Genomic DNA, 57,053 nt, shown 5'->3' with positions numbered 1-57,053 from the left:
TGTAATAGGTGGCGCTGGTGTCTGGGCCGGCCATGGTGTGCACCGGCGTCCAGGAGAACCCGTCGGCGGTCGTCGGCACGATCAGCACCGAGATGCCCCGGTGCTTCTTCGCTTCGGTGTTGGTGCGCACGGCCAGCCAGACGTAGTCGGCGTAGGCGATCAGGCTGGTCCACATCTTCTGCCCGTTGATCACGTAGTCGTCGCCGTCGCGGACGGCGGTGGTGCGCAGGTTCGCCAGGTCGGTGCCGGCGCCAGGCTCGGAGTAGCCGATCGAGAAATGTAGATTCCCCGCAGCAATGCGCGGCAGGAAGAACTTCTTCTGCTCGTCGGTGCCGTAGGCCATGATGGTCGGCGCGACGCTGTTGATCGTCAGGAACGGCACCGGTGCACCTGCCAGTGCCGCCTCGTCGGCGAATATCAGCGAGTCCATCGGCGAGCGGTCCTGGCCGCCGTACTCCTTGGGCCAGTTCAGGGTGAGCCAGCCGTCCTTGCCCATCTGAGCGACCGTCTCCCGGTACACATTCCCGACGCCGATTTCGCCCCCGATCGAGCTCAGCGCCTCGCGCCGCTCCGGCGTCATCAAGGTGGTGAAGTACGACCGCAGTTCGCGGCGCAGCTCTTCCTGCTCAGGTGTGTAACTGATGCGCATTCCTGCCGCCTCCGGTCAAATGTCGTGCACATAATGCCGTCACCGGCCGCCTAAACGGCCGCCTAAACGGGCGCCTGAACGGGCGCGAACGGCTACCCATCCGTTCTCCCGGTTGTAACACGTTCTAGTCTGGGAATCCAGCGACCGTTTCGTCAGAGGCGCCACAGCCCTATGGTGGTGCTACAGAGTGATCAGGAAAAGCGCCAGCTTCAGGGAGGATGCCGTGCGGGTAAAGGTGGACCGTGACCGGTGCGAGGGTAACGCGGTGTGCTTGGGAATTGCACCGGATATCTTCGACCTGGACGACGAGGACTATGCCGTCGTGAAGCTCGACCCCATTCCGCCGGACCGAGAGGCCCTGGCCGAGCAGGCGATCGCCGAATGTCCGCGGGCCGCCCTGCTCCGCGAGGACTAGGCCCCAGAACAACCCGAACAACCCGAACTAGAGGTATTCATAAATTGACTTGGGCCAACGATCTGTCCGGGAAGGTCGCGGTGGTCACCGGCGCGGCCGCGGGACTGGGCCGCGCCGAGGCGGTGGGGCTGGCCAGGCTCGGCGCTGTCGTCGTCGTCAACGACATCGGCGCCGCCCTGCACAACTCGGATGTCATCGACGAGATCAACGCAACCGGCGCCAAAGCGGTCGCGGTCGCCGGCGACATCAGCCAGCGCGCGACGGCCGACGAACTCGTAGCAACCGCAGACGGGCTGGGCGGGCTGGACATCGTGGTCAACAACGCCGGTATCACCCGAGACCGAATGTTGTTCAACATGTCCGACGAGGATTGGGACCAGGTCATCGCGGTACACCTGCGCGGCCATTTCCTCCTGACCCGTAACGCGGCCGCCTACTGGCGCGCGAAAGCCAAAGACACCCCGGACGGCTCGGTGTACGCCCGGCTGGTCAATACCTCCTCGGAGGCGGGGCTGGTCGGTCCCGCAGGGCAGGCCAACTACGGCGCGGCCAAGGCGGGCATCACCGCGCTCACCCTGTCCGCGGCGCGGGCGCTGGGCCGCTACGGCGTGCGCGCCAACGCAATCTGCCCGCGGGCCCGCACCGCGATGACCGCCGAGGTCTTCGGCGCCGAGCCCGAAATCGCAGAAGGTGAAATCGACCCGTTGTCACCGGAGCACGTGGTCAGCCTGGTCCAGTTTCTGGCATCGCCGGCGGCCGCGGAGGTCAACGGGCAATTGTTCATCGTCTACGGCCCGCAGGTGACGCTGGTGGCCGCGCCGACGGCCGAGCGGCGCTTCAGCGCGGGCGGCTCGGCGTGGGAGCCCGCGCAGCTGAGTGACACACTGCGGGACTACTTTGCTGGCCGAGAGCCGGACCGTAATTTTTCGGCTACCGGTCTGATGGCACAGTAGGGGCCCGACGACGGCCGGGGGGCTCGTCGTGCCCCGCTTCGGCGGTTAGAACCTGTGTCAGAATGACCGCACGAGAAAGGGTTTAACCAGCCAAATTAACGCAGGTTATGCAAAGTGCTGTTCATTGACACGGCGAAGTCGTTCTGGGTTAATATGAGCCGGCTCGCCAGGAGCCGCATCCAGCCCCTGCTCGGGCTCAGGGGACACATCGGCTTCGCCGCCTAGCAGACGGGGGAACCAGGTTGATTCAACAGCTTGCGGTTCCGGCCCGGGCCGTCGGCGGGTTCTTCGAAATGTCGATCGATACTGGCCGTGCTGCCCTCCGGCGTCCGTTTCAATTCCGCGAGTTCCTCGATCAGACCTGGATGGTTGCCCGGGTATCACTGGTCCCCACCCTGCTGGTCTCCATCCCGTTCACGGTGCTCGTGGCCTTCACCCTCAACATCCTGCTGCGTGAGATCGGTGCGGCCGACCTCTCCGGCGCCGGAACGGCATTCGGCACCATCACCCAGCTGGGCCCGGTGGTGACCGTGCTGGTGGTGGCCGGCGCCGGCGCCACAGCTATCTGCGCCGACCTGGGCGCCCGCACCATCCGCGAAGAGATCGACGCGATGCGGGTACTGGGCATCGACCCGATCCAACGCCTGGTCGTGCCAAGGGTTTTGGCGTCGACGCTGGTCGCGTTGCTGCTCAACGGGCTGGTGTGCGCCATCGGTTTGTCCGGTGGCTATGTGTTCTCCGTCTTCCTGCAGGGGGTCAACCCCGGTGCCTTCATCAACGGGCTGACCGTGCTGACCGGCCTGCGGGAGTTGATCTTGGCCGAAGTCAAAGCGCTGCTGTTCGGCGTGATGGCCGGACTGGTCGGCTGTTACCGTGGCCTGACCGTCAAGGGCGGGCCCAAGGGCGTCGGCAACGCGGTCAACGAAACCGTCGTCTACGCGTTCATCTGCCTGTTCGTGATCAATGTGGTGATGACGGCCATCGGCGTACGAATCTCGGCGAAGTAACACATGAAGGAAAGCAAGCGATGGTGATGAAGCGATGAGCTATGACGTCACTATCCGCTTCCGCCGATTCATGTCCCGGCTGCAGGAGCCGGTGGACAGTTTCGGCGAGCAGGCACTGTTCTACGGCGAAACCGTGCGCTACATCCCCAACGCCATCACCCGATACCGCAAAGAGACCATCCGGTTGGTCGCCGAGATGACCCTGGGTGCGGGCGCGCTGGTCATGATCGGCGGCACGGTCGGCGTGGCGGCCTTCCTGACCCTGGCCTCCGGCGGCGTCATCGCGGTCCAGGGCTACTCGTCGCTGGGCAACATCGGGATCGAGGCGCTCACCGGATTCCTCTCGGCGTTTTTGAACGTGCGCGTCGTCGCACCGGTGATCGCCGGCATCGCCCTGGCGGCCACCATCGGCGCCGGCGCCACCGCCCAGCTGGGCGCCATGCGGGTGTCCGAGGAGATCGACGCTGTCGAATGCATGGCGGTCCACTCGGTCTCGTACCTGGTGTCGACCCGGTTGATCGCCGGCCTGGTCGCCATCATTCCGCTGTATTCGCTGTCGGTGCTGGCCGCGTTCTTCGCCGCCCGCTTCACCACGGTGTTCATCAACGGGCAGTCCAAAGGCCTTTACGACCACTACTTCAACACCTTCCTGATCCCGTCTGACCTGCTGTGGTCGTTCCTGCAGGCGATTGTGATGTCGATCGCGGTGATGCTGGTGCATACCTATTACGGCTACAACGCCAGCGGCGGCTCGGTCGGCGTCGGCATCGCCGTCGGTCAGGCGGTGCGGACGTCGCTGATCGTGGTGGTGGTCATCACCCTGTTCATCTCGCTCGCCGTGTACGGCGCGTCCGGCAACTTCAACCTCTCTGGATAAGGACTCGATAGGACCATGGCGGGCGGATCGCGACGCACCAGCGTGCGGGTGGCGGCAGCGCTGCTGGCCGGCCTGATGGTGGGGTCGGCCGTCCTGACCTACCTGTCCTATACCGCGGCCTTCACCTCGACCGACACCGTCATCGTGTCCGCGCCGCGGGCCGGGCTGGTGATGGAGAAGGGCGCCAAGGTCAAGTTCCGCGGCGTCCAGGTCGGCACCGTCGAGGACATCACCTATAGCGGTGACCAGGCACGGCTGCGACTGGCCATCAGAAGCGGCGAGATGCATTTCATCCCGTCCAACGCGACGGTTCGCATTGCCGGCAATACCATTTTCGGGGCCAAGTCAGTGGAGTTCGAACCGCCCAAGACTGCGCCGTCGCCCACGTCGCTGCGCCCCAACGCGCATGTCGAGGCACCCCAGGTGCAGCTGGAGGTCAACACGCTGTTCCAGTCGCTCATCGACCTGCTGCACAAGATCGACCCGGTCGAATTGAACGGAACGCTCAGCGCGCTGTCCGAGGGCCTGCGCGGCCACGGCGACGACCTCGGCGCGCTGTTGTCGGGGCTGAATACGCTGACGCGCCAAGCGAATCCGAAGCTGCCCACCCTGCAGGAGGATTTCCGCAAGGCGGGCATCGTGACCAACGTCTACGCCGACGCCGCACCCGACCTCAACACCGTCTTCGACAGCCTTCCCACCATCAACAAGACGCTGGTGGACAAGCAGAAGGACCTGAACACCACGCTGCTGGCCACGATCGGCCTGGCCAACAACGCCTACGAAACGCTGGAGCCCGCCGAGCAGAACTTCATCGACGCCATCAACCGGTTGCGGGCCCCGCTCAAGGTGCTCTCCGACTACTCGCCGGAATTCGGCTGCCTGTTCAAGGGAATCGGGCGCGGTATCAAAGAATTCGCGCCGTTGATCGGGGTCCGCAAGGCGGGCCTGTTCACCTCGTCGAACTTCGTGCTGGGCGCGCCGGCCTACACCTACCCGGAGAGCCTGCCGATCGTCAACGCCTCCGGCGGGCCGAACTGCCGTGGTTTGCCCGACATCCCGACCAAGCAGAACGGCGGGTCGTTCTACCGCGCGCCGTTCCTGGTCACCGACAACGCCTACATCCCGTACGAGCCGTTCACCGAGGTGCAGGTTGACGCGCCGTCGACCTTGCAGTTCTTGTTCCATGGGGCCTTCGCGGAACGGGACGACTTCTGATGGCGGACGGGGGCATGCCGTCGCATCGCTCGATGGTGATCAAGGTCAGCATCTTCGCGCTGGCGATGTTGCTGGTGGCCGCGGCGCTGGTGGTGGTCTTCGGCGATTTCCGGTTCGGCCCGAAAGCCACCTACCACGCCACGTTCACCAACGCGTCCCGGTTGAAGGCCGGCCAGAAGGTGCGCATCGCCGGCATACCGGTCGGGGCGGTGTCGGGGGTCGCGCTGAACCCGGACAACACCGTTGACGTGACGTTCGGAGTCGACAAGCGCTACACGCTGTACTCGTCCACGCGTGCGGTGGTGCGGTACGAAAACCTGGTCGGCGACCGGTACCTGGAGATCACCTCCGGGCCCGGGGAACTGCGCAAGCTGCCGCCGGGCGGCACCATCAACGCCCAGCACACCCAGCCGGCATTGGACCTCGATGCGCTGCTGGGGGGACTGAAGCCGGTGCTCAAGGGCCTTGACGCGGACAAGGTCAACACGATCACCAGCGCGGTCATCGAGTTGCTGCAAGGCCAGGGTGGCGCGTTGTCCGACGTGCTCGGCGAAACCAGTGCCTTTTCGACGGCCCTGGGCCGGCGCGACCAGCTGATCGGTGACGCGATCACCAACCTCAACACGGTGCTGGCCACCGTCGACCAGAAGAGCGCTCAATTCTCGGCCAGCGTCGACCAGCTGCAACAGCTGATCACCGGGCTCGCCAACAACAAGGACGCGATAGCCGGGGCTATCCCGCCGCTGGCCTCGACGACGACCGATCTCACCGACCTGCTGAGAAATTCGCGCCGGCCGCTGCAGGGCATCCTGGAAAACGCCCGGCCGCTGGCCACCGAGCTCGATGACCGCAAGGCCGAGATCAACAACGACGTCGAGCAGCTGGGCGAGGATTACCTGCGGCTGGCCGCACTGGGCTCCTACGGGGCGTTCTTCAACATCTACTTCTGCACGGTGACGATCAAGATCAACGGCCCAGCCGGCAGCGACATCCTGATCCCGATGGGTGGCCAGCCGGATCCCAGCAAGGGAAGGTGCGCCTTTGCAAAATAACCAGCAAGATAGCAAGCCAAGCAGAAAACGCGATCGCGACCCGCTGCGCACCGGCATCTTCGGGGTGGTGCTGGTGGTCTGCGTCGTGCTGATCGCATTCGGCTACGCCGGGCTGCCCTTCATTCCCCAGGGCAAGACCTACGACGCCTACTTCACCGACGCGGGCGGCATCACGCCCGGCAACGCCGTCTACGTCTCGGGCTTCAAGGTGGGCAAGGTCTCGGAGGTGAGCCTGGCCGGTGACAGCGCCAAGATCACCTTCAGCGTGGACCGCAAGGTCGTCGTCGGCGACCAGTCGCTGGCCGCGATCCGGACCGACACCATCCTCGGCGAGCGGTCCATCTCGGTGACCCCGGCCGGCAGCGGGCATGCCACCACGATTCCTTTGAACCGCACCACCACGCCCTACACACTCAACGGCGCCCTCGAGGACCTGGGCCGCAACGCCAACGACCTGAACAAGCCCCAGTTCGAGCAGGCCTTGAAGGTGCTCACCGAGACGCTGCACGATGCCACCCCGCAGCTGCGCGGTGCGCTGGACGGCGTGACGTCGCTGTCGCGCACCCTGAACAGTCGCGACGAAGCGCTGCAGGGCCTGCTGGCGCACGCCAAGACGGTAACCGGGGTGTTGTCGCAGCGCGCCGCGCAGGTCAACAAGCTGATCGATGACGGCAACCAGCTGTTTGCCGCGCTCGACGAGCGCCGTGCCGCGCTGGGCGCGCTCATCTCCGGCATCGACGACGTCTCGGCGCAGATTTCCGGCTTCGTCGCCGACAACCGCCGAGAGTTCGGCCCGGCCCTCTCCAAGCTCAATCAGGTGCTGAGCAACCTCAACGAGCGCCGCGACTACATCACCGAAGCCCTCAAGCGGCTGCCGGCCTACGCGACCACGCTGGGTGAGGTCGTCGGATCCGGACCGGGATTCAACGTCAACGTCTTCAGTGCGATTCCGGCGCCGCTGATGGCCATGGTGTTCGACATGGTCTACCAGCCCGGCAAACTGCCGGACAGCTTCGCCGACTATCTGCGCGGGCTCATCCAGGAACGCTGGATCATCAGGCCGAAGTCACCATGACGACCGCCATACAGCGACGTTTCGGCCGCCGGGGCTTGCGCACCGTCACCATCATCGCGTTGGTCGCGGTGCTGGTGGGCGGTATCTACGTGCTGGCTTCGGTGGGCGGCAACGGCCGTAAGATCGTCGCGTACTTCACCTCCGCCGTCGGGCTCTACCCCGGCGACGAGGTCCGCATCCTCGGGGTTCCGGTCGGTACCGTCGACACCATCGAGCCGCGGCCGTCGGACGTCAAGATCACCATGTCGGTGTCCGAGGACGTCAAGATTCCCCACGACGCCCAGGCCGTCATCATGTCGCCGAACCTGGTGGCGGCGCGGTTCATTCAGCTCACCCCCGCCTACACCGGCGGCGCGGTGCTGCCCGACGGCGCCAGCATCGAGCTGTCCCGCACCGCGGTCCCGGTGGAGTGGGACGAGGTCAAGGAGGCGCTGACCCAACTGTCGGTCACGCTCAGTCCGGCGGCGGGGGAACTGCAGGGCCCCCTCGGTGCGGCGATCGACCAGGCCGCCGACACCCTCGACGGCAACGGCGACTCTTTCCACAAGGCGCTGCAGGAACTCTCGCAAGTCGCCGGGCGGCTGGGGGATTCGCGCAGCGACATATTCAGCACGGTCAAAAACCTGCAGGTGCTGGTCGACGCGCTGTCGCAGAGCAACGAACAGATCGTGCAGTTCGCCGGGCACGTGGCGTCGGTGTCGCAGGTGCTCGCCGACAGCTCACGCAATCTGGACCACACCCTGGGCACGCTCAACCAGGCACTCTCCGATATCCGGGGCTTTCTGCACGAGAACAACTCGACCCTGATCGAAACGGTCGGCCAGCTGGGCGACCTTACCCAGACCTTGAGTAACCAGAGCGACAACATCGAGCAGGTGTTGCACGTGGCGGGTCCCGGTATCGCCAACTTCTACAACATCTACGACCCCGCGCAGGGCACCCTGAACGGTCTGCTGTCGATACCCAACTTCGCCAACCCCGTGCAATTCATCTGCGGCGGCTCGTTCGACACCCCCGCGGGAACTTCGGGACCCGACTACTACCGGCGCGCCGAATTGTGCCGTGAGCGCTTGGGACCGGTGCTGCGCCGGCTCACGGCGAATTACCCGCCGATCATGTTCCACCCGCTCAATACGATTACGGCCTACAAAGGCCAGGTCATCTACGACACTCCGGCCACCCAGGCCAAGGCCGAGACGCCGGTTCCGGAGTTGACCTGGATTCCGGCCAAGCCGGCGACACAGCCCGCGCCGGGCAACGCCACGGACCTGCAGAGCCTGCTTGTTCCGCAAGCGCCGGGCCCCCCGCCCGGGTACGGTCCGCTGCCGGGGCCGCCACCTGCCTCGGCTGCCGCCCCGGCTCCTGCGGCACCGCTGCCCGCCGAGCAGGGGGCCGGCCGATGAGACGAATCATGTTGCGCGCCGGTGTCTTTGCTGCGGGCACCACGCTGCTTGCGGGTTGTCAGTTCGGCGGGCTGAACTCGCTTCCGTTGCCCGGGACCGCCGGCCACGGCGACGGCGCATTCACGATCACCGCCGAGATGCCCGACGTTGCGACGCTGCCGCAGAACTCGCCGGTGATGGTGGACGACGTCACCGTCGGCAGTGTCGCCGGCATCGACGCCATGCAGCGGCCCGACGGATCCTTTTATGCCGCGGTGAAATTGGCCCTGGACAAGCAGGTGGTGCTGCCGTGCAACTCGACCGCCACGGTCGCCCAGACGTCGCTGCTGGGCTCGATGCACGTCGACCTGGTGCGGCCGGCGGACCATCCGACCGGCAGGCTGGGCGACGGCAACTGCCAGTCCATCCCGGAGTCCCGCACGGGCCGCGCGCCTACCACCGAGGAGGTGTTCGCCGCGCTCGGGGTGGTGGTCAACAAGGGCAATGTCGGTGCGCTGGAGGAGATCACCGACGAGACCTATCAAGCCGTGGCGGGCCGGCAGGGTCAGTTCAAAGACCTGATCCCCAGGCTCGCGGAATTGACTGCCGGACTCAACAAGCAGGTCAACGACATCATCAACGCGGTCGACGGGCTGAACAGATTCGCCGGAATCCTGGCGCGGGACAAGGACAACCTGGGCCGGGCGCTGGACACCTTGCCCGACGCGCTTCGGGTGCTCAACAAGAACCGCGCCAGCATCGTCGAGGCGTTCGCCGCACTGAAAAAGCTGGCCATGGTCACCTCGCACGTGCTGTCCAAGACCAAGACCGACTTCGCCGCGGACTTGAAAGACCTGTACTCGGTCGTGAAGGCGATCAACGACAACCGTAAGGAATTCGTCACCGCGCAGCAGCTGCTGCTCACCTTCCCGTTCCCCAACTTCGGCATCAAGCAGGCGGTGCGCGGCGACTATCTCAACGTGTTCACCACGTTCGACCTGACCCTGCGGCGTATCGGTGAGACGTTCTTCACCACGTCGTATGCACTGGACCCGAACATGGCGCACATGGACGAGGTGCTCAACCCGCCCGACTTCCTGACCGGGGAACTGGCCAACCTGTCCGGACAGGCGGCCGACCCGTTCAAGATTCCGCCCGGTACGGCTTCGGGTCAGTAAGGGTCAGTAAGGGTCAGTAAGCGTCGGTAAGGGGCAGTAGTGATGCGGAGATGATCGACAGACTCACCAGGATCCAGCTGGCCATCTTCGGGGTGATCACCGTCATCACCCTGGTGGTGATGGCCGTCTTCTACCTGCGGTTGCCGGCCACGTTCGGCCTCGGAACCTATGGTGTCAGCGCCGATTTCGTGGCCGGGGGTGGTTTGTACAAGAACGCCAACGTCACCTTCCGCGGTGTGCAAGTGGGGCGGGTGGAGTCGGTCGAGCTGAATCCGTCCGGCGTCACCGCCGAAATGCGGCTGAACAGCGGCACTCCGATTCCCTCGAACGTCACCGCCACCGTGAAGAGCGTGTCGGCCATCGGCGAGCAGTACGTCGACCTGGTGCCGCCCGCGAATCCGTCGCCGGCCAAGCTGCGCAACGGATCCAAGATCGAGCGCAAGAACACCCGGATCGGCCAGGACGTCGCCGATCTGCTGCACAAGGCCGAGGCGCTGGTCAACAGTCTCGGCGACACGCGGCTGCGGGAATTGCTGCACGAGGCCTTCACCGCCACCAACGGCACCGGTCCGGAGCTGGCCCGGCTGGTGGAATCGGCGCGGTTGCTGGTGGACGAGGCCAATACCAACTACCCGCAGGTCGCGCAGCTGATCGACCAGGCTGGTCCGTTCCTGCAGGCTCAAGTCCGTGCCGGCGCTGACATCAAGTCACTGGCCGACGGGCTGGCGCGGTTCACCGCCGAGCTTCGTGCGGCCGACCCGCGGCTGCGCGACACCCTGGCCACCGCTCCGGACGCGATCGACGAGGCCAACACGGCGTTCTCCGGTATCCGGCCCTCCTTCCCGGCGCTGGCGGCCAGCCTGGCCAACCTTGGGCGGGTGGGCGTGATCTATCACAAGTCGATCGAGCAGCTTCTGGTGGTGCTGCCGGCGCTGTTCGCCGCGCTCACCACCGCTGCCGGCGGGGTGCCTCAGGACGAGGGCGCCAAGCTGGACTTCAAGATCGACCTGAACGACCCGCCGCCATGCAACGTCGGCTTCATACCTCCGCCGCTGATCCGCTCGCCCGCCGACGAGGGACTGCGGGAAATCCCGACGGACATGTACTGCAAGACCGCCCAGAACGACCCCAGCACGGTGCGTGGCGCCCGGAACTACCCGTGCCAGGAGTTTCCCGGCAAGCGGGCACCGACGATCCAGTTGTGCCGCGACCCGAAGGGCTACGTGCCACTCGGCCGCAACCCGTGGCGCGGGCCGCCGGTTCCGTACGACACACCGGTAACCGATGGACTGAACGTGTTGCCGCCCAACAAGTTTCCCTACATTCCGCCGGACGCCGATCCGGACCCGGGCACGCCGATCGCCGGGCCACCGCCACCGGGTGTGGTCCCCGGTCCCGGACCGGCGCCGCACCAGCCGGCGCAGCCGGCGCCGCCGCCCAACGACAACGGCCCGCCGCCGCCCTTCACGTCGTGGATGCCGCCGGATTACCCACCGCAGCCACCGCTGCTTCCATACCCGAAGACGCTGCCGCCGCCGCCCCCGCCGGTGGGCACCGGACCGGAACCGCAAGCCAGCGGCCAGGCTTACACGACCTATGACCAGAGCACTGGAGTCTTCAAGGACCCGGCCGGCGGCACTGGTATCTTCGCGCCTGGCATCAACGGCGCGTCCAGCGCGGAGAATTGGGTGGACCTCATGCTTGCTCCGAAGGCTATGTAGTGGCACCACAGCAGCCGGGCGCGCAGCGGGTGCGCCGGCGGGCGTCTCGCGCGGCGGGTCCGGCTAAAGCCGCATCGAGCCAGCGTGAAGCAGCCGAAACCCCCGTCGAGGTCACGTCCATGGCCGAGCCGAAGCGGCCGGCCAAGCCGGTCACGGCGGTCAAGGCCCGGTCGGCGGTCCGGCCGCCGCCCCGGCGACGGGCCCGGGGCAGGCTGGTGGCCTGGATCTCGCTGGCCGCCGCGGTGGTGGTCATCGCCGCGCTGGGCTGGGGGGTGCTGGCCCTGGTCGGCCAGCACCGCGACGCCGACGCCGAGCAGGCCCGCGAACGACGCTTCGTCGACACCGCCACGCAGCTGGTGGTCAACATGTTCAGCTACACGCCGAACACCATCGACGAGGCCGTCAACCGATTCGTCAACAGCACCAGCGGTCCGCTGCGCGGGATGCTGAGCGCCAACAACAACGTCGACAACCTCAAAGGTCTGTTCCGCGCCACCAACGCCACGTCCGAGGCCGTCATCAACGGTGCCGCACTGGAAGGCATCGACACCGTCAGCGACAACGCTTCGGTGCTGGTTTCGGTACGGGTGACGGTTGCCGACATCGACGGCGTCAACAAGCCGTCCATGCCCTACCGGTTACGGGTCATCGTGCACGAGGACGAGACCGGACGGATGACCGGCTACGACCTGAAGTATCCCGACGGGGGCAACTGATGCGAATGCGGCCCGTATGGCGTGCGCTGGGTGCTGTTGCCGGTGTCCTGCTAGTCGCCGCGATCGTGGGACTGGCCGCGGCCGGTGGGTGGTTCTACTGGGACCGGGTCGAGACCACCGGCGAGCGGATTGCGCGGGCGGAGTTGCCGAAGGTGGCCGCCGACCAGATACCGAAGGTGTTCGCCTACGACTACCAGACGGTGGAACGCAGCCTCAACGACGCGTATCCGTTCTTGACGCCCGACTATCGCCAGGAGTTCAAGCGCAGCGCCAACGCGCAGATCATCCCGGAAGCCAAGAAGCGCGAGGTGGTGGTTCAGGCCAGTGTCGTCGGCGTGGGAGTGATGTCGGTGCAACGAAATTCGGCGTCGGTGATGGTGTACATGAACCGCACCGTGACCGACAAGTCGCGCCAGCCGCTCTACGACGGCAGCCGGCTGCGGGTGGACTACAAACGGATCGACGGCAAGTGGCTGATCGCCTACATCACGCCGATCTGAGCCCCGTCCTGAGCGATCGAGGCCGGAGCCGACGCAGCTGCGCGACCCGGAAAAATTATCTGTGACCTGGCGCACAATCTAGGCGTACCCTAGAGGCGTCTCTTGGAGAAGGGAGACGCAATGAAGGGTGCATATCGCGATCCGGTGGAACACTCCCGAACCACCCAACCGCATGCCGGTGAATCGTTTATCGACACGCTGTGGCTGCCGGGGTTGTTCCTCATCGTCCTCGGCGTGATCGGCCTGGCCGGGATTGTGGCTTCCCTGGCCTACAACCATCGCGAGCTGCTACTGACGCTGGGCTCGGCCGCGGCGGGTTTGCTGATCGCCGGTGGTTTGTTGATCATGGCCGAGCATCACCGGGTGCAACGCGTGGAGCGTCGGTGGCTGGCCGAACATCCGGACTACTGGCGTCAGCAACACCACGCTGTGTAGTTCCGGCTAGGGTACTCAGGCGCCCGTCGACAGCCGACGAGCGCACTGTCGATGCTCGCGCCCGCAGTCCTGCTGCTCCGTCGCCGGTCAGTAGCAGATCGCAATTTGGTTGCAGCGCAACGGGTACCGTTCGATCGGGCTGGGCGGCGGCCCCACCAGCTGGAGCGAGAACGGTTCCTTTTTCATGTCCGGCGCCAGACCACAGACCGCGCCATGCAAGGTGGTGTGCGTGCCGCTCATGTTCTCGTCGCTGAACGCATAGGTTTCGGTCGATGGCGCGGTGCTGCCGTCGGGGCATAACACGCCCTCTGCCTGGTTCACCTGGAAGGTCCACAGGACACTGGTCAGCCGAGCCCTGGCGCTGAAGTTCTGCAGCTTGTCGGCGCGGGTGATCTGTTGGGGCGTCGTGCTCGCGATATTGAGCGCACACTGGAACGCCCACGTGACCGGGTCGGAGTAGTCGTTCATGTTGCGCGTTCCGGACGGCTGGTCGCATAGTGCGGTGATGGTCCAGGTAACCCCGGAAACGCCGGCCTCACTGAAGGAGTAAGCACCGTCGGGCGGTGGCGCGACGGCATGGGCCGGTTCGCCTGATTCCAGCGCGGTCGCCAGTGCGACGGCTGAGACGATGCCCGCGCCGGCGGCCAGTCCGTGACGGATGTTCACGTCGCTTCCTCCTTGATCTTCTTCTCTGCCTACCGCGCTGCGGTGCTGCATCGAGTATCACAGCGTTTCGGCGGGAACACCATGGCTTCGCAACGCCGGCCGGCGCGCCCAGCTCAGGCCAGCTCAGGCCCGGTTAGACCTGGTTATGCCTGGTTAGGCCCCGCCCAGACCTCCGTGCCGAGGACTTCGTGCGCCAGCTCTCGAAGGGCACGGCGATCGTTGGCCAACGCCGCGCGGCCGGCTGCGGTGGCCCGGTAGACGCGGCGCGCCCGGCCTGTCACCACCTGTTGCTCCGACACCAGCAGACCGTCGGCCTCCAGCCGGTGCAGTGTCGGATACAGCGTGCCGGGGCTCACCTGGTATCCGTGGCGGCTCAGTTCCCCGGTCAGCCAAGCGCCATGGACTTCTCCCTCGGCGGCGTGATGCAGGATGTGCAGGCGCAGCGCGGCCCGCTGAAACTCCCGCATGGACAACCCCTTTCGGGACAACCCCTTCGGGTCAGTGACGAAGCCGATATCGGGTTCCGATTCTACGGTGTGCAGGTCTAGGAGCAGCGCAGCAGCGTCATGAAACCGAAGTCCATGTGTATCTGTTGGTGGCAGTGCAACAGCGACAGCCCCGGTTGGTCGGCGGTGAAGTCGACTTCCATGATCTGGTAGCCGCCCAGCATCGCCACGTCCTTGCGAACACCCGCTGTGGGTGTGCCTGCGACATGGGTGATTTCGAAGGTATGCCGATGCAGATGCATCGGGTGGATGTCGTCGGTGGCGTTGCGGAACCGCAGCCGGTAGCGCCGGCCGCTGGCGACGTCGAGGACCGGTTGCTTGGTGTCCATGGCGTACGCTTCGCCGTTGATTGTCCAGATGTTGAAACCGTCGCCGGCGGCGTTGCGCTTCTCGATGAGCAGGTCGATCACCTGGTCGGCGGCCGGGGCAGTACCGCCGCTGCCGAACACCCGGTAGTCCCAGGCGAACTCGGGCGGCGTGGCCCATTGCGGCTCGCCGGTGCGGCCGGCGTATTCGACGACGGTGCCCATGCCCGCTTGACGGTCCTCGTCGGAGAGGTCGCCGAGTATCCAGACGCCGGGGTGGTTCATCTCCACGATTGCGGAGACGCGTTCGGCGGCACCGAGCCACAACACCGGAACCGCAACGGGTTTGGGCACCGGGTTGCCGTCCAGGGCCACCACGGTGAAGGTGTGTCCGGGCAGGGCTAGGCTGCGGTTCTCGGTGGCGCTGCCGTTGAGGACATGCAGCATGACCCGCTCTCCGGTGTTGACCCGGATCGGTTCCCCGTGCCCGAGAACGCGGCCGTTGACCGTGAAGACCTCGTAGCCAACCTCGTAGCCGTGCGGCCTGCCGGCTGCCAGCGAGGCGTTCATCGCTTGCTCGCCTTGGTTTTTCAGCTCGGCGACCTGGTCGCCGGCCAGGAAACCGCCGGGCATGTCACCGCCCTGGCTCAGGCTGGGCTCGAACTCCTTGAGCGTCAGGAACACTTCGCGGTCGTAGGCGCCCGGTTCATGCTTGGGCTCGATGTAGACGGGACCGACCAAGCCACCGTATTGCCCGCCCGTCAGTTCGGCACCAGGGTTGAGGTGGGTGTGGTAGAAGCGGAACCCCGACGGGCCGGGCACCAACGAGATCCGGCGCATGCCGTGGGCGGCGATGAAGGGGGTGCCTTCCTCGGCCGAGCCGTCGACCTCCACCGGCAGGTGTTGGCCGTGCCAGTGCAGCTGTTCTGGGGTGCCGGTGTCATTGTGGACGTCGACGGTGATCTGCTTGCCCTCGGTAAACCTCAGCAGCGGCCCGGGGAATTGGCCGTTGTAGGTGGTGGTCGAGACGTGTTTGCCGGGGGCGACTTCCACCTGGCTGTGGCCGATGCGCAGCGTGTAGTCGGCCTTACCGGCCGGTGGGTGGTTCGAGCAGGCGCTCACCAGGCCGGTGGCGGTGAGCATTCCCAGGCCGCTCCACGTGAGGAAGCCACGTCGATCAACCGGCATGGACCAGCCGCGCATCCAGTGACCACCGGCCGGGACCGGCCCACAGCAAAAAGATCAGGCCGAGCAGCATCGACAGGTCGGTGCGTGCGTCATGGGCCATGCCCCAGAAACCCTGCACACCGAGAAAGCCGCCCGGCCGCAGCTCTGGAATCTTGGTCAGCGTGATCGCACCGATGATGTCGACGAGCAGTGGAACGGCCGCGACCCGGGTCAGCAGACCCAGGACAATCATTGTGCCACATACAATTTCGACGACCCCGTCCAGATTGGCGAAGAAGGTGGCAGCAGGTATTCCGATCCGCTCGAAGCGCCCCGGCCCGAGCTGCTGCGGATAGCGGAACTTCTGGATGCCCTCGCTGAGAAACACCAAGCCGACCAGCAGTCGTATGCAGATCGCGGCCGGCGGTCCCTCGGCGTGCAGCAATCGCCGCCAGAAATCTCGCCTCGAACCCGTCGCTGCCAACTCGGACTCCGATATCGTGTTCCGATAATCTTCCGGGTGAGCGTACCGCAGCTGTTGCTCGCGACCGACCCCGGGCAGATCGAGGCTTGGCAGGATTTAGCAGTGGATTTAGCAGTGGATGCCGATTCGGTGTTCGAATTCGCCGACGTTGTCGTCGAACGTGACCGGGTGAAAGCGCTGGACGGGTTCACCGCCGTGATTCCGGGGCACGGGGTGACGGCGGTGTTCGGCCCGTCGGGATCGGGCAAGTCGACCCTGCTGCGGTTGTGCAATCGACTGGAGGTGCCGACGAGCGGACGAGTATTGTTCTGCGGCAAGGATATTGCCGAGACCGACCCATTGTGGTTGCGGCGCCGGGTGGGCATGTGCTTCCAGCGCCCGACGCCGTTTCCGGGCACGGTGGCCGACAACATGCGGGTCGCCGAGCCGACCGCGTCGGAGGCGCAGATGACCGAGACGCTGGCCCGCGTGGCGCTCACCGGGTCATGGCTGGACCGCGACGCGACCGCGTTGTCGGGCGGGGAAGCGCAGCGCATGTGTCTGGCCCGCACGCTGATGGCCCGCCCGCAGGTGCTGCTGCTCGACGAACCCACCTCAGCCGTCGACGCGGAAGCGGCACGCGTGATCGAGGGCGCGGTTCGCCGGCTGGCCGGCGACGGGATTCCCGCCCTGTGGGTCACCCATGACGCGGCGCAGGCCGAGCGGGCCGCCGATCGGATATTGCACATCGAACGGGGACGCTGCCGGGGACTCGTCGAGGTCGGGTCCAAGCCGGCCAGCGATCAGGCCAACGATCAGGCCCAGCCGTGAGCGGCCAGGTCGGCTGGATCGGGCTGGCGACGTCGCTGGCTTTGGTGGTGCTGGCCGCGGCGATCTCGCTGTGGCAGCGGCTGGGCCTGGAAAGACAGGTGCTGTGGGCGGCCACCCGCGCGCTGGTCCAGCTGCTGCTCGTCGGGGGCGCGCTGACGCTGCTCTTCGCGCCCGGCCGGTCGTTGTGGTGGTCGTTGGCGTGGACCGCGGGCATGATCGCCTACGCCGGCGATGTCGCCCGCCGGCGGGCGCCCGAGGTACCGCGGCTGGCGCCGCTGGCCATCGCGGCGTTCGCCGCGGCCGCCGCGATCACCCTGGGCGTGATATTCGGGCTGCGGGTGTTCCCCCTGCAGGCCCGGACCCTGGTGCCGATTGCCGGGATGATGATCGGCAACTCGATGACGGCCATGGTGCTGGTGGCCCGGCGCCTCGTCGACGAGCTGCGCGACAAACGCGACGAGGTCGAAGCCCGGCTTGCCCTCGGGCAGCCGTCGCGCCAGGCCGCGGCCCCCTATCTGCGGATCGCGCTGCGCTCGGCGATATCGCCGCAGATCGAGACCACCAAAGCCACCGGTCTGGTGTTCCTGCCGGGCGCCATGACCGGACTGATCCTCGCCGGCGTGCCACCGGTGCAGGCCGTGCTGGTGCAGGCGGTCGTGATGTTCCTCATCCTCGGCTCGGTCGCGGCCACCACCGTCGTCGTCGCGCTGGGGCTGGTGCGCCTGGTGTTCACCCGAGACCACCGGCTACTGCCGCTGCGTTCGCGGCCCCAGCGCTAGCTGGCATGCCCCGGACGCGCCTCGGCGAGTGCGTCAAGGAACGAGCGGGCCCAGCGGTCCACGTCATGGGCCAGCACCTGGCGTCGCAGCGCCCGCATCCGGCGTCGTCCGGCCTCGACCGACTGGTTGAGCGCCTCCTCGATGCCGTTTTTGACGTCTTCAAGGTCGTGCGGATTGACCAGATAGGCCTGGCGAAGTTCGGCGGCGGCTCCAGTAAATTCGCTGAGCACCAGCGCCCCGCCGGAATAACTGCGGCAGGCGACGTACTCCTTGGCCACCAAGTTCATTCCATCCCGCAACGGGGTGACCAACATGACATCACTGGCCACGTAGAAGGCGATGAGCTCGTCGCGCGGAACCGGGCGATGCAGGTAGTGCACCACCGGATGACCGACCTCGCCGAACTCGCCGTTGATGTGGCCGACCTGCCGCTCGATGTCGTTACGCAGGATCTGGTAACTCTCCACCCGCTCCCGGCTGGGTGTCGCCAGCTGGATCAACACGGTGTCGTCGCGCTTGGCGCGTCCCTCGGCCAGGAGCTCGTAGAACGCTTTGAGCCGCACGTCGATGCCCTTGGTGTAGTCCAGCCGGTCGACGCCGAGCAGAATCTTGCGGGGGTTGCCCAGCTCCGCACGGATTTCCTTGGCGCGGCGCCTGATATCCCGGTTGCGGCCGGCGCGGTCGAGCGCGCCCGAATCAATAGAGATGGGAAAGGCGCCCACCCGAATGGTGCGTGAACCCAACACCACCTCACCGAAGCGTGACCGCACGCCGACCGAGCCCCGGGTGGTATCGGCGCCCACCAACCGCCGGGCCAGAATCATGAAGTTTTGAGCCCCGCCGGGCAGGTGAAAGCCCACCAGGTCGGCGCCCAGCAAGCCCTGGATGATCTCGGTGCGCCATGGCAGCTGCATGAACAGCTCCACCGGTGGGAAGGGGATGTGCAGAAAGAAGCCGATGGTCAGGTCGGGGCGCATCGTGCGCAGCATCTTCGGGACCAGTTGCAGCTGGTAGTCCTGAACCCACACCGTTCCGCCGTGGCCGGCCGCGCGTGCGGCGGCTTCGGCGAAGCGACGGTTGACGTCGACATACCGCTCCCACCACTCGCGGTCGTAGAGCGGCTTGACGATGACGTCGTGGTAGAGGGGCCACAGTGTGGCGTTGGAAAACCCCTCGTAATATTCGGCGACGTCGTCGGCGGACAGCTGCACCGGATGCAGCCGCAGCTCGTCCTGGACGATGGGCTCGTCTACCGCGTCGACATCGGCTTCGGCAACACCGGGCCAGCCGACCCAGGCCCCGCGCCGGCGCCGTAGTAGCGGCTCGAGCGCGGTGACCAGCCCGCCGGGGCTGCGCTTCCAGGTGGTCGTGCCGTCGGGAAGCCGCTCCTGGTCGACGGGCAGCCGGTTGGCCACGACTACGAAGTCCGAGTCCCCGAAGACTTCGGTGGGTGGGGGCTCCGTGGACCGCCGTCCGCTGGAAGCCATTTAGCTCTCGAGCTTCGCCGGCCCAATACCGAGCATGGACAAGAAAATGCGGCACTCATCGGCGTCGTTGGCGTATGCGGCGACGACCCGCCTGGCCTGGCTCGCGGTGCTGTCGGCCACCGGTTCCACGTCGCCGATATCGCCATGGTCAGTTTTGGTTGGCATTACACAACTGTAAGCGAAGCTAAATCCGGCACGCAGCCGTGGCGGCTAGTCCGGCGCCGGTTCTGCGGAAAGACCTCGCGGACCGGTGCCGCAGCAAACTTTTCCGAGCGCCGGTCCGCGCGTCGGCGGCCCGGCTCGCGACCTTCTTACAGAGTCGCCGTAATCTGTAAAGTCGATACCGGCCCCAGACGACCCGCGAGACAAGGTAGGTGGGTGCGATGACACTCTCGGACAGCGCCGATACCCAAGCCGATACCCAAGCCGATACCCACGCCGATACCCACGCCGACGGAGCCAAACCCGCCGAGCTGGTGGCCTACGAAACCCTCGACGACGGGCGGATCGCGCGGATCTGGCTCAACCGTCCGGAGGCGCACAACGCGCAGAATCGAACCCTGTTGGTTCAGCTCGACGAGGCGTTTTGCCGGGCCGAGGCCGACGACGCCGTGCGAGTGGTGATCCTGGCCGCACGGGGAGATAACTTTTCCGCCGGGCACGACCTCGGGTCGGAGGCGGCGATGCTGGAGCGTAAGCCCGGACCGGCGCAGCATCCGACCTTCCGTTCCCACGGCGCCACCCGCGACGCGGTCATGGAAAAGCTGTACCTGCAGGAGTGGCACTTCTACTTCCAAAACACCTGCCGCTGGCGCGATTTGCGCAAGATCACCATCGCCCAGGTCCAGGGCAACGCGATCTCGGCGGGCCTGATGTTGATCTGGGCGTGCGACCTGATCGTCGCCGCCGACAATGCCAGGTTCAGCGACGTGGTGGCGGTGCGACTGGGTATGCCGGGTGTCGAATACTACGCGCACCCTTGGGAATTCGGTCCGCGCAAGGCCAAAGAGCTGCTGTTGACCGGTGATTCGCTGGATGCCGACGAGGCCTACCGGCTCGGCATGGTGTCCAAGGTCTTTCCGGCCGCAGAGCTGGAGGAAAAGACGTGCGAGTTCGCGCGGCGCATCGCCGAGCGTCCCACTATGGCGGCGTTGCTGGTCAAGGATTCGGTCAACGCGGCCTCCGACGCCATGGGCTTCACCGAGGCGCTGCGGCACGCGTTTCACGTCCACGAGTTGGGACATGCCCACTGGGCCGCCCACAATCAGAACAGGTTCCCGGTCGGCCTGCCGCCCGACGTCGAAGACTGGCGTACGGCCAAGCCGACCAAGGTGGCCCGCCGCGATACCCCGTAGTCGCAGTCACATCCGTTGCGCCTGTCCCGTTGAGGTGATCCGCCTCCGCGAGAGACCGGTGTGGCAGCTGTGACGATAGTGTTCGGCGGCACCGGGGACCGATGCCGCGCCGACGGCCGCATGGTTCGATAACGAGAACCTGTTTCAGCTTCACCGTGAGGGGCTCGAATGCAGCTTTCCTTTCAAGACCGGACCTACCTGGTCACCGGCGGCGGCAGCGGAATCGGAAAGGGGGTGGCCGCCGGTCTGGTGGCGGCCGGGGCCTCGGTCATGATCGTCGGCCGCAACCCCGACCGGCTGGCGGGCGCAGTGCAAGAACTCGAAGCGCTGAAGGCACGCGGCGGATCCATCCGCTACGAGCCCGCGGATGTCACCAACGAGGAGGAGACCGCCCGTGCGGTCCACGCGGTAACGGCATGGCACGGGCAGCTGCACGGCGTGGTGCATTGCGCGGGCGGGTCGGAGACCATCGGGCCGATCACCCAGATCGACTCGGCGGCCTGGCGTCGCACCGTCGACCTCAACGTCAACGGCACCATGTATGTCCTCAAACACGCCGCGCGCGAAATGGTGCGCGGCGGCGGCGGGTCCTTCGTCGGCATCTCCTCGATCGCGGCCAGCAATACCCACCGTTGGTTCGGCGCCTACGGGGTCACCAAGTCCGCGGTCGACCACCTGATGCAGTTGGCGGCCGACGAGCTCGGCCCGTCCTGGGTGCGGGTCAACAGCATCCGCCCGGGCCTGATCCGCACCGAACTCGTCGCGCCGGTCACCGAATCGCCGGAGCTGAGCCGCGACTACGCGGTCTGCACGCCGCTGCCGCGGGTCGGCGAGGTCGAGGACGTCGCCAACCTGGCGATGTTTCTGCTCAGCGACGCGGCCGGGTTCATCACCGGGCAGGTGATCAACGTCGACGGCGGCCACATGCTGCGACGGGGCCCGGACTTCTCGGCGATGCTGGAACCGGTGTTCGGCCGCGACGGACTACGTGGAGTCGTCTGAGGCCATGGAACGACTCCACAGCCAGCGGATCCTGGTGACCGGCGCCGCCTCCGGGATCGGTCAGGCCACCGCACTGCGGCTGCTGAACGAGGGGGCGGCGGTGATGGGCAGCGACATCGCGGCCGACGGCTTGGCCACGACAGCGGCCCGCGCCGCCGGGGCCGGGACCGGGGGCAGGTTCACCACATGCGAGATGAACGTCGCCGACGAGCTGTCGGTGATCGAGGGGGTGCGCCGCGCCGTCGACAGCCTGGGCGGCCTGGACTCACTGGTCAACGCCGCCGGCATGCTGCGCGCCGCGCACACTCACCAGACCGGGACCGAGCAGTGGAATCAGATCATCGCGGTCAACCTGACCGGCACCTTTCTGGTGGTCCGGGAAGCCCTGCCGGCGCTGCTGGCCAACCAGCGCAGCACAATAGTGAATTTCAGCTCCACCTCGGCGTCGTTTGCCCACCCGTACATGGCTGCCTACGCCGCGAGTAAAGGCGGTGTGCAAGCCTTCACGCATTCCCTGGCACTCGAGTATGCGAAGCGCGGTCTGCGGGCGGTGTGTGTGGCGCCGGGCAGCATCAAGTCCGGCATCACCGATGCCACCGGCGGTTACCTCCCGCAAGACGCCGACTGGTCGCTGTTTACCCGGCTGATGCCGGTTTTGCCCACCACCGAGACATCCAGCGGCGCCGGAATGGCAGATCCGTCGGTGGTCGCCGGCGTCATCGCCATGCTGGTGTCGCAGGACGGTGCGTTCATCACCGGCACCGAAATCCGCATCGACGGCGGAACACACGCCTAGCTAATTCACCCAGCGTGCGGTGCGCGCGTCAGTTCACACAGGGAACTCCACCGCCGTCGATCGGCATTCCGTGATCGGGCGTCGGGTATGTGCTGGTAGTACCGCCGCTGTAATAGGTGTTGTACTTGTTCTCGGTCGTCCCGGTCGTCCCGGTCGTCCCGGTCGTCCCGGTCGTCCCGGTCGTTCCGGTCGATGTGGTGGTCGCGCTGGTTTCTTGAGATTCGTCGAGGGCCGGCATCGCGAAGTCGGTATCCACGGTCAGCTGGATGTGTCCGGGTGCCAAGCCGGGGTCCGCTTTCAACGTATCGACGCCGAGCAGGCTGGCCAGATTCTGCGCGTCGGTTTGGGTGCCGGTGCCGTATTTGATGGTGCTGGTCGAGGGGTCGCCGGCTTGGCGGTCCCGGACCTGGCCGGCGGTGTAGCCGTGCTTTCGCAGCGCGCTGGACACCTGGCTGGCCATCCCGCTGATGCTGCCGGCATTGACCACGTCGACGACGGTGGACGGGTCCGGCTTCGCGGCCGGGGTCGTGGTTGTCGCCGCCGGGGCGCCGGTGCCGATGGCCGCGGCTACCTCGGCCTTGATCGCGGCCGGGTCGATGATGTTGACGTCTTGGCCGTCGATGTTGTCATAACGCACCACCGGCAGGGTCCGGAACTCGACGTTCCCGCCCGCCAGTTCGCCCATGCGGCGGAACAGGTCCTGATCCCAGCCGGCCGACAGCACGACGTCTTTACGGGCCACGGCCATCAGGCTGTCGAGGCGATCCAGGTTGGTGAAGGTGCCCGAATCCTGCAGATCGTGCATCACCGACGACAGGAATGCCTGCTGCCGGTGGGTCCGGTCCAGGTCCCCGTTATCCAGACCGTGACGCTGCCGCACGAACGCCAGCGCCTGGGCGGCGTCGAGTCGCTGAAGTCCGGCGGGAAAGTCGGCGCCGGAATACGAGTCGGAGACGGCGTGGTTCAGACACACCTCGACGCCGCCGAGCGTCTCGGCCAGATCGTAGAAACCAGCCAGGTTTACCTCGGCGAAATAGTCGATCGGAACGCCGGTCAGACTGCGTACCGCCCGCAGGGTGGCGGCGCGGCCGGCCTCGCGGCCCCGGGTCTCCAGCTCTCGCTGAGAGCTCACCCCTTGGTTGGCCAACTGCTGGGCGACGTACTGCTTGGTGAGCCCGTACGCTTCCTTGATCTTGATGTGGTTGTATCCCGGAACGCCGGCGAAGGGCACCCAGTCGTCACGGGGGATCGAGAAGGCGACGACCTTTCCGTCGGCGCCGACGTGCACGAGGATCAAGGTGTTGGTGTTGTAGCCCCCCTGGTCGGAATCACCGGCGTGCAGGTGTTTGAGGATCGACCACGGCAGGTCGTTGCCCTCCTGGTCTTTGCGGGAGTCGAGCCCGATCAGCAGGATGTTCATGTTGTTGCCGGTGGACCGCGGGTCCTCTGCGGTCAGGGCCTGGGAAATGGTGATGCCGCCCAGTGCGCCGTGAGCCACCCAATATCCGGCCCCGGTCATGCCCAGGGCCACCACGGACACCAGCGTCATGAGACTTCGCGACAGCCGTCGGCGCAGCGACGACGGCTGACGAACAGCGCGACGGCGGTGACGTCCGCCCGAACGACCCATCACAAGCCTCGACCAGTCCCCGGTCCACCGGCCGGCATTGGACCGGCGGTTTGCGGGGACGTCGCTTGCTGCATGCCGTCTAGTATGCGGCAGATTGCTGCGTGGCCCCCACTCCAGATGCGCGGATGTGGGCAGATTCACGCGTTGAGCAGCGGCTACGCCGCGGCCGGTTCATTTCCCCTACCTGCACCTTCTGGCTACAATTCGCCAAGCGCGGAAGTACCGGGGAGCTGTCGGGAGGGGTGTCGGGCACGAACATGGCATCGGGCGATATCGACCCTAACTGGCCCCCGCCGGCCTACGAGCCGTCCGACGATGTCGATACGACTCCACCGAATCCGCCGTCGGGGCCGGCCCGGTCCGCGCGCGGCGTCTGGCTGGTGGCGGCGTTCCTAGCTGTCGTAGCCGTCGTTGCGCTGGTCATCGTGGCGGTCGTGGTGTTCTCGGGCAAGCCGCGTCCCGGCGCCGGTCCTTCGGCGGCGCCCGCCACCGCCCCGTCGAACCCGCCGACGACGACGTCCACCGCGCCCGCGGGCCCGTGCGGGCCCGATGAGGCAACCGCGGTATCCGCGGCGCTGGCCCAGCTTCCCGCGGACAAGAAGACCGGTAAAGCGTGGAATCCCACTCCGGAGTTCAGTGACTACGATCCGTGCGCGGACTTGTCGGCGGTGGTGGTGACGGTGGTGGATGCCACCCGCAGCTCACCGGACCAGGCGCTGATGTTTCACCGCGGGGCGTTCGTCGGCACTGCCACCGCGGTGGCGTATCCGTTCACCGAATTGGAGGTTCCGGCCTCCACCGACGACCTGGTCGTCCTCACCTACCGGAGCCGACAAAGCTGTGACGCCTGCGATGACGGCACCCTGACCACCGTCGGGTTTCAGTGGCAGGGCGACCACGTCCAGATGCTCGATCCGCCCCCGGAGTCGTTGGACTCACCGCCGTGATCCGCCGCACCCGGCCGAGCCCTCACCGACCCCGACGTTGAATGGAGCGTGACCGTGCCGACTTCACCGCCGGCAGGATGGTATTTCAATCCCGACGGCTCGGGCGGACAGCGATATTGGGACGGTCAGCACTGGACCAAGCATTGCCGCGCGGACCGCTCGACGGCACGCTCACCGTTTCGGGCCGTTGCCAACGGGGTGCGCCGGGGCTGGTCAGGAATGCCGGTGGCACTGCGGCTGCTACTTCCCATCGCCATGGTGCTGACATTGGTCGGAATCGGATTCGCGTTCTGGGTGAAATCGCCCCGCGACGACTGGGCGCGCCTGCCGAAGCAGCTCAACTGCCAGCTGCAGGACGGACCGAAGCCGCCCGACAACCTCACCGTGGCGTCCGTGGACGTCGGCCATCCCCGAAGCGGCGTGTTGCAGCTGGTGGTTCGATTCGCGCAGCCGTTGCCGCAGTCGCCGGCGGGTAACCACTCGTCCGGCTTTGTGGGTTACGTCCTGACATACAGTGTCGCCAACAACGGCAAGAAATTCGTCGAACTCGGCCCGGAACAGGACACCGACGACCTTGCTATCGTGCGCACCCAGGACCCCGCCAGCACTGATGCGTCGATGCGGCCCGACCGGGACACCAACGCCCGCAGGATCACGCCCGACACCATGCAGATCAACCTCGAACTGAAGCGGCTCGGCGTCGAAAATCAGCCGGTGATTCCCGAGCTCACCGTCGACTCCCAGTTCAACACGCCGTCTACCACGACCGTGCAGTATGCGCCGCAAGTCTGCCGGGGCTAGCCAAATCCGTTATGCGCCTTGCGCTTACGAGTTTCCTCGCCCGATGTGTAATACCAGCGGATGTTGGTGCCGGTGATCATTTCCAGGAGGAATACCCCCAGTGGTTCGACCTCGTAGTAGTAGTGAACGTCGCCGTTTGCGTCCAACGTGCTGGCGCAGCTGCGGCTCGGTGTCCCGCACCGTTGCTTGATCGGCATGGCTAGCGCGGCGATCACTAGCACGACCGAAAACCACACCCCAAGCGGGACTCTTCTCAATGCGAACCTCGTCTGCGAAGAAAGCATTACTGCAGGCAGTGTATGTGGCTGGCTCGCGGAGCGCCTTGGCCCGCATCGGGCAATCGAAATCCGGACCAATCGGTTAATGCGCGGCTAGTTTGAGCACCCGGTTGTTATTGCTGTCGGTGACGTAGACGTTTCCGGCTTCGTCTACCGCCACTCCTTCGGGATGGTTGAGCCCGCCCAGCGGTAGCACTGTTTGGAAGTCGGCTCCCGCCGGTAATTTCAGGATCTGGTTCTTGGGGGAGTCACTGACGTAGACGGCGCCGGTCTTGTCTACCGCCACGGCGGTGGGGAAGACCAGCTCGGTGAACGGCAGGACGATCTGAGTGCTCGCTCCGGCGGGCAGTTTGAGTACCCGGTTGTTGTACGCGTCGCAGACATACACCGCGCCCGAGCTGTCGACCGCCACGCCGGCGGGAGCTTTCAGGCCGGTGAACGGCAGCACGGTCTGGGGGCCGCCGCCGCCGGGCAATTTCAGCACTCGGTTGTTGGGTGTGTCGACGACGTAGACGTTGCGGGCGGTATCGACCGCCAGACCCGCGGAATCCTCGGCGCCGGTGTCGGCCAGCTTCGACGCGCTGGCGGCGCCGGCGGGCAGGGTGAGCACCTCGCCACGGGCGCCGGAGACATACACGGTGCCGGTGCTGTCCACCGCCAGGGATTGGGGGCGATTGAGTCCGGTGAACGGCAGCTCGGTCTCGGCGAACGAACCGGACGCCAGCTGCACCACCCGATTGTTGTAGTAGTCGCCGACGTAGACGGCGCCACCGGGGCCGACCGCGACCGGGGTGGGGCCGTCGAGCCCGGTGAACGGCAGCACGACCGGTGCTGGCCGGAGCGGCTCGGACGGTCCCGCAACCTGCGATACGGGATGGGCCGTCGGGTTTCCCGCGATCGCGCCGACCCCGACGACGGCGATGACCAGGGCGGCGGCCGCACCGCCGAGTTGCCACGGCCTGCGCCGGTGCCATGCCGGTGTGGCCTGCGAGGGCGGTGGCGTGACCGTCTTCGATCGGGCTGGCTTCTCGGCGGTGCCGCTGGTGTCGGGTGTCGCGCCGGGCCGCTGCGGTTCCGCCGGCGCTGCGGCGTCGCTGTTCGGGGTGCGCGCGGCGCCGCACGGGCCGAGCTCTGATGCGTCGTCAAGCACCTGGCGTGCCGCCGCGGCCAGGTCCCGGGCGGTTGGGTAGCGCTGGTCAGGGTCCTTGGCCAAACCCCGTGCGATCACCTCGTCGAACCCGGCCGGCAGTTCGGGCTTGACGTCGGTGGGCCGTGGCGGGTCCTGTGTCGTGTGCCCGGTGAACTGCTGCTCGAGCGTCTCACCCGAAAACGGCAGCTGCCCGGTGAGGCACTCGTAGAGCACACACGCCAGCGCGTATATGTCGACACAGGCATCGTTGGTCCCGTCGGTGAAACGCTCCGGCGCCATGTAGCCCCAGGTGCCCAGGATCGAGCCGGTGTAGGTCAATTTCGGGGCGGCTTCGCCACGGGCGATCCCGAAGTCGATCAGGTAGACGAACTCGTCGTCGGTGATCAGCAGATTGGACGGCTTGACGTCGCGGTGCACCAACCCCTGTTCGTGGGCGGCGTCAAGCGCCACGGCCACCTGCTCGACGATCGTGACGGTCAGCTCGGGGGTCAGGTGACCGTCACGGTTGAGCAGGGCCTGCACGTCCGTGCCGTCGACCACGGGCATCACCAAATACAGCTGGCCGTCGATCTCGTCGGCCTCGTGAATGGGGATGACGTGCGGTTCGTTCAACTGGGCGACACCGTATGCCTCGCGGCGGAACCGTTCCCGGTATCCCGGCTCGGTGGCCAGCTCCGGCGCCAGCACCTTGACGGCAACCTCGCGACGCATCTTGGTGTCGCGGGCACGATAAACCTTGCCCATGGCTCCCTCGCCGATCACCTCGATCAGCTGGTAGCGCCCGAACACCGTATCCACAATCCGCCTCCTGACAGGGCTTGCATGCTACCCAACGGCGGCGTCAATTTGCCGCGACCCGAGTTGCCCGCGCTGCCGGCAGACGGCCGTCTACGCAGGTCGAAGCGGTAAGCGGGCCGATAAGTGACAAACGTCGCAGCTGCGGTCGCTCCATGAGGTGCTAGCGAGACGCCGGCGGCTTTCCGAGCGGCGGTGCAGGGCGGCCGGGCCCGCCGGGTCCCTCACCGCAGAAGTCGACGCTGCCGCGCCGGTAGTGTTGCTCACCTATGACCACCGCAAGCTCGGCGGATGCTTCATCGCCGCCCAAGCGTGTGGAGGTGCTCGGCAATATCGGACCCAACTGGTTCGCCTCGGTCATGGGCACCGGAATCGTGGCCATTGCCGGGGCCACCCTGCCGGTCCACGTGCCGGGCCTGCACGCGTTCACCGAAGCGATCTGGGTGATCGCCGCGGTGTTGCTGGTCGTGCTGATCGTGCTGGTCGGCGGGCACTGGCTGCGCCACCCCACGGTGGCGCGCACGCACGCCCGCAATCCGCAGATGGCCCACTTCTACGGCGCAGCGCCCATGGCGCTGATGACCGTCGGCTCGGGCGCACTGCTGGCCGGTTCACACCTGATCGGCGAGCGCATCGCCGTCGACCTGGACTGGGTGCTGTGGACCGCGGGAACGCTCGGCGGCCTGTTCACCGCCGTCAGCATTCCGTTCCTGATGTTCACCCAGCTTCGCGTGGAGCCGGACGCGGCCTTCGGCGGCTGGCTCATGCCGGTGGTCCCGCCGATGGTGTCGGCCGCGGCCGGGGCGCAGCTGCTGCCGCACATGCCGTCGGGCACCGGCCGCGAAACCATGCTCTTCGGTTGCTACGCGATGTTCGGACTGTCGTTCGTGGCGTCGTTGAACATCATCGCGATGATCTGGAGCCGGTTGGCCTTGTACGGCACCTCCGGCTCGGTGCGAGTGCCGACGCTGTGGATCGTGCTGGGGCCGCTCGGCCAATCCATCACCGCCGCAGGACTTTTGGCGGCCGGTGCGATGACCGGCGCGGTGCCGCACGAGCTGGCCGAGGACATGGCCGCGTTCGCGATCATCTTCGGGGTTCCGGTGTGGGGTTTCGCGATGCTCTGGATTGCCTTGGCCACCGCGTTGACGGTGCGAACCCTGCTGCGCGGCATGCCATTTGCCCTGACATGGTGGAGCCTCACGTTCCCGGTAGGCACCTTCGTCACCGGTACGTCGCAGCTGGCCGTGCACACGCAGCTGCCTGCGTTCAAGGTGGCCGCCGTCATCGCTTACGCCGGTTTACTCGCCACCTGGGTTCTGGTGACCCTCCGCACCGCCAAGGGCAGTCTGCGTGGCACACTGCTCGTGCCGCCCGGCTCGGCCCCGGTCACGGTCGGCAAGAACCCGCAAACCTGACCGCGCCGGCCGGTCCGGCGCCCCGTGCGGATCGCGGTCAACGGCCGCCGTCAATGTGCCGGTTGCCGGATTTGCCCGTACCTGGCCGTGGCCCAGGCCAGCAACACGAATGCTGTTGCGCCACATGCCGCGAACAACAGCCCCAGCGGTGTCTGGGTCCGTTCGTGGAACGCGCCGACAGCTGCCATGGCGGCGCTGACCACGAGATAACCGATGCCGCTCACCAGACCGCCGATCAATCCGAGATTACGGACGAACAGGCCCATCGCCAGGCCGTACATCTGCGGGCAGAGCACCCCGCACCCGGACAATGCCAGACAGGAGCCGATGGTGAGCGCCCACGGGTCGTTTCCGATCAGCAGTCCCGATCCGACCAGTATCGAGGTGCCGATGCCGAAGACCGTCAGCGCGCCCATGGCGAGCCGACGCGCCGAGAGGCGAATCGCCAGAATGCCACAGGCCAGTTCGCCGCACAGATTAGCCACCCCGACGATCAGCGCCATCAAACCGTAAGCCGCCGGCGAGAAACCCAGGTTCTGCTGGTAAAGGAAAGGTCCGGCCACCCCGAAGGCAAGCTGCGCCGAGGCCATCAAGCCGAACACCAGCACGAAGCTGGTGAACACGCGATGCCGCAGCGCGTCGGCCAGCACCCGGATGACCGCCCCCGGGTGAATAGGTGAACGCTTCTGCCGCGCAAGCGTTTCGGGCAACAGCAGCACCACGACCAGCGCGGCCAGCGCGGCCAACCCCGCGATCGAGGCGAACACCAGCCGCCAGTCGAGAAACTGGACCAGCACCCCGCCCGCGGCGGGCGCCAGCACCGGCGCCAGCCCCCATGCGACGCCGAGCAGTCCCGACACCGATGTCAATCGCCGGCCGCGGAAGCAATCGGCGGCAATGGCGTAGGGCACCACCATGCAGGCGGACGCGGCCGCGCCCTCGACGAACCGCGCCGCGAGAAGCACCGGCACGCTGCCGGCTACCGCGCACAGCACACTGGTGGCGACAACGATGCCCAAGCAGGTCAGCAGGACCGGTTTGCGGCCCCGGGCGTCCGCGACGACTCCGACGGGGACGAACGCCAAACTCATCCCGAGGAGGTAGGCGGCAACGGTGTGTTGCATCGACGTCGGCGAGGCGCGCAGATCGACGACCATCTGGGGCAGCGCCGGGGTGTAGAGGTCCAGCGGGATCTGGCTCATCGGCACGACGAACATCAGGATCGCAACGAGATACCGTGGCGGCGACGCGGGCCCATGTTCGGGATACGCGTCCCTCACAACGCCGGATCATAGACCGGATCGTCGCTCGTCAAGGCGAATCGCTCGGAGATCGAACCCCGGGGCGCGCTGGGGTGGCCGGTCGATGCGAAGATTGCAGCCCGTGACATCAAATTGGGGTGCGGTGCTGGCCAGTCTGGTTCCGCTCGCGCTCGTGATCGCCGTTTCGCCGTTGACGGTCATCCCAGCGGTCCTGGTTCTACACGCGCCGCGGCCGCGGCCGACGGGTCTGGCATTCCTGGGTGGCTGGCTGTTGGGGCTGGCGGCGGTGACCGCGATCTTCATCGCGGGGTCCGGCCTGCTCGGCGGCCTGCACCGGACGCCGCCGGCCTGGGCGTCCTGGTTGCGGGTGGTCCTTGGTTCGGCGCTGATCTTGTTCGGCGGCTACCGCTGGCTGACCCGCCATGGACACGCCGAATCGCCGCGCTGGATGCGGTCGTTCTCGACGATTACGCCGCGGCGCGCCGGCATTACCGCGGCGGTGCTGGTGGTGCTGCGACCGGAGGTGCTGATCATTTGCCTGGCCGGCGGATTGGCCATCGGCACCAGTGCGCTCGGCGTTGCCGGTAAGTGGATATGCGCCGCGGTCTTCGTCGCCCTCGCCGGGAGTACGGTCGCCTTCCCGATAGTGGGTTACCTGAGTGCCGCCGATCGCCTCGACGAGCCGCTGACCCGGCTCAAAGATTGGATGGCGAAGAACCACGCCGCAATGCTCGCGGTCGTGTTGGTCTTGATCGGAGCGATGGTGCTCTACAACGGAATCCGTGCGCTATGACGTGCTTTCACCGGCGTCCGGGCTTGGCTGCCGCGATGACCGTGATGCCCAGCGCGACCGCGCCCACGGCGATCAGCGGCCGCCACCACTGTTCGCCGAGCCAGTAGATGTTGGCGCCGAGCAGCCCGGGATGGTCCGCGTCGCCGAACAGCCAGCTGCGTACGACGGGCGTTGCCAGCGCAAGCACCGCGCCGGCCAGAGTGACCGATAGCAGCGCAAAGAGCGACCTGCTGGAGAACTGCCATGTTCCCAGGACGATCAGATAACTACCGGTTCCGGCCATGATCAGGCCGGTAACGCCGAGCACCGTTGCCGATTGAATCGCGGTGGCAACACCGAGGATCAGCAGCATCACGCCGACCATGATCGTGGTCCGGGCAATACCTTTGGTCAACGACACCACCCGGTATCCACCGAGCGCCAGCGTTCGCAGGGTGACCACGGATGGTTTGAAAGCACTGGGAAGCAACCGAATTGAGCCCGCCGCCGCGGATGCGGTCGCGACGGCCTTCGCGAGGGTTTGCGCCATCAGCGGTGATCGCTTGTCGCTGGCAAACGTTTCGCCCGCGACCGGGTTCTCGTTCAGTAGAGCGTATTTGGCGTCCCCCGGTGTTGCGGCCAGCACCTTCTTGGCCCAGCTGCGCGACGTTGTCGGGCTCCAATCCGGCCGCTGTCCCGGCTGCGGGTCGATCACCGTGTCGGCCAGCGTGTCCAGCTCCTCGTCGAGGATTCGTCGGTGCCACGACTGCGCCAGCCACAGCGCGGTCAGCGGAATGCTCGTCGGCAACGGCATCGTCGGGTCGTCCAGAAATGCCAGCTCGTCGAGCACCATGGTTTCGGTCAGTAGCTGGTCAGGGCCGCCACCAAAGGTGGGCAGCCGGTAGCCCGAACGCGGAAACTCAGCTGCGCCCAGGGCCTTGAGCTGCCGCAGAAACCACTGCGACCGGCTCTCCGGCCCGGGCGTGCCGACCCGGGTCTGCGCAATCCAATGCACACGTCGTGGGTTCAGCAGGACATGAACGAGCCAGCCGGCTCCGTCGAGCCGTCCCCACATCCAGTCATTGATTCGCCAGGACCGCTTGTAGAAGGCGCCGAACTGATGGAACTGCATACCGGTGAGCTTCTGCTGGGCACTGCGGCAGTCGGGCGCGAGCAGACTGCGGGTATCGGCACTCACCTGCACGAGCTCCACCGGCTGCTCGATGCCCGAGTCTGCCGGCAGCATGGCCCGCTGTGTCGCGGCCAGATCGAACAATTTCGTCGCTATCGTCGTGGGGTCGTCCCCGGCCCCCAGGTAGTCCAGGTAGGTGTCGAGCGCACTGGGACCAACGCGATCGTGTGACGGCAACCCGCCTCGCTCGGCGCCAGCAGCCGCTGCGGCGCTGGCGCACAACCGCTTTAGCGTGCCATAGCCGTTGACCAACGCGTCGCCGAGCCGGTCCCAGGCGTCCTGTTGCACCGCTAACTGTTGGAGATAGCCGTCGGCGATCAAGGCCGCGGCATCCTTGAGCGACCCTTCGCGGATGGACGTGTTCTCGCATACCGCGCGAACAAGATCCCCCAGATCGACTGCGGTGGGCGACGGGCCAGCGGCATGGATGGCGCCGGTGAGCGCTGCCAATTCGGCGATATCGGCGTCCGACTTCGCCAGGTGGTATGCCGCCTGGGCGACGGCGAGCGCGCTGCCTTTGGCAAGCTCGTATGCCGGCTGCCCATACCGGGCGAGGTCGGCGGTGCTCTCGGGCAGCGGCTGGTGGGGCGGTTGCGACCAACAACTCAGTAGCGCCTCGGTGATGTGTTGGCGGCACGCCTTCTCGGTGTCGACTGCCGCCAGTTCGGGCTCCCAGCTCTTGGGAACCCGTTCGGTCGCGGTGCTCGACGCCGGTAGCCAGCTGCCGAGCTGGCGGAACAGCGCATCGGTCAGCTCGCGCGCATGTTTCTGCGCCTCCCGTGCCTGGTAGTCGGTCAGCAGCGGCGGTGTCAGTAGCCGAGAGCCGTGCGGCAGCGTCGCGGCCAGCTCGGCCAGGCGCAATTTCGCGTCGATCCGCGCCGCCGTGCGGTCCTGATGGCCGCGAATCGCTCGCAGGTCGGTCGCGATGGACTGAGTGGTGATCGCCCCCAGATCCCGCAGCAGGCTGGCGAGCAGTCCGAGCTGCTCGTCGGCGCTGTCCGGTGCCGCCTGTTGGATCAGGTTCGGTGGGGGTCCGGACGACGGCACGACGAACAGCAGCACCCGGCGCACCGGACGCCGGGCGGGGCGGTCGCAGATGCGTTTGAGCAACACGTCAATGGGCCGGTTGTCGAGCAGGCTGCCGTCGGCGACCCAGTGCGGCCGGGTGATATTGGCGTACGGCGCCATCGGTGGCCGGGCCGGGACAGCGCCCTGCGCGGGGGTCCCCTCCATGAAGGGCACGAACGAGGGCTCGAACGCGAGCGGAAACGAGGCTGAGCTGCGCGCGGCCAGCGCCAGGGCCGCGGCGATTCCCTTGTTCGTCAGGTCTGCCTCGGTGAACGTGAACAGGCCACGCCGGTTGACGTATTGGACGCGAGTGCCGAACGAGTCGGTGAAGCTGCTCGCCTCTCCGGACAGCAGGGTTGTCGTGATGTACAGGGTGGTCGACGGAATCCGGATACCGCCGGGAAACTCCGCGGGCGGGAACGGGCCGATCTCGAGTCTGGGCAGCTGCGTCGCCAGCGTGGCGAACAGCTTCTCGTCGCCGTACAGCAGGGACGGCGTGAACTCGTCTCGCGGGTCTCGCAACAGGTCGGTCAGGGACCCGAGATCGAGCCACAGGTCACGGAGCCCACCGAGGTCAGCGCCCGAGATGCGCGACGACGCAAGCAATGCCGCGTTGATGCCGCCCCCGCTTGTCCCGGACAGGATGTCGACGTCGACGATCATGTCGAGCAGGTCGATGAGTTGGGCATAGAGCCGCAGGGATGCCGTCGACTCGGTGGTGAGCCCGCTATTCGTCGGGAAGGTCCCGCCTGCCCTGCGCCATTGCGAGGCTTGCGCGAGCAGGTTGAGTTCGCGCGCGACGCCGGCTATCCAGACCGCGAGACTGACTCCGCCCGTCATCATCGTGGCGAGTCGGAGTTCCAGCGTCAGCTGGGTGACCGGTGTCGGCTTTTCGAATGCCATCGCGCACCCTTCAATGTCGGGGGCCGGCTGACCGAGCCGAGTCCCGGGGCTTAGATTAGCCAGCCGGGGCCGCATCAGAGCGTCTTAACATCAGCTGATGACGACTGCACCGGAATCGTTTTCGATCCAGGGGCCGGGCGGTGTCCGCATCGTCGCCGACCGATTGGGTGATCCGCGGGCGCGCGCCGTGGTGTTCCTGCACGGCGGCGGGCAGACCCGTCGCTCCTGGGGCCGGGCGGCTGCCGCAGTGGCCGAACGGGGTTGGCAAGCCGTCACCGTCGACTTGCGGGGCCACGGCGAGTCGGACTGGTCCGACGAAGGCGACTACCGCGTGGTGAGCTTCGCCGGCGATGTTCGGGAGCTACTGCGCGGCCTGCCGCCGCGCCCGGTGCTGGTGGGTGCCTCGTTGGGTGGGTTCACCGCGATGCTGCTGGCCGGCGAACTCGCGCGGGGCATCGCCAGCGCGGTGGTGCTCGTGGACATCGTGCCGAACATGGACCCGTCCGGGGCGAATCGGGTGCACGCGTTCATGGCCAACCGGGTGGAATCGGGGTTCGGTTCACTCGACGAAGTCGCCGACATGATCGCCGAGTACAACCCGCATCGCCCGCGACCGTCAGATCTGGACGGTCTGACCACCAACCTCCGCCGCCGCGGCGATCGCTGGTATTGGCACTGGGACCCGCAATTCATCAGCGGCACCGCGGCGTTTCCCCCGATCGAGGTCACCGACGCCGATCGTCTGTACGCCGCGGTCGGGGCGATCCTGGATGGCGGCGTACCCATGCTGCTCATTCGCGGCCAGATGAGTGACCTGGTCAGTCAGGAGCGCGCTGACGAATTTCTGTCCCGCTTCCCGCAGGTGGAGTTCACCGACGTGCGTGGTGCGGGGCACATGGTGGCCGGTGACCGCAACGACATCTTCGCCGATGCTGTCCTGGACTTCCTGGCCCGCCGGGTCGACAACGGGTGACCCCGGTTGCGGCCCGCCCACGCGTCGGCGCACGGCCGACCGGTCAGCGCTCGAGCGCCCGGGTGAGGAGATTCTTGATCTCGGCGGTGGACGTTTCCAGCGAACGGATGCGTTGGTTGGAGTCGTCGGCGGTGGCTCTCATCTCACCGGCGTAACCCCGAAGTACGTCGGCAAGCAGTTGCTGCGTTTCGCCGAAGGCCTTGATGGCCTCGACCATCGAACGGTAATCGGCCTGCGATCTCTCCACCGCCGCGACGCGCGCTTTCAGATTCGCCAGGACGCCGTCGAGATCCTCTGGTGTGGCCACGTCGGCATCGTAAGGGTTGTGCGGATTGATCGTCGGAATTTCCTCGTCGGCAGGGTCGGCGGTGCCGAGATCCGCAGCCGGCGGCGCGGGCGTCAGGAGGCCATTCCGGCGTCGACCAGGCTTTGCACTCCGCTGGCACAACCACGCAGGAAGTCGGCGTCATTGACCCCGGCGACGGCCTGCACCGAGGCCAGTTCCCTGGCGCAGACCTTGTGCACCTGGCTCGAGATGACGATCGCGTCGTCCGGAAAGCCCATGGCGCGCATTCTGCCGACCGTGAAACCGCCATCCTGGACCGCCTTGGTGTAGCCCAGCTGATAGGACGGGCCGGTTTCCGCGACGTCGGCAAAAGCGGGCGCGGAGGCCAGCAGGGCTGCTCCGGCGGTGGCGACGACGAGCAGACGCGAGAGCCGCCCGGCGGTGCGGCGCCGTTGTGACGGCAAGGCGTGGTTCGTGGTGGCTGCGCTGTCTGCCATGGCGTTAACCCCGATCTGGTCTGGTGAGGATCTCGTTTCGTGCGACGGGCCTCCGTGCCGTCTCAGTACCTCACGGTAGGTACATTACGTGTTGTGTTCCAAAAATGGAATACACTCCCGAAAAAAACATCAATGCCGGTATCCGGCCCGGTCAGGTTCCAATAGCGTGTCTGGATTGACGCGTTCCGGAACCGACACTATGTTGGTGGGATGCCAAGACTTAACCGAGCGGGTAAGGACCTTGGCCGCGTCCTGGAGTGGCTGCTCAACCGCGACGTTCCGGACAGCGAAATCGGTTCCGCACTCAAACTGCCCAAAGCCACCTACTCCCGGCGCAAGGAGGCCGACGACTTCCCCGACTTTGCCGAGCTCATCGCGGTCGGCGAGTACTTCGATCTGTCGCCGCGGGTGCTGCAGATCGCCTTCGGCTGGCGCGGCGAGGACGAGCTGATCCTGCTCGACGTCGACGAGATGCGCCAATACATGGAGCAGGCCGGTGTCGCGCTGTTCGGCAACGAGCGGATTCGCCGCTATATCGAGCAACGCGAAGGCGCCGACTACCCGTTGGCCGCGGCAATCCTGAAGATGGGCGCCAAGGATGCCAACCCGGCCGCCCAAGGAAACTGACCGGACTCACCCGGGCGCGTGTGCTACGAATCGGCCTCCAGCAGCTTCACCCGGGGTGTGGCCCGCTTCGGCAGAAACGACGCCGGGATAGCGATCATCGCGGTCAGCACCATGGCGACCCCGAACACCCCGGAGTAGGAGAGCGCGAGGTCGTCGGCGAGTTGCTCGTGGAAGTGGGGCGCGAGCACCGGCGACGGCAGCTTGGACAGGTCGGCCGACAAGCCCCGCCGGGCCGCGTGCTCCCGCACCGAGTCGGCTTGTCTGGCCGCGGCGATAGCGGCACTGCCGTTGAACCGGCTGGTGAGGATCACCGACATCAAGGCCGTGCCGACGGACGCGGCGACGTTGTGGTTGACGTTGAACAGTGTCGAGCCGTGGGCCACTTCACTGGAATCCAGCGTCTGCACGGCAGACCAGGTCACCGGAACCATCAAGCAGGCGGTGCCCAGGCCGAAAAGGCCGAGCCCGCTCAGCAGCACCGTGAGGTCGGCCCCCTGGCGGCGGATGGCGTGCGCGAACATGGCCATGCCCACGACGGTCACCGCAATGCCGACCAACACCACGCTGCGCGGTCCACGGGATTCCATCAGCCGTCCCACGATCGGGATCACCGCGGCAGCGGCCACCGTTTGCGGGATGAGAAGCAGCCCCGACTGCATGGGAGTCTTGCCGAGCACCTGCTGGAAGTACGCCGGAAACAGCAGGCAGCTGCCGAAAAAGGTGACGGCGAACAGAAATCGGGTCGCGTTGGCCGCCGCCACCGAGCGATACTTGAGCAGCCGCAAATCGATCAGCACACAGTCGGTCCGGCGCAGCGCGTGGGCCACGAAAGCGCCGATCAGCAGCACACCCATGGTCGCCGGTACCCAGACATGTGGGTCGGCGACGGTGCCGCGCTCCGGCAGCTGTGACACACCGTAGAGCAGCAGCACCAGCCCCGGTGACAGCAGCACCATGCCGACCAGGTCCAGCGATTCCGCAGGCAGCGAATCATCTCGGGGCAGCGTCACCACCGCCAGAACCAGGGTCAGCACCCCGATCGGAAGGTTGATCAGGAAGATCCACTGCCAGCCGAACGAATCGATCAGCCAGCCGCCCAGAATGGGCCCGGCGATGGGGGCTAACAACACGGTGATCATGCTGATCGTCATCACCCGGCCCAGTCGCGCCGGACCGGCCGCGCGCGCCAGGATGATCAGCTGCAGCGGCAACAGCATCCCGCCGCCGAAACCCTGCACCGCCCGAAAAGCCACCAACAGCGCGATATTCGACGCCAGCGCGCACAGCAACGATCCCGCGGTGAACATCAGCACCGACGCCATCAGGAGCCGCTTGGTGCCCAGCCGATTGGCCAGCCAGCCGGTGAGCGGAATCACCGCCGCCAGCGCCAAGGTATAGCCGGTCGACGCCCAGGCCACCACGGCCTGGTCCGACGCGAACTCTTCGATGAACGTCCGCTGCGCCACATTGACGACCGTGGTGTCCAGCGTGACCATCAGCGGAAGCATCATGCAGGTCACGGTGATCAGCAAAAGCCTGGAATCCAGCCGGCAGTCCGGACCGGGATCCGGTACCGCGGGGCTGCCGCCCGTGCGGGCATCATCGTCCAGACGCTGCTGACTTCTGGCAGGAGTGCTGGCTACGGTCGTCGGTGCGCGCGGTGGCCGACCCGCCTGGCGGCGCATCGTGTCACTGTATCTCCTGAAATGGCCGCGTAAGGCCATCTCTTTCCAAGGATTGGCCGGCGGCGCTGACCAGCACGCGCGCCACGCCCGGAGAAGGCATGCTGTAGTTGCGGTCTGGCTCGAGCAGTGCCGCGAGGAGGTGTGCCGTGGGTGACCGCGTCGATGCCTCCCGCCTGGTGGTCGGCCACGAGCACGAAGTGCGCCACCGGCTGCAGCGATGCGTTGCCGCACTGCGCCGCATGGTCGACGACGGCTGGTTCACCGGCCACCAGGACTCCATCGGCATGGAGGTGGAGCTTGATCTGGTGGACCCGTTGGGCCGGCCGCGGCTGGTCAACGATGCGGTCCTGGCCCACCTTGGCCGCACCGACATGCAGCATGAGCTGGGCCAGTTCAACGTCGAGCTGAACCTGGCGCCCCGCCGGCTGCACGGCAGCGTGCTGCGCGACAGCGAACGCGACCTCGCCGAGGTCCTCGACGGGTGCCGGGCACGCATCGAGCGGCTGGGCACCCGGCTGCTCGCGGTCGGCATGTTGCCGACGTTGAGCGCCGAGCAGCTCACTGTCGAGCGCATCTCGCACAACCCGCGCTACGAACTGCTGACCAGCCGGATGTCCGCCGCTCGGCAGCGGCCATTCCTGGTGCGCATCGTCGACGGCTGCGAGCCCGTGGAGTTCACCACCGATTCGGTGGCACCCGATGCGGCCACCACCAGCCTGCAACTGCACCTGCGGGTGGCGCCGGAGCGGTTCGCCGCCTACTACAACGCGGCCCAGGCCATTGCCGGGGCGCAGGTGGCGGTGGCGGCTAACTCGCCGTATCTGCTGGGCCGCCAGGCATGGCAGGAGACCCGCATCACCCTGCTCGAACAGCTGCTCGACACCCGCCGCCGCAACGAGGTGCGCGCCGGTGCGCCCGCACGGGTGCGGCTGGGGGACCGCTGGGTCGACGGGCCCGTCGAGCTTTTCGACGACCTCGTCCGGTTGTTTCCGCCGCTGTTTCCGATGCTGGAGGCCCAGGACCCCGATGCCGCCCTGCAGGCCGGTGACGCGCCTACCCTGCGCGAGCTTCGGCTGCACAACGGCACGGTGTGGCGCTGGAACCGACCGGTTTACGACGTCCAGGCCGGGCACCCGCAATTGCGCATCGAAAACCGGGTGCTGCCAAGCGGTCCGACCGCCGTCGACATGGTCGCCAACGCCGCCTTCTATTACGGGCTGGTCCGGTCGATCGCCGACAGCGACGCCGCGCCGTGGCGGCAGCTGCCGTTTGCGGCGGCCGAGCAGAATCTGCATCGCGGCGCCCGCGACGGGCTGGCCGCGCGGCTACATTGGCAGGGGGCCGAGCAGCCGGTCGAGCGGCTCGTCGGTGAGTGGCTGCTACCGGCCGCCGCTGCCGGGTTGGATGCCTGGGGAGTCGATCCGACCGACCGCGACCGCTACCTCGGTGTCGTGGCGGCGCGGGTGCGCACCGGGCAGACCGGAGCGGCCTGGCAGATCGGGGTGGTGCGCCGCCTCGAGGACCGCGGGATGCCGCGCATCACGGCGCTGCACGAGATGACCCGGCGCTATGCCGAGAACGCGCACACCGGCGCTCCGGTGCACGAATGGCCTTGAGCGGGAACCTAACTCGCTGCCACCGCGGTCGCCGGATGCCGCTGTGCCCAGGGGCGGGCTTCTTCGAGTTGCGCGGCCAGCTGCAACAGGTCACCGTCGGCGCCGAGCCGTCCGACGAACTGCACCCCCAGAGGCAGCCCCTCGTCAGTCCAATGCAACGGCACACTGATGGCGGGCCGCCCGGTCAGATTGGCCAGTTGCGTGTAAGGCACCCAGCCCAGGCTGTCCTGAATCAGCTGATCCAGAATCCCGCTGAGCGCCAACACTTTCCCAGCATGCAGCTTGCTCAGCACCCGGGCCACCGTCTGCAGGCGGGGTGACGTCGCCGTGGCGCCGACCGTAAGGGGTGGCGTGGCCAGGGTCGGGGTCAGGAAGTAGTCGTAGCTCTCGTGGAACGTCGTCAGGGATTGGATGTAGTTGTTGATGTTCTCCAGGGCCTGCATCGGCGCCAGCACACCGGCGGATCGCGCGAGCTCACACATGCCCAGCGTGTCGGCCTCGAAGTCACTGTCGCGGGCGCCGATTCGCGCTTTGATGTCTGCGACGTGGCGGTAGAGCTGAGCGAACCAGATGGTCAGAAAATCACGCGCCAGGGCGGCGTCGTCGTAGGGCGGCTTGACCTCCTCCACCCGGTGACCGAGGTCCTGTAGCAGCTTTGCCGCGCCGTCGACCGCGGCGACGGCCTCCCGGTGGGGGCGTGGGTTGATTGCCGACGACGTCGAGTAGCCGATCGCGAGGACGCCCGGACGATTCTTGATGTGTTCGGTGAACGGGGCGTCGGGGAGCCGAACCTGGTAGCCGGCACGGGGATTGGGTCCGACGATCGCGTCGTAGAGCCCGGCGCTGTCGCGCACGGTGCGGGACACGACACCCTGGACCGCCATGCCGAACATCGGTTCGCCGGTCTGCGGGCCGTAGGGGGACAGCCCGCGGCTGGGTTTGAGGCCGACGAGCCCGTTGCAGGCGGCGGGGATGCGGATCGACCCGCCGCCGTCGTTGGCCCCGGCTGCCGGCACGATCCCGGCGGCGACCGCAGCTCCCGATCCGCCCGACGAGCCGCCCGGGGTGCGCTGCAGGTTCCACGGGTTGCGGGCCGGACCCCAGTACTCGGGCTCGGTCACGCCCTTGGCCCCGAACTCCGGGGTGTTGGTCTTGCCGAAGATCACCAGGCCGGCGTCCAGGAACCGCTGGGTGATCAAGGCGTGCCGGTCGGCCACGTCGTTGGCCAGCGACCGGGATCCGGACGAGGTGGGAAAGCCCTGGTATTCCTGGTCGAGGTCCTTGATCAGAAACGGCACACCGGCGAATCTGCCCTGCAACCGCGGGTCGGCGGCTTGCCGGTCGGCGACCTCGTCGAGGCGACGAACGATCGCGTTCAACCGCGGATTGACCGCATCTGCACGTTGGCGCGCCAGGGCGAGAAGTTCGGCCGGGGTGACCTGTTTGCGTTCGACGAGCTCGGCCAGAGCCGTCGCATCCAGGGATAGGTACTCGTCAAGCTGCATTGACCGATCCTACGAGTCGGGCCGCTGCCGCGCCGTCCGGCTCGAAGCGCAGGGCCCACCGCAAGCCAGGAATCGCACCGACGCGGTGCCGACGGTCCGCCGAGGCGTCACCGCATTTCGGGGCGTCAGGTTTACGCGCTGCCAGAACGGGTAACCCCGGCGGATGCAGTGTGCCCGGAATCGGTAGCCGGCTGCGGATCGGGTGGCGAATCGGGTGGCGGATCGGGCGGCGGATAGCTGATACCCGCAGCGAGTCAGGGGAGACCATTGTGGAAAGACTGAGCGGGCTGGACGCCAGTTTCCTGTACCTGGAAACCGTCACGCAGCCGTTGCATGTGTGTTCTCTGCTGGAACTGGACACATCGACAATGCCGGGCGGTTACACGTTTGACCGGCTGCGCGACGCGTTGGGGATGCGGATCAAGGCGATGCCGCAATTCCGCGAGAAGCTGGCGGACAGCCGGTTGAATCTGGATCACCCGGTATGGGTGGACGACAACGCTTTTGATCTGGGCCGCCATCTGCGGTGCGTCGGCGTGCCAACCCCGGGCGGGCGGGCGGAGGTGGCCGAGGTCTGCGCGCAAATCGCCGCGGTGCCGTTGGACCGCGATCACCCGCTGTGGGAGATGTGGGTGATTGAGGGCCTCGCCGGCACGCCCGCATCCGCCGGTGGCCGAGTGGCGGTGCTGACGAAGGTGCATCACGCCGCGGTGGACGGTGTCATGGGCGCCGACCTGCTGGCACAGCTGTGCAGCACCGAACCGGACGCGCCTCCACCAGATGCGGTGGCCGGCGCCGGCGGTGCCCATTGGCTGCAGATTGCCGCGAGTGGGCTGGTGGGCTTTGCCGCCCGATCGTGGCGGCTTGTCAACGTGTTGTCGCTGACGGGTGCGTCGCTCGTCGAGACGGCTCGCCGGGCACGCTGCGGGCGAAGCATGGCGCGCCCGTTCGCCGCGCCGCCGACGGCGTTCAATGCCGCCGTAACCGCCCAGCGCAACATCGCTTACACACAACTGGAGCTCTCCGACATCAAGAAGGTCAAAGACCGGTTTGGCGTCAAGGTCAACGACGTGGTCATGGCGCTGTGCGCGGGGGTGCTACGGCGCTGGTTGTCCGACCGCGGCGAACTGCCGGCCAAACCGCTGGTGGCGATGGTTCCGGTGTCGGTGCGCGACACCTCCGGTCGGCCCGGTCATAACCAGGTCTCGGGGATGTTCTCGCGGTTGGAGACCCATATCTCCGATCCGGGCAGACGGTTACAGGCCATCGCGCAGGCGAATTCGCGTGCCAAGGACCATAGTTCGGCGATCGGAGCCACCCTGCTGCAGGACTGGGCGCAGTTCGCCGACTCGACACTGTTCGGTACCGCGATGCGGCTTTTCGCCAAGACCCCGCTGACGCATACACCGGTGCACAACGTGATCGTCTCCAATGTCGCCGGTCCTCAGGTCACGTTGTATTTCCTGGGCGCAAGGCTGACCGCGATCTATCCGCTTGGACCCATCTTTCACGGCTGCGGGCTCAACATCACCGTGATCTCGCTCAACGGCAAGCTCGATTTCGGCATCATCTCCTGCCCGCAGCTATTGCCCGATCTGGCGGTCCTCGCCGACGACTTCACTGTCGAGTTGCAAGAACTGCTCGCCGCTTCACCGCCCGGCACCTGAGGTGATCTCCGATGTCGACGCCGATGTGGTAGAGCACTTCGGCGATGAGCACCGGGTCGTGTCTGGTGTCGGCGGCGGTCCGCTCAGCGACGGTCACGATGTCGGTGAAAAGTCCTGATCTGGAGGGCATTTCGGCTCTGGCAGCCACCGCGATGACCGGCTTGGGGGCGGCGCGCCGGGCGACGACGGCAGGTCCTGCTGAGGTCGACGGCGCCGGAGACGTCCACCCGACGGATTCGGTTGAGCGCGTGGGCCTCCGGTGTGATCGGTTGGCCACCGCTGTCGTGGAAGGTGTAGCCCAGCGCGGCGAGCAAACCGGCGCCTCCGTCGGTGCTGGCGCTGCCGCCGAGCGCGAGGACAATGCGGCGCACACCCAGGCCCACGGCGTGCCGGATCGCTTCGCCAAATCCGTAGCTCGAGGCGGTCATCGGGGCCAGTACATCGCGCGGCAGCGTGGCTAATCCGCAGGTGTTGGCCACTTCCACGACGGCGGTTTCGGCGTCGACAGCGATCGTGGCGGTGTGCGGCCTACCCAGCGCGTCGGCGACGGGCCACGGGTGTGGCCGCATTCCGGCGGCCACTGCGGCGGCGACGCTGCCGTCGCCGCCATCGGCCAACGGCAGGGTCACGGTATGCACGCCGGTTGCGGCCAGGCCGTGGGCGAGGTTGTCGGCGACCTCGGTGGCCGACAGGCTGCCCTTGAACTTGTCAGGTGCGATGAGTGCCCGCATGCTGCGCTCCGGTTGCGACCAGTGCCGGTGTGGCGGCCTCAGCACCCAGCTCCGGTAGACGAATGCGCTTGCCGGCAAGCACCTTTCGGGCGCGATCCAGGTCGAGTTCGCCGTTCCACCGGGCCACGAACAGGGTGGCCACCGCGTTACCGATGAAGTTGACCAGGGCTCGGCATTCGGCCATGAACTTGTCGATCCCGAAGATCAGCATGATCCCGGCGGCCGGAATGTGACCGACGGTGCTCAGCGTCGCGGTCAGCGCGATGAACCCGCCCCCGGCCGTGCCGGCCGCGCCCTTGGACGTCAGCAACATGACTGCCAGCAACCCGATTTGCGCGCCGACGCTGAGGCGGGTGTTGGTCGCCTGGGCGACGTAGACCGCGGCCAGGGACAGATAGATCGCCGCGCCGTCGAGGTTGAACGCGTAACCGGTCGGCACGATCAGCCGCACGGTGGCCGCGCTGACCCCGGCCTGTTCGAGCTTGCGCATCAACCCCGGCAGCGCGGGCTCGGCGCTGGAGGTACCCAGGACCAGCAGCAACTCCGCCCGCAGGTAGCCCAGCAGGTGAAAGATGTTGAGCCGCAAATACGCCATCACCGAACCGAGCACCACCACCACGAACAGCGCCGACGTGACGTAGAACAGCAGGATCAGGCCGGCCAGACTGGTGAGCGCGTGGACGCCGTACCCGCCGGCCGCAAACGCCATCGCGCCGAATGCCCCAACCGGTGCCAGCTTCATGAGGTAGGACAACACTTTGAAGACCACCGCGGTCAGCCGGTTGACCGCGTCGAGCACCGGTCCGCCGACCTGGCCCACCGCGTTGAGCGCCACCCCGAAAAGCACTGCGAGAAAAATGATCTGCAGCACGTTGCCGTCGACGAACGGGCCTACCACGCTGCCGGGAACGAGGTGGGTCAGCAACTCCCACACGTGATTGCCTCCGGTGACCGGCTTCGGCACCGAGTCGACGGCGGGAGTCTTGCCCGGGTCGGCGTTGACGCCCTCGCCGAGACGGCACACGTTGATCGCCAGCAGCCCGGTGACCATCGCGACGATGGTTCCGGCCTGGAAATAGGCCAGCGCCTTCACGCCGGTCAAGCCGACCTTCCGCAGGTCCGCGACGCCGGCGATGCCCCCGACGATGGTCAGAAACACGATGGGCCCGATCAGCATCTTCATCGCGGTGACGAACGTGGCGCCGAGCGGCTCCATCGCCACCCCGGTGACCGGCGCCAGCCAGCCCACCACGATGCCCGCCGCGATGGCGACCAGCACCCAGAAATACAGCTGCCGGTACCACCGCGTGTTCCCGGGTGCGGGCATGACATGACTTCCCGTGTCCATCGGCGGTGCGGGTCAGGCCGCGCTGCGGAGAGAAGTCAGTGCCGCGATCACCGCGTCGGTCATCTCGTCGGTGGTGGCCGTGCCGCCGATGTCGCGGGTCAATATGCCGCTGCCGGTGGCGATTTCGATCGCTGCTTCGACGCGCCGAGCCGCGTGGTGCAGCCCGAAGTGATCGAGCATCAGCGCGGCGCTGGCGATCGCGCCGATGGGATTGCTGATCCCGCGCCCGGCGATGTCGGGTGCCGAACCGTGGACGGGTTCGAACATGCTGGGAAAGCGCCGTTCGGGGTTGAGGTTGGCGCTGGCGGCCACGCCCAGGCTGCCGGCCAGCGCCGAGCCCAGATCCGACAGGATGTCGGCGTTGAGGTTGGACGCCACGACCACCGACAGGTCTTCGGGGTGCAGAACGAACTTGGCGCTCATCGCGTCCACCAGCACGCTCTCGTGCGCCACGTCGGGATAGTCCTGGGCGACCCGGGCAAAGACCTCGTCCCACAACACCATTCCGTACTGCTGGGCGTTGGACTTGGTGACGCTGGAGACCTTTTTCACGCGCCGGGTGCGGGCCAGGTCGAACGCGAACCGGATGATGCGCTCGCAGCCCTTGTCGGTGAACAAGGCGGTTTGCAAGGCCACCTCGTTGCCTGGCCCACGACCGCTGAGATTGCGCCCACCCAGTCCCGCATACTCGCCTTCGCTGTTTTCCCGGACGACCACCCAGTCCAGCTCGTGGTCGTCGGCGTTACGCAGCGGTGAGAGCACGCCGGGCAGGAACTTGACCGGCCGGACGTTGGCCCACTGGTCGAAATTCTGGGTGATGTTCAGCCGCAGTCCCCACAGGCTGATGTGGTCGGGCACGCTGGGCCAGCCGACGGCGCCGAAGTAGATGGCGTCGAACGCCTGCAGGGCTTCCAGCCCGTCGGCGGCCATCATCCGCCCGGTCCACTCGTAATGCTCGCAGCCCCAAGGGAACTCGGTCCACTGGAACGCGAACCGCCCCGACTGGGCCGCCACTGTGTCCAGGACCCGCCGCCCCGCGGCGACAACTTCCTGGCCTACGCCGTCACCGGGAATTGCGGCGATCTTGAAAACCTGCCGTGTCGGCCCTGTCATGGGAAGCCTCCGTTCGCTGACTCTGTGGTTCCTGCACAGTCCATTAGCGGGGCGCACCTGGGCCGGCGTCCAAGACCAAGATGCGATCCGCGGTATAGGCTGCGCCTATCGAAGGCCTATCGAAGCTGATCAGAGGAATAGCCATGGATGTCAGACAGCTCAAGTTCTTCTTGGCGGTCGTCGACTACGGCGGCTTTGGCAAGGCGGCCGAACAGCTGATGATTGCTCAGCCGTCGTTGTCGCAGGCCATCGCCGGGTTCGAACGTGAACTGGGGATGCCGCTGTTTCACCGCGTCGGTCGCGGGGTGGTGCTGGCCGACGCCGGCAAGGCGTTGGTGGGTCCGGCCCGGGTGGTACTGCGCGATATCGACGAGGCAACCGCGGTCATGCGGGAGCTGAAAGGGCTACGCGGCGGGCGGGTCGACCTGATCACCATGCCCTCGCCGGGCATGGAACCGCTGACGACGATCTTGACCGCGTTCACCGGCGACCATCCCGGTGTGACCGTCAACGTGGCGGGCGGGTTCACTCCGCAAGAGATTCTGGACAGCGTGCGCAGCGGCGCAAGCGAGATCGGGGTGCTGGGATCTGCCGAACCCACCCGTGCTGCCGACCTCGACGTCGTTGCACTGGAAAACCAAGCGCTGGTACTGATTTCGCGATCCGATGACGACGGGCCGACGGGCCCGACAATGCGGCGCGAAGACTTGGCCGGGTTTCGGCTGATCGTGTCTCAGCGCGGCTCGTTGATGCGCGCGCTTGTCGACGACGTTCTGGCCGAGGGCATTACGGCCAGCATCGTCGCCGAGGTTGCCCACCGCACCTCGATCCTGCCGATGGTGCTCAATGGAATCGGCCGGGCTGTCATGCCGTCGTCGTGGACGCGGGTGGCGCAGCGCGCCGGCGCGCGAGTGCAGCGCATCGTTCCCGAGACCTGCCTTTACGTGGCAGCCGTCAGCCGACGCAGCCACCTGAGCGCCGGCGCCGCCGCGCTGATGGACACGGCCCGCCGCTACAGCGAGCTGGCACCCGGGCCGACGAAGTTCTAGCCGGGTGAACGTCGACCCCAGGCCGGCTGGGCCGGCGATCTACCTGACCGGACGTCTCTTCGCCACCCGTAGAACGACGTCAAATACCTTGGAGCCCTGGAATTTTCGATCCTACCCGGATGACCGACGGTCGCACCGCAGGCACCGCTGAAGCCCAACGATCGATCTGCGCACTCATGAGCACTACGGCCTGTTCAACAAAGGTACAAATCCCCTATCGGGATGGGTATCGCGCCAACGAAACTGTACGTCGCTCGAGAAAAGCAAGACCGGCGTCACTGGCCGCAGGCGAGTGGAGGTGTCAGATGTCGTTTGTGATCACGGCCCCGGAGACCATGGCGGTGGCAGCAACAGATCTCGCGGACATCAGCTCGACGATCAGTTCGGCCAACGCGGCAGCGGCGGCGCCCATCACGGGGGTGGTGGCTGCGGGCACCGATGAAGTGTCGGCGGCGATCTCCGGATTGTTCAACGCGTACGGCCGGGAATTTCAAGCCCTGAGCGCGCAGGCCGCGACATTCCATGAGCGGCTGGTGAGCCTGTTGAATGGCGGCGCGGCAGCATATCTCGGCACCGAGATCGCCAACGCCGAGCAGGCGTCGATCAGCGCGGTAAATGCGCCCGCGCAGACCTTGCTGGGACACCCGTTGATCCCGACCGGCGGCCCCTCGGCGCTCGGACAGGGCGTCGGTGCGATGATGGCCGCCGGGCGGGGTGCGGTCGCTGCGGCTGCCGGGTCAGCCGCGGCGTTGGCGGCGGAGGCGACTCCGGGTATTGCCGGCCCGTACCAGGACCTCATTGCGACCACATCCGCCAACCTGCAAAGCCTCGGCAGCACGTGGGCTACCAACCCGGCGCCGTTCTTGCGTCAGATCGTTGCCAACCAGATGGCATATGGTCAGACCATCGCCACATCGCTGCAGAACGCGGCCCAACACCTCGGTATGGCGCTGTCCGACCCTTCGGCGCTGAATCAGGTCGCGACAGACCTATTCCCGATCACTGCCATTCCCGCGCAGATCCAGCAGAACCTCGTCAATATCGGGACCACACTCACGAAGGTGACGCCGGCGGTGGCCCTCGCGGCATTAGGTCCCTCACTCAGCACCCTCGGAGGATTCGGGACCGCCATGGCGGCCCTTACCGGCGCGGTGCAGACCGGCGATGTCGCGGGAGCATTAGGTGCGCTGATCGATGCTCCTGCGTTCGTCGCCAACGGCTTCCTCAACGGCGAAGTGACACTACCGTTGTTGCTGCCGCTTGGCTTGGGGCTGGTGGTGCTTGACATCCCCTTTGACGGGATTCTTGCTCCGCCACACGCCATGACAGGAACTCTGGTGTGGTTCTTGCCGCCGTTTGTGGACGACATCTCCGGTCCGCCCGTCAGCGGCATTCTTCCCACCCTGATGAACGTTGTGCCGCAACAACTCGCGCTGGCGATCACCCCGGCGTAGTCGTCCTGACGCGGCCACCCGCGGCGGTGCGGGTCGGCATGCGAGCAACGGCCACGATGCATTTTCTCGATACCCGCGTGTTTTCCGGTACTGGGCTCCATGATGACTAGTACGCGTTAGCACGAGGGGTAGGCGATGTCATTTGTGCTGGTGGGGCCGGAAGCATTGGCGACGGCCGCGGCGGAGGTAGCCCAGATCGGTTCGGCCGTCAGTGTCGGCAACCTGGCGGCGGCCATTCCGACGACCGAAGTGGCAGCAGCGGCCGCCGACGAGGTGTCGGCGGCCATCGCGGCGCTGTTCGGGGCGCATGCCCAGGAGTATCAGGCGGCGGCAGCGCAGGTCGCGATGTTCCACGAACAATTTGTGGGCACCTTGAGCGCCGCGGCCGCGTCGTATACCGGCGCCGAAGCGGCCCTTGCCGCTGATCTCGGTGCAGCCGTTTCCAACGGATTCCAGACCGCGGTCTACGGCCCGATCCACACCGCGGGTCAGGCCTGGATCGGCAGCCCGTTGGGCCAACTGCTCGACCCGGTCATCAATGCCCCGACCGGCATGCTGTTGCACCGCGATCTGATCGGCAACGGAGCCGCCGGCACGGCGGCAAACCCGACCGGTGGCGCCGGTGGTTTCCTGTTCGGCGATGGCGGACCCGGCTATACCCCTATCAGCGGTCCCGGGGCGGTGCCCGGCGGTAACGGCGGCAGCGCCGGGTGGATCGGCAACGGCGGTCCCGGTGGCGCCGGCTTCGGCGGCGGGACCGGGGGCATGGGCGGCACCGGCGGATTGTTCATGGGCAACGGCGGCATGGGCGGTCTCGGCGGTGCCGGCGGGGCCGGCGGCCAGGCCTTGTTGTTCGGCACCGGCGGCCTCGGCGCGACCGGCGCGCCAACTGGCCGTGGCGGGTTGATCATCGGCGAGCCGGTCAACGTCTTCAACTGGCTCAACCCGCCCAGCGGCAACGAGCAGTCGATCGTCATCGACTTCGTGCGGCACGGGCAGACGACGGCCAACGTGGCCGGCTTGATGGACACGGCGATCCCGGGTGCCAATCTCACTGCGGTGGGCCAGCAACAGGCAGTAGACATCGCCAACATACTTGCGCCGCAGGGCCCTTTCGCCGGGTTGTTCGACTCGCAGTTGGTCCGGACGCAGCAGACGGCCGCTCCGCTGGCAGCGATGCTGGGCATGACCCCGGGGGTATTGCCGGGGCTCAACGAGATCAATGCCGGCATTTTCGAAGACTTTCCCCAGATAAGTCCCGCCGGTCTGCTCTACTTGGCCGGCCCGATGGCGTGGACCTTCGGTTTGCCCATCGTGCCGATGCTGAACCCCGGTTCGATCGACTTCAACGGGGTGGTTTTCGGTCACACCTTCAACGGTGCGGTGCAAACCATGTACGACGCCGCCCTGGCCAACCCGGTGCCGTCGGCGGACGGCAAGGTCACCGTCGTCTCGTACTCGAGCGCGTTCACCATCGGCGTTGGCACGATGATGGCCGTCGACAACCCCAATCCGCTGCTCATACTGACCCACTCGCTGCCCAACACCGGCACGGTCGTGTTGCAGGGTGATCCCACCGGCGGCTGGACGATGACCAGTTGGGACGGGATACCGGTCGCGCCGGCGTCACTGCCGACCCAACTGTTCGTCGACGTGCGCAACCTCATCACGGCCCCGCAAATCGCGGCGTTCGACATCGGTTGGTCGCTGTTCACCGGCGATCCGGCGACGATCGTCAACGCGGTTCGCACCGGAATCGACGAGGTCGGCACGGCGGTGGTGCAGTTCCCGATCGCGGTCGCCGAAGACGTGATCCACGCCGTGTGGGGTGCCGTTCCGGTCCCATGACCGCTGCAGCCCGTCGCGATTCTGTTGGGGGGTTTGGCTTCGCGGTATTTGCCGCGGGTCAGTTGTTGGCCTTACGAGGTGTGACTTAAGTCCCCAAATCACGGGCCTTGGGTCACAGATCGCAAAGGTTCGGCGATGCTTCGAGCGGGCGCGCGTAGCGTCTCGAAACAGTCTTAAGGGTCCTACTCGGACTCGCCACCCGCTCGTGATCGGGGTTAGCATGTCATCTTTCTTGTTCGCCGTGCCCGACGAATTGGCCGCGGCGTCTTCCAGCTTGACCAGCCTGGGGTCGTCGATCAGGGAGGCCCGTGTGGCGGCGGCGGGCTCGACGACGTCGATTGTGGCGGCGGCTGAGGATGAGGTGTCGGCGGCGGTCGCGAGGTTGTTTGGTGGTTACGCCCAGCAGTTTCAGGCGCTGGGCGCGCAGGCGTCGCTGTTTCATGACCAGTTCGTGCAGGCGCTGAATGGCGGTGGGTTCTTGTATGCGGCCACTGAGGCCGCCAGCGCGTCGCCGCTGCAAGCGGCCGCGTCTGCAGCCGCGGGCGTGCAAGACGCGATCAATACGCCGGTCCAGCAGTTCACGGGACGGCCGCTGTTTGGGCCGGGCACCAATGGCGCGCCGGGCACCGGGCAGGCCGGTGGTCCCGGTGGGTGGTTGTGGGGCAATGGCGGCGATGGCGGGTCGGGCACGCCCGGTACGGCCACCAGCCCCGCCGGTGGCAGTGGGGGGGCCGGTGGGTCGGCATTCCTGTTCGGCTCGGGCGGTCACGGCGGGTCCGGTGGGACCGCCTATGCGGGCAGCGGCGCGGCCGGCGGTACCGGAGGCAACGGTGGTGCAGGCGGGCTGATCTTCGGCGGCGGCGGGGCCGGTGGTGTCGGCGGGCTGGGTGCGGCCGGTTCGCCCACCGCGGCGCCCGGCATGGGTGGTCACGGCGGGGCCGGCGGCACCAGCTATCAGCTGTGTGGAGCCGCCGGTGCCGGTGGTGCCGGTGGGCAGGGCGGCCCCGGCTATAACGCCGCCGCCGACCCGATGGCCGCGCCTGGCGCGTCTGGCGGCCATGGCGGCCCCGGCGGGGTCGGTGGCGTCGGTGGCCGCGCGTTCGGGCTGTTCGGAAGCGGCGGGGGCGGCGGTGTCGGCGGGGACGGCGGCGTGGGTGGCACCGGCGCGCAGGGCGCCGCGGGCACGCTGTTTTCCACGGCCGGCACCGGCGGTAATGGCGGTGAGGGCGGCACCGGTGGCGTCGCCGGGGCCGGCGGCTCCGGCGGATTCTTCGGGTCCGCTGGTGCCACGGGCGGCGCCGGTGACGGCGGCAGGGGCGGCACCGGCGGGCTGGGCGGCGCCGGCACCTCCGTGAGTGGGGGCGGGGCTGGCGGCACCGGCGGCAGGGGCGGCCTTTCCGGCGGCGTCGGTGGCACCGACGGTGCCGGCGGGGACGGCGGCCAGGGCGGCAGCGGCGGGGCTGTCGGTACCGGTGCGACTGCTGGCGCCGGCGGGGCCGGTGGCGCGGGCGCCGCAGCCACTAGCGGCGGGCCGGGCTATGGCGGTGGCGGCGGTGGTGGCGGCGGGGGCGCCCGGGTGCTACCCACCAGCGGTGGCACCACCAGCGGTACCGCCACCGGTGGTGAGGGCGGCGTCGGCGGCGCCGGTACCACCGTGGCCGCCGGCGGGGTTGGCGGCCAGGGAGGTAACGCCACCCTCGCCGCCAGCGGTGCCGGCAGCTCCGCCGACGGTACCGCCACCGGCGGGGCCGGTGGGGCCGGCGGCACCAACCACGCCAACGGCGGCCGCGGGGGCACCGCCAGCATCAGCGCCAGCGGGGGCGCCACCATCACCGGCGGCACGGCCACCGGCGGCGTCGGCGGTGCGGGCACCACCAGCGGCAGCGGCGGCACCGGCGGTTTCGGTTACCTATTTGCCAGCGGTGCTGGCAGCTCCACCAGCGGCAGCGCCATCGGCGGCGTCGCGGGCGCGGGCACCACGGGTGGCGTCGGCGGCAACGGAGGCGGCGCCCGGATCGGCGCTTATAACGGCGGCACCGTCACTGCCACGGCTACCGGCGGCTACGGGGGTGCGGGCACCACCAACGGCCGCGGCGGCTCCGGAGGCGGCGGCTACGTCTTCGCTAACGGCGCGGGCAGCTCCGCCAGCGGCACCGCCATCGGCGGCGCCGGGGGCGCGGGCACCACCGGCGGCACCGGCGGCGACGGAAGGTACGGCGCGATCAGAGGTTATAACGGCGGCACCGTCACTGGCGGCACGGCCACCGGCGGCGCCGGGGGCGCGGGCACCACCGGCGGCCTCGGCCGCTACGGAGGCGGCGCCACCCTCTTCGCTAACGGGGCGGGCAGCTCCGTCGGCACTAGCTCCGCGACCGGCGGGGCCGGCGGGGCCGGCAGCGACGGCGGCCTCGGCGGCGCCGGAAACATCGCCCGAATCAACGCCACCGGGGGCGGCACCGTCACCGCCAGCGCCACCACCGGCGGGGACGGCGGTGCCGGCATCACCGGCGGCTTCGGCGGCAGGGGTGGGCAATCCGTCTTCACCGCAAACGCCGGCGGCACCATCACCACCAGCACCGGCACCGGCGGTGCCGGCGGTAGCGGCACCGGCCTGGGCAACACCGGCGGCGACGGCGGGGCCGCCGACCTCACAGTTCCCCCTCCCGCCCTCGTGACGGGAGCGGTCGTTATCGGTGCGCCCGGCGCGAATGTGCCGTGACAGTTCGCCGCTGATCGAAACGCAACCGCGGTTGCCGTCATACGGTGCTGCGACTGCCCGGTCGAGGCATCGGGTTGCCGCTGCATCCGCGCAGTCGCTCGCACCGGCCCACCTGGAGCGACTGGGCATCCCGCATCGCCTAACCAGCCCCACGGGCTCGGGGACTGTCCCGTTCAACGCATGCTCGGTAGGCAAAAAGCGCCTTACGCAATGCCGCTATTCGCTCTCTGAGAGAGAACAAACCTCACACGACCGTCAGCCCGGCGGGAATCCTCTCCGGGTCCCGCCAGAAGGCGTCGTGGATGAAGCGGTTGAACAGATCCGGCGGTAGCAATGTGTCGCGCGGCTCGGCCGTGACCGTGGGGCGCACGGTGTGCAGTCCCGGTGTCCCGGCGCGCTCGTCGAACTCGGTGACGTCGTACTCGACATGGCCGAAATCGTGGTCGAACACCGGCTCACCGAGAAACGAGTAGATGGCCTGCATCGCCTTGGCCGGGTCGGTGCTCAGGGTTTCGTACTGCAGCAACAGAAGTCGATCCCGTTGCGCTCCGTAGCATGCCTGCCGCAGGGCATCGTAGGGGCCACCGACCATGCCATCGGGCGCCACCACACTCGTGGCGCGGCTGAAGACCGTGCCGCCGGCGCTGTAATTGAAGATCGACGACGGGCTGAAGACGTTGCGTTGTATCAACCGCTCGATGCTGTCCACCACCCACTGCAGTTCACGCACACAGGCAATCACTTTCGCCTCGGGAAACAGCCGCGCAATCGCCGGCATCCACGCACACCAGCCGCGATTGGTGTCAAAGATCACCTCGGCGGTGGAGTCCGCATAGAAGTCGTCGAATAACCCGCGCAGGATGCGCTCGCGCTTGGCGTCGTCGATGAACACCGAAAACTCGTTGCGCCCGCTCATCTCGTCGAGCAGGGCGCCGAACAGGCCGGCCAGCGGACCTGACATTCCCGCCTGGAACCGCGGGTTTTGTCGCAGCAACGCGGCCAGCAACGTCGAACCCGAACGCGGCAGACCGGAGATGAAATGAATGGCTTTCACGGCACACCCCCGACCTAACTTCCGCACATGGAATGCCCTGCGGACGTCTACCCGTGTGATGCCGTCATGTTAACCGATGGCAAATGCCTTTATCGGCTGATCGCACACGAACGCGGCCGCCCGCCATGAGCCAGACTTATCAAGATCAGCCTGCGAACACCGAGGCGGAGCAATTGCCCCTCGAGGCCCACGCTTGTCATGGGGAAGGGTCCGCTCTAAGACGGTCAGCGTCGATGCGGGTGAGGTGAGCCCGTCGTAGTGGTCCAGTCGTTATGCGACTTCATTGCCCGATGTTCGGGCAGGAAGAATGAGCAACGACATGGCATCGAACAAGCGCCGGCGGCATACGCCGGATCAGATCATCCGCAAGCTGGCCGAGGGCAACAAGCTGTTGGGCTCCGGCCAAGAACTCAACGAGGTGTGCCGGCATCTTGAGATCGCTGAGTCGACGTGGCATCGCTGGCTGGCCCAATACGGCGGCATGAAAGCCAGCGACGCCAAGCGACTCAAAGACCTCGAAGCCGAGAACGCCCGGCTCAAGAAGCTGGTCGCCAACCAGGCTCTCGACATCGACATGCTCAAGGAGATCTCGGCTGACGCTCCTATAGATGTCAAGTGCTGAGTTGGGCGTAGTCGGCGCGGAGTGAGTGGAAGATTTCGCGGGCCAGGTAGCGCTTTTGGCAGCGGATGATTTCGGGCATGGACAGACCTTCGGTGGTGCGGCGGTCAGCGTAGGCGCGGCTGCGGGGGTCGTAGCGCAGTCGCACGACGGTGGCGATGTGCAGCGCGCTGTTGCTGGCGCGGTCGCCGCCGCGGTGTAGTCGGTGGCGGTGGGTTTTGCCCGACGACGCCGGGATGGGGGCGACGCCGCAGAGGTGGGCAAATGCGGCTTCGCTGCGCAGCCTGTCGGGGTTGTCACCGATGGTCACCAGCAGTGCCGACACGGTGTCTGGGCCGAGCCCGAATATCGCGGCGGTCGCCGGTGCGGCGGTCTGGATGAGGTCGTCCAGTTGCTTTCGTAGGGAACGTGTTTCGGTGTCGAGATGCTGAGCCCGTTGGGCGATCGAACGTAGGGCCTGTTTGGCCGACTGGGCGGGGTCGAGGAGGTTGGTGGGGTCGGGCCGCAGACGTGCACAGGCGGTAACGAGCTGCGCCGAGGATAGAGAACGTAGCTGGGTGCGCAGTGGTTCGGGAGCGGTGATGACCATCGAGCGCAGGGTGTTGAGGGCGGCGGTGCGGGCTTTGACGGCACCGTTGCGGGCGACGCGCAGCATCCGGATGGCTTCGATGGGACCGTCGGCGAGCTTCGGCGCTCCGCTTGCTTTGCCTGCCAGTACGGTTCGTGCTGCTGCTTCGGCGTCGATCGGATCGCTCTTACCGCGTTGGCGGCGGAGTCGTCGGTCAGGTCGGGGAACTTCGAGTACCTCGATGCCCTGCTGGTGCAGGTAGCGGGCAAGCCCGGCCCCGTAGGCGCCGGTTCCTTCGACACCGACCTGGCCGAGTTTCCCTTTCGACCGCATCCATGTGAGCATCGATGCGTAACCTACTGGTGTGGCGGAGAATTCGGCGTCGGCGATCAGCCGGCCGTTGCGGTCGATGACCGCGGCGTGATGGGTGGCGCAGTGCGTGTCCACGCCGCCGATGACGAGTCGTTTGCTGCCGGCCATGTGCACGGTAGTCCCTTTCCGTTGGTCGGGTCGTACGAAAAGGGGTGGACAGGCCAGTGATGGGCCGCGGGCGAGCACGCTCCTATCAGGTCACACCGCTTCGCGCCGAAGCCCGAGTTCTCATGTGGTGGATGCCGCCCCGAGGCTCGACAGGTCCTCACGAAAGGCACTCGATCGGCCAGGAAATTTCGGGGTCAGATCCTCGGGCCGGCATCCGATAACCATCATCACTGGAAACTTCTGACCCCGAACCGCAAGCGCACTGCCGTCACGGCTCTGCGCGAGCGGTTCGGGGTATCCGAACGCCGTGCCTGCACGGTCGTGGGTCTGCACCGATCGACGATGCGCCTGACGCCGCCGATCATCACCACCGAGGAGGCCGAGTTGCGCGCCTGGCTGCGCCGGTTCTCCACCGACCGGCCTCGCTGGGGGTGGCGGCGGGCAGCCAAGATGGCCCGTCGAG

The 57,053-nt window shown here is 67.2% G+C and carries 51 protein-coding genes and 2 pseudogenes (2 of these 53 cut by a window edge); 32 read left to right on the top strand and 21 right to left on the bottom strand.

Going from position 1 to position 57,053, the window contains the following annotated elements; translation table 11 throughout:
* Positions 1-649, bottom strand: partial view of an acyl-CoA dehydrogenase gene (locus MKAN_RS11140; protein ID WP_023368333.1) — the 5' portion only. It extends 533 nt beyond the left edge of the window; only the first 649 of its 1,182 coding nucleotides appear in the window; the start codon lies at positions 647-649; the stop codon falls past the left edge of the window.
* Positions 650-872: 223 nt separating this feature from the next.
* On the opposite strand from MKAN_RS11140, the gene MKAN_RS11135 reads away from it, so the two are divergent.
* From MKAN_RS11135 to usfY, 13 genes are all read left to right on the top strand, one after another.
* The gene (locus tag MKAN_RS11135; protein WP_036395462.1) at positions 873-1,064 is read left to right on the top strand and encodes a ferredoxin; all 192 of its coding nucleotides are present in this window, start codon (positions 873-875) and stop codon (positions 1,062-1,064) included.
* Positions 1,031-2,017, top strand: a complete 987-nt coding sequence (locus MKAN_RS11130) for a 3-oxoacyl-ACP reductase (protein WP_080674064.1) — start codon at positions 1,031-1,033, stop codon at positions 2,015-2,017. Before MKAN_RS11135 ends, MKAN_RS11130 begins: the two co-directional genes overlap by 34 nt.
* Before the next feature lie 242 nt (positions 2,018-2,259).
* Complete coding sequence (locus MKAN_RS11125) at positions 2,260-3,024, top strand: MlaE family ABC transporter permease (protein WP_023368325.1); 765 nt, start codon at positions 2,260-2,262, stop codon at positions 3,022-3,024.
* 34 nt (positions 3,025-3,058) lie between these two features.
* Complete coding sequence (locus MKAN_RS11120) at positions 3,059-3,901, top strand: MlaE family ABC transporter permease (protein WP_023368324.1); 843 nt, start codon at positions 3,059-3,061, stop codon at positions 3,899-3,901.
* 15 nt (positions 3,902-3,916) lie between these two features.
* Positions 3,917-5,119: a virulence factor Mce family protein gene (locus MKAN_RS11115; RefSeq protein ID WP_023368322.1), complete on the top strand. Its 1,203-nt coding sequence runs from the start codon at positions 3,917-3,919 to the stop codon at positions 5,117-5,119.
* Entirely contained in the window at positions 5,119-6,171 is a 1,053-nt protein-coding gene (locus MKAN_RS11110; protein WP_023368320.1) for an MCE family protein, read from the top strand. The genes MKAN_RS11115 and MKAN_RS11110 overlap by 1 nt, the downstream gene beginning before the upstream one ends.
* Positions 6,161-7,246, top strand: coding sequence for a virulence factor Mce family protein (locus MKAN_RS11105; RefSeq protein ID WP_023368318.1), 1,086 nt, complete (start codon positions 6,161-6,163; stop codon positions 7,244-7,246). Before MKAN_RS11110 ends, MKAN_RS11105 begins: the two co-directional genes overlap by 11 nt.
* Entirely contained in the window at positions 7,243-8,649 is a 1,407-nt protein-coding gene (locus MKAN_RS11100; RefSeq protein ID WP_023368316.1) for a virulence factor Mce family protein, read from the top strand. Before MKAN_RS11105 ends, MKAN_RS11100 begins: the two co-directional genes overlap by 4 nt.
* On the top strand, positions 8,646-9,806 hold the full coding sequence (locus MKAN_RS11095) for an MCE family protein (protein ID WP_023368314.1): 1,161 nt from the start codon (positions 8,646-8,648) through the stop codon (positions 9,804-9,806). The genes MKAN_RS11100 and MKAN_RS11095 overlap by 4 nt, the downstream gene beginning before the upstream one ends.
* A 50-nt stretch (positions 9,807-9,856) precedes the next feature.
* Positions 9,857-11,527 (top strand): virulence factor Mce family protein, encoded by a 1,671-nt coding sequence (locus tag MKAN_RS11090; protein ID WP_023368312.1) that lies wholly within the window; start codon positions 9,857-9,859, stop codon positions 11,525-11,527.
* Positions 11,527-12,243, top strand: coding sequence for a hypothetical protein (locus MKAN_RS11085; protein ID WP_023368310.1), 717 nt, complete (start codon positions 11,527-11,529; stop codon positions 12,241-12,243). The genes MKAN_RS11090 and MKAN_RS11085 overlap by 1 nt, the downstream gene beginning before the upstream one ends.
* Before the next feature lie 5 nt (positions 12,244-12,248).
* A complete protein-coding gene (locus MKAN_RS11080; protein ID WP_371686086.1) occupies positions 12,249-12,743 on the top strand; it encodes a mammalian cell entry protein in 495 nt (164 codons plus the stop codon).
* Between the two features lie 120 nt (positions 12,744-12,863).
* Entirely contained in the window at positions 12,864-13,178 is a 315-nt protein-coding gene (gene usfY / locus MKAN_RS11075) for a protein UsfY (protein ID WP_023368306.1), read from the top strand.
* A gap of 87 nt (positions 13,179-13,265) precedes the next feature.
* Here the strand turns inward: usfY and MKAN_RS11070 are convergent, their stop codons facing one another.
* From MKAN_RS11070 to MKAN_RS11055, 4 genes are all read right to left on the bottom strand, one after another.
* The gene (locus MKAN_RS11070) at positions 13,266-13,844 is read right to left on the bottom strand and encodes a hypothetical protein (RefSeq protein WP_023368304.1); all 579 of its coding nucleotides are present in this window, start codon (positions 13,842-13,844) and stop codon (positions 13,266-13,268) included.
* Between the two features lie 143 nt (positions 13,845-13,987).
* A complete protein-coding gene (locus MKAN_RS11065; RefSeq protein WP_023368302.1) occupies positions 13,988-14,311 on the bottom strand; it encodes an Rv3488 family transcriptional regulator in 324 nt (107 codons plus the stop codon).
* Between the two features lie 77 nt (positions 14,312-14,388).
* Positions 14,389-15,798, bottom strand: coding sequence for a multicopper oxidase family protein (locus MKAN_RS11060; protein ID WP_023368300.1), 1,410 nt, complete (start codon positions 15,796-15,798; stop codon positions 14,389-14,391).
* A gap of 34 nt (positions 15,799-15,832) precedes the next feature.
* Positions 15,833-16,264: a DoxX family protein gene (locus MKAN_RS11055; protein WP_036395464.1), complete on the bottom strand. Its 432-nt coding sequence runs from the start codon at positions 16,262-16,264 to the stop codon at positions 15,833-15,835.
* A gap of 156 nt (positions 16,265-16,420) precedes the next feature.
* Between MKAN_RS11055 and MKAN_RS11050 the strand changes: the two genes are divergently transcribed.
* Together MKAN_RS11050 and MKAN_RS11045 are read left to right on the top strand one after the other, a co-directional pair.
* Positions 16,421-17,116, top strand: coding sequence for an ABC transporter ATP-binding protein (locus MKAN_RS11050; RefSeq protein WP_036395465.1), 696 nt, complete (start codon positions 16,421-16,423; stop codon positions 17,114-17,116).
* Complete coding sequence (locus MKAN_RS11045; protein WP_023368294.1) at positions 17,113-17,895, top strand: ABC transporter permease; 783 nt, start codon at positions 17,113-17,115, stop codon at positions 17,893-17,895. The genes MKAN_RS11050 and MKAN_RS11045 overlap by 4 nt, the downstream gene beginning before the upstream one ends.
* Here MKAN_RS11045 and MKAN_RS11040 read toward each other — a convergent pair.
* Entirely contained in the window at positions 17,892-19,382 is a 1,491-nt protein-coding gene (locus MKAN_RS11040; protein WP_023368292.1) for an alpha,alpha-trehalose-phosphate synthase (UDP-forming), read from the bottom strand. The two genes, MKAN_RS11045 and MKAN_RS11040, sit on opposite strands and share 4 nt — an antisense overlap.
* Entirely contained in the window at positions 19,383-19,547 is a 165-nt protein-coding gene (locus tag MKAN_RS30430; protein WP_023368290.1) for a hypothetical protein, read from the bottom strand.
* Between the two features lie 218 nt (positions 19,548-19,765).
* Between MKAN_RS30430 and MKAN_RS11035 the strand changes: the two genes are divergently transcribed.
* The 3 genes from MKAN_RS11035 (at position 19,766) to MKAN_RS11025 (ending at position 22,535) form a co-directional block, all read left to right on the top strand.
* Positions 19,766-20,737, top strand: a complete 972-nt coding sequence (locus MKAN_RS11035; RefSeq protein ID WP_036395466.1) for an enoyl-CoA hydratase — start codon at positions 19,766-19,768, stop codon at positions 20,735-20,737.
* 168 nt (positions 20,738-20,905) lie between these two features.
* Complete coding sequence (locus MKAN_RS11030; protein WP_023368286.1) at positions 20,906-21,739, top strand: SDR family oxidoreductase; 834 nt, start codon at positions 20,906-20,908, stop codon at positions 21,737-21,739.
* Between the two features lie 4 nt (positions 21,740-21,743).
* Entirely contained in the window at positions 21,744-22,535 is a 792-nt protein-coding gene (locus MKAN_RS11025; protein WP_023368284.1) for an SDR family NAD(P)-dependent oxidoreductase, read from the top strand.
* Between the two features lie 28 nt (positions 22,536-22,563).
* Here MKAN_RS11025 and MKAN_RS11020 read toward each other — a convergent pair whose 3' ends face one another.
* Positions 22,564-24,165 carry an LCP family protein gene (locus tag MKAN_RS11020; protein ID WP_036395438.1) on the bottom strand — a complete coding sequence of 534 codons (1,602 nt, stop codon included), beginning with the start codon at positions 24,163-24,165 and terminating at the stop codon, positions 22,564-22,566.
* Between the two features lie 257 nt (positions 24,166-24,422).
* On the opposite strand from MKAN_RS11020, the gene MKAN_RS11015 reads away from it, so the two are divergent.
* Both MKAN_RS11015 and MKAN_RS11010 read left to right on the top strand, forming a co-directional pair.
* A complete protein-coding gene (locus MKAN_RS11015; RefSeq protein ID WP_036395467.1) occupies positions 24,423-25,112 on the top strand; it encodes an LppP/LprE family lipoprotein in 690 nt (229 codons plus the stop codon).
* A 54-nt stretch (positions 25,113-25,166) separates the two neighbouring features.
* The gene (locus MKAN_RS11010; RefSeq protein ID WP_036395468.1) at positions 25,167-25,913 is read left to right on the top strand and encodes a DUF2510 domain-containing protein; all 747 of its coding nucleotides are present in this window, start codon (positions 25,167-25,169) and stop codon (positions 25,911-25,913) included.
* Here the strand turns inward: MKAN_RS11010 and MKAN_RS11005 are convergent.
* Positions 25,910-26,170 carry a hypothetical protein gene (locus tag MKAN_RS11005; protein ID WP_036395439.1) on the bottom strand — a complete coding sequence of 87 codons (261 nt, stop codon included), beginning with the start codon at positions 26,168-26,170 and terminating at the stop codon, positions 25,910-25,912. The genes MKAN_RS11010 and MKAN_RS11005 overlap by 4 nt on opposite strands.
* A 103-nt stretch (positions 26,171-26,273) precedes the next feature.
* Positions 26,274-28,139 carry a serine/threonine-protein kinase PknD gene (locus MKAN_RS11000; RefSeq protein ID WP_023368274.1) on the bottom strand — a complete coding sequence of 622 codons (1,866 nt, stop codon included), beginning with the start codon at positions 28,137-28,139 and terminating at the stop codon, positions 26,274-26,276.
* Between the two features lie 266 nt (positions 28,140-28,405).
* Between MKAN_RS11000 and MKAN_RS10995 the strand changes: the two genes are divergently transcribed.
* Positions 28,406-29,554 carry a TDT family transporter gene (locus MKAN_RS10995; protein ID WP_023368272.1) on the top strand — a complete coding sequence of 383 codons (1,149 nt, stop codon included), beginning with the start codon at positions 28,406-28,408 and terminating at the stop codon, positions 29,552-29,554.
* Between the two features lie 50 nt (positions 29,555-29,604).
* Here MKAN_RS10995 and MKAN_RS10990 read toward each other — a convergent pair whose 3' ends face one another.
* Positions 29,605-30,834 carry a multidrug effflux MFS transporter gene (locus MKAN_RS10990; RefSeq protein ID WP_023368270.1) on the bottom strand — a complete coding sequence of 410 codons (1,230 nt, stop codon included), beginning with the start codon at positions 30,832-30,834 and terminating at the stop codon, positions 29,605-29,607.
* An 85-nt stretch (positions 30,835-30,919) separates the two neighbouring features.
* On the opposite strand from MKAN_RS10990, the gene MKAN_RS10985 reads away from it, so the two are divergent.
* A complete protein-coding gene (locus tag MKAN_RS10985; protein WP_023368268.1) occupies positions 30,920-31,609 on the top strand; it encodes a GAP family protein in 690 nt (229 codons plus the stop codon).
* A 7-nt stretch (positions 31,610-31,616) separates the two neighbouring features.
* Here MKAN_RS10985 and MKAN_RS10980 read toward each other — a convergent pair whose 3' ends face one another.
* Positions 31,617-34,751: a patatin-like protein gene (locus tag MKAN_RS10980; RefSeq protein ID WP_023368266.1), complete on the bottom strand. Its 3,135-nt coding sequence runs from the start codon at positions 34,749-34,751 to the stop codon at positions 31,617-31,619.
* A gap of 97 nt (positions 34,752-34,848) precedes the next feature.
* Between MKAN_RS10980 and MKAN_RS10975 the strand changes: the two genes are divergently transcribed.
* Positions 34,849-35,724, top strand: coding sequence for an alpha/beta fold hydrolase (locus MKAN_RS10975; RefSeq protein WP_023368264.1), 876 nt, complete (start codon positions 34,849-34,851; stop codon positions 35,722-35,724).
* A 43-nt stretch (positions 35,725-35,767) separates the two neighbouring features.
* Here MKAN_RS10975 and MKAN_RS10970 read toward each other — a convergent pair whose 3' ends face one another.
* Both MKAN_RS10970 and MKAN_RS10965 read right to left on the bottom strand, forming a co-directional pair.
* Positions 35,768-36,031, bottom strand: a complete 264-nt coding sequence (locus MKAN_RS10970) for a hypothetical protein (protein ID WP_023368262.1) — start codon at positions 36,029-36,031, stop codon at positions 35,768-35,770.
* A 92-nt stretch (positions 36,032-36,123) separates the two neighbouring features.
* Positions 36,124-36,507: a hypothetical protein gene (locus tag MKAN_RS10965; protein ID WP_023368260.1), complete on the bottom strand. Its 384-nt coding sequence runs from the start codon at positions 36,505-36,507 to the stop codon at positions 36,124-36,126.
* Between the two features lie 210 nt (positions 36,508-36,717).
* On the opposite strand from MKAN_RS10965, the gene MKAN_RS28780 reads away from it, so the two are divergent.
* Positions 36,718-37,134 carry a hypothetical protein gene (locus MKAN_RS28780; protein ID WP_023368258.1) on the top strand — a complete coding sequence of 139 codons (417 nt, stop codon included), beginning with the start codon at positions 36,718-36,720 and terminating at the stop codon, positions 37,132-37,134.
* A 23-nt stretch (positions 37,135-37,157) separates the two neighbouring features.
* On the opposite strand, the gene MKAN_RS10955 is transcribed toward MKAN_RS28780, so the two are convergent.
* Positions 37,158-38,819: a DHA2 family efflux MFS transporter permease subunit gene (locus MKAN_RS10955; RefSeq protein WP_023368256.1), complete on the bottom strand. Its 1,662-nt coding sequence runs from the start codon at positions 38,817-38,819 to the stop codon at positions 37,158-37,160.
* A gap of 146 nt (positions 38,820-38,965) precedes the next feature.
* On the opposite strand from MKAN_RS10955, the gene MKAN_RS10950 reads away from it, so the two are divergent.
* Positions 38,966-40,435, top strand: a complete 1,470-nt coding sequence (locus tag MKAN_RS10950) for a glutamate-cysteine ligase family protein (RefSeq protein WP_023368254.1) — start codon at positions 38,966-38,968, stop codon at positions 40,433-40,435.
* Between the two features lie 8 nt (positions 40,436-40,443).
* On the opposite strand, the gene MKAN_RS10945 is transcribed toward MKAN_RS10950, so the two are convergent.
* Positions 40,444-41,940 (bottom strand): amidase, encoded by a 1,497-nt coding sequence (locus MKAN_RS10945; RefSeq protein WP_023368252.1) that lies wholly within the window; start codon positions 41,938-41,940, stop codon positions 40,444-40,446.
* A gap of 269 nt (positions 41,941-42,209) precedes the next feature.
* Here MKAN_RS10945 and MKAN_RS10940 point away from each other — a divergent pair, with 269 nt between their 5' ends.
* Positions 42,210-43,607, top strand: a complete 1,398-nt coding sequence (locus MKAN_RS10940) for a WS/DGAT/MGAT family O-acyltransferase (protein WP_023368250.1) — start codon at positions 42,210-42,212, stop codon at positions 43,605-43,607.
* Positions 43,608-43,690: 83 nt separating this feature from the next.
* On the opposite strand, the gene MKAN_RS10935 is transcribed toward MKAN_RS10940, so the two are convergent.
* Genes MKAN_RS10935 through MKAN_RS10925 form a run of 3 tightly spaced genes read right to left on the bottom strand, consistent with a single transcriptional unit; the run spans position 43,691 to position 46,799 of the window.
* Entirely contained in the window at positions 43,691-44,338 is a 648-nt protein-coding gene (locus MKAN_RS10935; protein WP_023368248.1) for a glycerate kinase, read from the bottom strand.
* Positions 44,316-45,665, bottom strand: a complete 1,350-nt coding sequence (locus MKAN_RS10930; protein ID WP_080674227.1) for a cation:dicarboxylate symporter family transporter — start codon at positions 45,663-45,665, stop codon at positions 44,316-44,318. Before MKAN_RS10930 ends, MKAN_RS10935 begins: the two co-directional genes overlap by 23 nt.
* A 33-nt stretch (positions 45,666-45,698) precedes the next feature.
* Entirely contained in the window at positions 45,699-46,799 is a 1,101-nt protein-coding gene (locus tag MKAN_RS10925) for a tartrate dehydrogenase (protein ID WP_023368244.1), read from the bottom strand.
* 143 nt (positions 46,800-46,942) lie between these two features.
* Between MKAN_RS10925 and MKAN_RS10920 the strand changes: the two genes are divergently transcribed.
* The 4 genes from MKAN_RS10920 to MKAN_RS32560 all read left to right on the top strand — a co-directional run bounded on the left by MKAN_RS10920 (position 46,943) and on the right by MKAN_RS32560 (position 53,869).
* Positions 46,943-47,848, top strand: a complete 906-nt coding sequence (locus MKAN_RS10920; RefSeq protein WP_023368242.1) for a LysR family transcriptional regulator — start codon at positions 46,943-46,945, stop codon at positions 47,846-47,848.
* A gap of 305 nt (positions 47,849-48,153) precedes the next feature.
* On the top strand, positions 48,154-49,302 hold the full coding sequence (locus MKAN_RS10915) for a PE family protein (protein WP_023368240.1): 1,149 nt from the start codon (positions 48,154-48,156) through the stop codon (positions 49,300-49,302).
* 135 nt (positions 49,303-49,437) lie between these two features.
* A complete protein-coding gene (locus MKAN_RS10910) occupies positions 49,438-51,150 on the top strand; it encodes a PE domain-containing protein (protein ID WP_023368238.1) in 1,713 nt (570 codons plus the stop codon).
* A gap of 220 nt (positions 51,151-51,370) precedes the next feature.
* Positions 51,371-53,869: a PE family protein gene (locus tag MKAN_RS32560; protein ID WP_023368236.1), complete on the top strand. Its 2,499-nt coding sequence runs from the start codon at positions 51,371-51,373 to the stop codon at positions 53,867-53,869.
* A 244-nt stretch (positions 53,870-54,113) separates the two neighbouring features.
* Here the strand turns inward: MKAN_RS32560 and MKAN_RS10900 are convergent, their stop codons facing one another.
* Positions 54,114-54,923: a sulfotransferase family protein gene (locus MKAN_RS10900; RefSeq protein WP_023368234.1), complete on the bottom strand. Its 810-nt coding sequence runs from the start codon at positions 54,921-54,923 to the stop codon at positions 54,114-54,116.
* A gap of 319 nt (positions 54,924-55,242) precedes the next feature.
* On the opposite strand from MKAN_RS10900, the pseudogene MKAN_RS10895 reads away from it, so the two are divergent.
* Positions 55,243-55,518 (top strand): annotated as a pseudogene (locus MKAN_RS10895) (transposase); the annotation flags it as partial.
* A gap of 16 nt (positions 55,519-55,534) precedes the next feature.
* Here the strand turns inward: MKAN_RS10895 and MKAN_RS10890 are convergent.
* Positions 55,535-56,590 carry an IS110 family RNA-guided transposase gene (locus tag MKAN_RS10890; RefSeq protein WP_023368230.1) on the bottom strand — a complete coding sequence of 352 codons (1,056 nt, stop codon included), beginning with the start codon at positions 56,588-56,590 and terminating at the stop codon, positions 55,535-55,537.
* 234 nt (positions 56,591-56,824) lie between these two features.
* On the opposite strand from MKAN_RS10890, the pseudogene MKAN_RS29600 reads away from it, so the two are divergent.
* Positions 56,825-57,053, top strand: a pseudogene (locus tag MKAN_RS29600) (IS3 family transposase); its annotated part runs 633 nt beyond the window's last position; the annotation flags it as partial.

Origin of the sequence: Mycobacterium kansasii ATCC 12478 (genome assembly GCF_000157895.3) — a bacterium.
Taxonomy (GTDB): Bacteria; Actinomycetota; Actinomycetes; order Mycobacteriales; family Mycobacteriaceae; genus Mycobacterium; species Mycobacterium kansasii.
Note: the sequence above shows the minus strand (reverse complement) of the source record. Positions and strands in the feature narration are given on the sequence as shown.

What these genes read in the sequence shown, in the direction of transcription:
- MKAN_RS10975 (WP_023368264.1), top strand. Translation starts at nt 34,849, where the DNA reads ATGACGACTGCACCGGAATCGTTTTCGATCCAGGGGCCGGGCGGTGTC.
- MKAN_RS10965 (WP_023368260.1), bottom strand. Translation starts at nt 36,507, where the DNA reads ATGGCAGACAGCGCAGCCACCACGAACCACGCCTTGCCGTCACAACGG.
- MKAN_RS30430 (WP_023368290.1), bottom strand. Translation starts at nt 19,547, where the DNA reads ATGCCAACCAAAACTGACCATGGCGATATCGGCGACGTGGAACCGGTG.
- MKAN_RS11035 (WP_036395466.1), top strand. Translation starts at nt 19,766, where the DNA reads ATGACACTCTCGGACAGCGCCGATACCCAAGCCGATACCCAAGCCGAT.
- MKAN_RS10910 (WP_023368238.1), top strand. Translation starts at nt 49,438, where the DNA reads ATGTCATTTGTGCTGGTGGGGCCGGAAGCATTGGCGACGGCCGCGGCG.
- MKAN_RS10890 (WP_023368230.1), bottom strand. Translation starts at nt 56,590, where the DNA reads ATGGCCGGCAGCAAACGACTCGTCATCGGCGGCGTGGACACGCACTGC.
- MKAN_RS11090 (WP_023368312.1), top strand. Translation starts at nt 9,857, where the DNA reads ATGATCGACAGACTCACCAGGATCCAGCTGGCCATCTTCGGGGTGATC.
- MKAN_RS11130 (WP_080674064.1), top strand. Translation starts at nt 1,031, where the DNA reads ATGTCCGCGGGCCGCCCTGCTCCGCGAGGACTAGGCCCCAGAACAACC.
- MKAN_RS11020 (WP_036395438.1), bottom strand. Translation starts at nt 24,165, where the DNA reads ATGGGTCGTTCGGGCGGACGTCACCGCCGTCGCGCTGTTCGTCAGCCG.
- MKAN_RS11025 (WP_023368284.1), top strand. Translation starts at nt 21,744, where the DNA reads ATGGAACGACTCCACAGCCAGCGGATCCTGGTGACCGGCGCCGCCTCC.
- MKAN_RS11040 (WP_023368292.1), bottom strand. Translation starts at nt 19,382, where the DNA reads ATGGCTTCCAGCGGACGGCGGTCCACGGAGCCCCCACCCACCGAAGTC.
- MKAN_RS10995 (WP_023368272.1), top strand. Translation starts at nt 28,406, where the DNA reads ATGACCACCGCAAGCTCGGCGGATGCTTCATCGCCGCCCAAGCGTGTG.
- MKAN_RS28780 (WP_023368258.1), top strand. Translation starts at nt 36,718, where the DNA reads ATGCCAAGACTTAACCGAGCGGGTAAGGACCTTGGCCGCGTCCTGGAG.
- MKAN_RS11080 (WP_371686086.1), top strand. Translation starts at nt 12,249, where the DNA reads ATGCGGCCCGTATGGCGTGCGCTGGGTGCTGTTGCCGGTGTCCTGCTA.
- MKAN_RS10915 (WP_023368240.1), top strand. Translation starts at nt 48,154, where the DNA reads ATGTCGTTTGTGATCACGGCCCCGGAGACCATGGCGGTGGCAGCAACA.
- MKAN_RS32560 (WP_023368236.1), top strand. Translation starts at nt 51,371, where the DNA reads ATGTCATCTTTCTTGTTCGCCGTGCCCGACGAATTGGCCGCGGCGTCT.
- MKAN_RS10920 (WP_023368242.1), top strand. Translation starts at nt 46,943, where the DNA reads ATGGATGTCAGACAGCTCAAGTTCTTCTTGGCGGTCGTCGACTACGGC.
- usfY (WP_023368306.1), top strand. Translation starts at nt 12,864, where the DNA reads ATGAAGGGTGCATATCGCGATCCGGTGGAACACTCCCGAACCACCCAA.
- MKAN_RS11110 (WP_023368320.1), top strand. Translation starts at nt 5,119, where the DNA reads ATGGCGGACGGGGGCATGCCGTCGCATCGCTCGATGGTGATCAAGGTC.
- MKAN_RS10985 (WP_023368268.1), top strand. Translation starts at nt 30,920, where the DNA reads ATGCGAAGATTGCAGCCCGTGACATCAAATTGGGGTGCGGTGCTGGCC.
- MKAN_RS11015 (WP_036395467.1), top strand. Translation starts at nt 24,423, where the DNA reads ATGGCATCGGGCGATATCGACCCTAACTGGCCCCCGCCGGCCTACGAG.
- MKAN_RS10955 (WP_023368256.1), bottom strand. Translation starts at nt 38,819, where the DNA reads ATGCGCCGCCAGGCGGGTCGGCCACCGCGCGCACCGACGACCGTAGCC.
- MKAN_RS11120 (WP_023368324.1), top strand. Translation starts at nt 3,059, where the DNA reads ATGAGCTATGACGTCACTATCCGCTTCCGCCGATTCATGTCCCGGCTG.
- MKAN_RS10980 (WP_023368266.1), bottom strand. Translation starts at nt 34,751, where the DNA reads ATGGCATTCGAAAAGCCGACACCGGTCACCCAGCTGACGCTGGAACTC.
- MKAN_RS10935 (WP_023368248.1), bottom strand. Translation starts at nt 44,338, where the DNA reads ATGCGGGCACTCATCGCACCTGACAAGTTCAAGGGCAGCCTGTCGGCC.
- MKAN_RS11115 (WP_023368322.1), top strand. Translation starts at nt 3,917, where the DNA reads ATGGCGGGCGGATCGCGACGCACCAGCGTGCGGGTGGCGGCAGCGCTG.
- MKAN_RS11065 (WP_023368302.1), bottom strand. Translation starts at nt 14,311, where the DNA reads ATGCGGGAGTTTCAGCGGGCCGCGCTGCGCCTGCACATCCTGCATCAC.
- MKAN_RS10945 (WP_023368252.1), bottom strand. Translation starts at nt 41,940, where the DNA reads ATGCAGCTTGACGAGTACCTATCCCTGGATGCGACGGCTCTGGCCGAG.
- MKAN_RS10925 (WP_023368244.1), bottom strand. Translation starts at nt 46,799, where the DNA reads ATGACAGGGCCGACACGGCAGGTTTTCAAGATCGCCGCAATTCCCGGT.
- MKAN_RS11095 (WP_023368314.1), top strand. Translation starts at nt 8,646, where the DNA reads ATGAGACGAATCATGTTGCGCGCCGGTGTCTTTGCTGCGGGCACCACG.
- MKAN_RS11030 (WP_023368286.1), top strand. Translation starts at nt 20,906, where the DNA reads ATGCAGCTTTCCTTTCAAGACCGGACCTACCTGGTCACCGGCGGCGGC.
- MKAN_RS10930 (WP_080674227.1), bottom strand. Translation starts at nt 45,665, where the DNA reads ATGCCCGCACCCGGGAACACGCGGTGGTACCGGCAGCTGTATTTCTGG.
- MKAN_RS11100 (WP_023368316.1), top strand. Translation starts at nt 7,243, where the DNA reads ATGACGACCGCCATACAGCGACGTTTCGGCCGCCGGGGCTTGCGCACC.
- MKAN_RS11060 (WP_023368300.1), bottom strand. Translation starts at nt 15,798, where the DNA reads ATGCTCACCGCCACCGGCCTGGTGAGCGCCTGCTCGAACCACCCACCG.